Annotated in this window: 50 protein-coding genes, 1 tRNA gene and 1 riboswitch (1 of these 52 running past the window's edge); of the genes, 28 read left to right on the top strand and 23 right to left on the bottom strand. The window is 61.1% G+C overall.

Annotation, left to right across the window (positions count from 1 at the left end; all coding sequences use genetic code 11):
• Both C6Y62_RS05735 and C6Y62_RS05740 read left to right on the top strand, forming a co-directional pair.
• Positions 1-3098, top strand: partial view of an efflux RND transporter permease subunit gene (locus C6Y62_RS05735; RefSeq protein WP_173953165.1) — the 3' portion only. 22 nt of this gene lie to the left of the window's left edge; only the last 3098 of its 3120 coding nucleotides appear in the window; its start codon lies beyond the left edge, outside the window; the stop codon is at positions 3096-3098.
• Positions 3074-3409 carry a DUF3240 family protein gene (locus C6Y62_RS05740; RefSeq protein ID WP_173953166.1) on the top strand — a complete coding sequence of 112 codons (336 nt, stop codon included), beginning with the start codon at positions 3074-3076 and terminating at the stop codon, positions 3407-3409. Before C6Y62_RS05735 ends, C6Y62_RS05740 begins: the two co-directional genes overlap by 25 nt.
• Positions 3410-3635: 226 nt before the next feature.
• On the opposite strand, the gene C6Y62_RS05745 is transcribed toward C6Y62_RS05740, so the two are convergent.
• The 3 genes from C6Y62_RS05745 to C6Y62_RS05755 all read right to left on the bottom strand — a co-directional run bounded on the left by C6Y62_RS05745 (position 3636) and on the right by C6Y62_RS05755 (position 5238).
• Positions 3636-3712: transfer RNA gene (locus C6Y62_RS05745), tRNA-Met, on the bottom strand.
• Positions 3713-4052: 340 nt separating this feature from the next.
• Complete coding sequence (locus C6Y62_RS05750) at positions 4053-4325, bottom strand: lipid-A-disaccharide synthase N-terminal domain-containing protein (protein ID WP_246274480.1); 273 nt, start codon at positions 4323-4325, stop codon at positions 4053-4055.
• Positions 4326-4455: 130 nt separating this feature from the next.
• A complete protein-coding gene (locus C6Y62_RS05755; RefSeq protein ID WP_173953168.1) occupies positions 4456-5238 on the bottom strand; it encodes a glycosyltransferase family 2 protein in 783 nt (260 codons plus the stop codon).
• A gap of 422 nt (positions 5239-5660) precedes the next feature.
• Here C6Y62_RS05755 and C6Y62_RS05760 point away from each other — a divergent pair, with 422 nt between their 5' ends.
• Positions 5661-7148 carry an ArnT family glycosyltransferase gene (locus C6Y62_RS05760; RefSeq protein WP_173953169.1) on the top strand — a complete coding sequence of 496 codons (1488 nt, stop codon included), beginning with the start codon at positions 5661-5663 and terminating at the stop codon, positions 7146-7148.
• Complete coding sequence (pabB, locus tag C6Y62_RS05765; RefSeq protein ID WP_173953170.1) at positions 7145-8989, top strand: aminodeoxychorismate synthase component I; 1845 nt, start codon at positions 7145-7147, stop codon at positions 8987-8989. The genes C6Y62_RS05760 and pabB overlap by 4 nt, the downstream gene beginning before the upstream one ends.
• Before the next feature lie 165 nt (positions 8990-9154).
• On the opposite strand, the gene C6Y62_RS05770 is transcribed toward pabB, so the two are convergent.
• The 3 genes from C6Y62_RS05770 to C6Y62_RS05780 form a co-directional block, all read right to left on the bottom strand.
• A complete protein-coding gene (locus C6Y62_RS05770) occupies positions 9155-9451 on the bottom strand; it encodes a hypothetical protein (RefSeq protein ID WP_173953171.1) in 297 nt (98 codons plus the stop codon).
• Positions 9452-9459: 8 nt separating this feature from the next.
• Positions 9460-9636: a hypothetical protein gene (locus C6Y62_RS05775; RefSeq protein WP_173953172.1), complete on the bottom strand. Its 177-nt coding sequence runs from the start codon at positions 9634-9636 to the stop codon at positions 9460-9462.
• 206 nt (positions 9637-9842) lie between these two features.
• A complete protein-coding gene (locus C6Y62_RS05780; protein WP_246274405.1) occupies positions 9843-11639 on the bottom strand; it encodes a hypothetical protein in 1797 nt (598 codons plus the stop codon).
• A 1039-nt stretch (positions 11640-12678) separates the two neighbouring features.
• Here C6Y62_RS05780 and C6Y62_RS05785 point away from each other — a divergent pair.
• Entirely contained in the window at positions 12679-13509 is an 831-nt protein-coding gene (locus tag C6Y62_RS05785) for an alpha/beta hydrolase (protein WP_338074328.1), read from the top strand.
• 244 nt (positions 13510-13753) lie between these two features.
• Here C6Y62_RS05785 and C6Y62_RS05790 read toward each other — a convergent pair whose 3' ends face one another.
• Positions 13754-14389, bottom strand: coding sequence for a DUF2147 domain-containing protein (locus C6Y62_RS05790; RefSeq protein ID WP_068462655.1), 636 nt, complete (start codon positions 14387-14389; stop codon positions 13754-13756).
• Between the two features lie 343 nt (positions 14390-14732).
• On the opposite strand from C6Y62_RS05790, the gene C6Y62_RS05795 reads away from it, so the two are divergent.
• Genes C6Y62_RS05795 through C6Y62_RS05805 form a run of 3 tightly spaced genes read left to right on the top strand, consistent with a single transcriptional unit; the run spans position 14733 to position 17714 of the window.
• Positions 14733-15860: an ABC transporter permease gene (locus C6Y62_RS05795; RefSeq protein WP_068462657.1), complete on the top strand. Its 1128-nt coding sequence runs from the start codon at positions 14733-14735 to the stop codon at positions 15858-15860.
• A complete protein-coding gene (locus tag C6Y62_RS05800) occupies positions 15857-16615 on the top strand; it encodes an ABC transporter ATP-binding protein (protein WP_173953174.1) in 759 nt (252 codons plus the stop codon). Before C6Y62_RS05795 ends, C6Y62_RS05800 begins: the two co-directional genes overlap by 4 nt.
• On the top strand, positions 16608-17714 hold the full coding sequence (locus C6Y62_RS05805; RefSeq protein ID WP_173953175.1) for an HlyD family secretion protein: 1107 nt from the start codon (positions 16608-16610) through the stop codon (positions 17712-17714). The genes C6Y62_RS05800 and C6Y62_RS05805 overlap by 8 nt, the downstream gene beginning before the upstream one ends.
• 391 nt (positions 17715-18105) lie before the next feature.
• On the opposite strand, the gene C6Y62_RS05810 is transcribed toward C6Y62_RS05805, so the two are convergent.
• The 4 genes from C6Y62_RS05810 to bcsS form a co-directional block, all read right to left on the bottom strand.
• Positions 18106-21243: an efflux RND transporter permease subunit gene (locus C6Y62_RS05810; protein WP_068462662.1), complete on the bottom strand. Its 3138-nt coding sequence runs from the start codon at positions 21241-21243 to the stop codon at positions 18106-18108.
• Positions 21243-22496 (bottom strand): efflux RND transporter periplasmic adaptor subunit, encoded by a 1254-nt coding sequence (locus C6Y62_RS05815; protein ID WP_173953176.1) that lies wholly within the window; start codon positions 22494-22496, stop codon positions 21243-21245. The genes C6Y62_RS05810 and C6Y62_RS05815 overlap by 1 nt, the downstream gene beginning before the upstream one ends.
• On the bottom strand, positions 22493-23182 hold the full coding sequence (locus tag C6Y62_RS05820; RefSeq protein WP_173953177.1) for a TetR/AcrR family transcriptional regulator: 690 nt from the start codon (positions 23180-23182) through the stop codon (positions 22493-22495). The genes C6Y62_RS05815 and C6Y62_RS05820 overlap by 4 nt, the downstream gene beginning before the upstream one ends.
• A gap of 193 nt (positions 23183-23375) precedes the next feature.
• Positions 23376-24095: a cellulose biosynthesis protein BcsS gene (gene bcsS / locus C6Y62_RS05825; protein ID WP_173953178.1), complete on the bottom strand. Its 720-nt coding sequence runs from the start codon at positions 24093-24095 to the stop codon at positions 23376-23378.
• Positions 24096-24485: 390 nt separating this feature from the next.
• Between bcsS and C6Y62_RS05830 the strand changes: the two genes are divergently transcribed.
• Positions 24486-24953: a phasin family protein gene (locus tag C6Y62_RS05830; protein ID WP_068462668.1), complete on the top strand. Its 468-nt coding sequence runs from the start codon at positions 24486-24488 to the stop codon at positions 24951-24953.
• A 113-nt stretch (positions 24954-25066) separates the two neighbouring features.
• Here the strand turns inward: C6Y62_RS05830 and C6Y62_RS05835 are convergent, their stop codons facing one another.
• On the bottom strand, positions 25067-25543 hold the full coding sequence (locus tag C6Y62_RS05835) for an invasion associated locus B family protein (protein WP_068462692.1): 477 nt from the start codon (positions 25541-25543) through the stop codon (positions 25067-25069).
• A 500-nt stretch (positions 25544-26043) separates the two neighbouring features.
• Between C6Y62_RS05835 and coxB the strand changes: the two genes are divergently transcribed.
• The 12 genes from coxB to C6Y62_RS16610 all read left to right on the top strand — a co-directional run bounded on the left by coxB (position 26044) and on the right by C6Y62_RS16610 (position 41538).
• Positions 26044-26937, top strand: a complete 894-nt coding sequence (gene coxB / locus C6Y62_RS05840) for a cytochrome c oxidase subunit II (RefSeq protein WP_276509973.1) — start codon at positions 26044-26046, stop codon at positions 26935-26937.
• 74 nt (positions 26938-27011) lie between these two features.
• Positions 27012-28634 carry a cytochrome c oxidase subunit I gene (gene ctaD, locus C6Y62_RS05845; RefSeq protein ID WP_068462670.1) on the top strand — a complete coding sequence of 541 codons (1623 nt, stop codon included), beginning with the start codon at positions 27012-27014 and terminating at the stop codon, positions 28632-28634.
• A gap of 230 nt (positions 28635-28864) precedes the next feature.
• Positions 28865-29788 carry a heme o synthase gene (locus C6Y62_RS05850; protein WP_157066763.1) on the top strand — a complete coding sequence of 308 codons (924 nt, stop codon included), beginning with the start codon at positions 28865-28867 and terminating at the stop codon, positions 29786-29788.
• Between the two features lie 23 nt (positions 29789-29811).
• Positions 29812-29964 carry a hypothetical protein gene (locus C6Y62_RS05855; protein WP_173953180.1) on the top strand — a complete coding sequence of 51 codons (153 nt, stop codon included), beginning with the start codon at positions 29812-29814 and terminating at the stop codon, positions 29962-29964.
• A gap of 17 nt (positions 29965-29981) precedes the next feature.
• A complete protein-coding gene (locus C6Y62_RS05860; protein WP_173953181.1) occupies positions 29982-30596 on the top strand; it encodes a cytochrome c oxidase assembly protein in 615 nt (204 codons plus the stop codon).
• Positions 30597-30744: 148 nt separating this feature from the next.
• The gene (locus C6Y62_RS05865; protein ID WP_068462674.1) at positions 30745-31704 is read left to right on the top strand and encodes a cytochrome c oxidase subunit 3; all 960 of its coding nucleotides are present in this window, start codon (positions 30745-30747) and stop codon (positions 31702-31704) included.
• 398 nt (positions 31705-32102) lie between these two features.
• On the top strand, positions 32103-32477 hold the full coding sequence (locus C6Y62_RS05870; RefSeq protein ID WP_068462676.1) for a DUF983 domain-containing protein: 375 nt from the start codon (positions 32103-32105) through the stop codon (positions 32475-32477).
• A gap of 376 nt (positions 32478-32853) precedes the next feature.
• A complete protein-coding gene (locus tag C6Y62_RS05875; protein ID WP_173953182.1) occupies positions 32854-33591 on the top strand; it encodes an SURF1 family protein in 738 nt (245 codons plus the stop codon).
• 485 nt (positions 33592-34076) lie between these two features.
• Positions 34077-35483, top strand: coding sequence for a threonine synthase (gene thrC / locus C6Y62_RS05880; protein WP_068462681.1), 1407 nt, complete (start codon positions 34077-34079; stop codon positions 35481-35483).
• Complete coding sequence (locus C6Y62_RS05885) at positions 35483-36751, top strand: M16 family metallopeptidase (RefSeq protein WP_173953183.1); 1269 nt, start codon at positions 35483-35485, stop codon at positions 36749-36751. The genes thrC and C6Y62_RS05885 overlap by 1 nt, the downstream gene beginning before the upstream one ends.
• Positions 36752-36775: 24 nt before the next feature.
• Entirely contained in the window at positions 36776-37390 is a 615-nt protein-coding gene (locus C6Y62_RS05890) for a GNAT family N-acetyltransferase (RefSeq protein ID WP_173953184.1), read from the top strand.
• The gene (locus C6Y62_RS16610) at positions 37387-41538 is read left to right on the top strand and encodes an EAL domain-containing protein (protein ID WP_276509964.1); all 4152 of its coding nucleotides are present in this window, start codon (positions 37387-37389) and stop codon (positions 41536-41538) included. Before C6Y62_RS05890 ends, C6Y62_RS16610 begins: the two co-directional genes overlap by 4 nt.
• A gap of 166 nt (positions 41539-41704) precedes the next feature.
• Here the strand turns inward: C6Y62_RS16610 and C6Y62_RS05900 are convergent, their stop codons facing one another.
• A complete protein-coding gene (locus C6Y62_RS05900; RefSeq protein WP_068464919.1) occupies positions 41705-42319 on the bottom strand; it encodes a YqgE/AlgH family protein in 615 nt (204 codons plus the stop codon).
• A 184-nt stretch (positions 42320-42503) separates the two neighbouring features.
• Here C6Y62_RS05900 and C6Y62_RS05905 point away from each other — a divergent pair, with 184 nt between their 5' ends.
• Both C6Y62_RS05905 and C6Y62_RS05910 read left to right on the top strand, forming a co-directional pair.
• Positions 42504-43334: a protein-disulfide reductase DsbD domain-containing protein gene (locus C6Y62_RS05905; protein ID WP_173953185.1), complete on the top strand. Its 831-nt coding sequence runs from the start codon at positions 42504-42506 to the stop codon at positions 43332-43334.
• A 72-nt stretch (positions 43335-43406) separates the two neighbouring features.
• Positions 43407-43904: a peroxiredoxin gene (locus tag C6Y62_RS05910; RefSeq protein WP_068464913.1), complete on the top strand. Its 498-nt coding sequence runs from the start codon at positions 43407-43409 to the stop codon at positions 43902-43904.
• 199 nt (positions 43905-44103) lie between these two features.
• Here the strand turns inward: C6Y62_RS05910 and rnhA are convergent, their stop codons facing one another.
• Genes rnhA through ispH form a run of 3 tightly spaced genes read right to left on the bottom strand, consistent with a single transcriptional unit; the run spans position 44104 to position 46576 of the window.
• Positions 44104-44568 (bottom strand): ribonuclease HI, encoded by a 465-nt coding sequence (rnhA, locus tag C6Y62_RS05915; protein ID WP_173953186.1) that lies wholly within the window; start codon positions 44566-44568, stop codon positions 44104-44106.
• The gene (locus C6Y62_RS05920; protein WP_173953187.1) at positions 44565-45539 is read right to left on the bottom strand and encodes a homoserine kinase; all 975 of its coding nucleotides are present in this window, start codon (positions 45537-45539) and stop codon (positions 44565-44567) included. The genes rnhA and C6Y62_RS05920 overlap by 4 nt, the downstream gene beginning before the upstream one ends.
• Before the next feature lie 29 nt (positions 45540-45568).
• Positions 45569-46576, bottom strand: a complete 1008-nt coding sequence (ispH, locus tag C6Y62_RS05925) for a 4-hydroxy-3-methylbut-2-enyl diphosphate reductase (RefSeq protein WP_173953188.1) — start codon at positions 46574-46576, stop codon at positions 45569-45571.
• 166 nt (positions 46577-46742) lie between these two features.
• Between ispH and C6Y62_RS05930 the strand changes: the two genes are divergently transcribed.
• Positions 46743-47399 carry a hypothetical protein gene (locus C6Y62_RS05930; protein ID WP_246274412.1) on the top strand — a complete coding sequence of 219 codons (657 nt, stop codon included), beginning with the start codon at positions 46743-46745 and terminating at the stop codon, positions 47397-47399.
• Positions 47400-47961: 562 nt separating this feature from the next.
• On the opposite strand, the gene C6Y62_RS05935 is transcribed toward C6Y62_RS05930, so the two are convergent.
• From C6Y62_RS05935 to metX, 7 genes are all read right to left on the bottom strand, one after another.
• Positions 47962-48459 (bottom strand): F0F1 ATP synthase subunit B family protein, encoded by a 498-nt coding sequence (locus C6Y62_RS05935; protein WP_173953189.1) that lies wholly within the window; start codon positions 48457-48459, stop codon positions 47962-47964.
• A 20-nt stretch (positions 48460-48479) separates the two neighbouring features.
• Positions 48480-49019 (bottom strand): F0F1 ATP synthase subunit B family protein, encoded by a 540-nt coding sequence (locus C6Y62_RS05940; RefSeq protein WP_068464896.1) that lies wholly within the window; start codon positions 49017-49019, stop codon positions 48480-48482.
• A gap of 35 nt (positions 49020-49054) precedes the next feature.
• The gene (locus C6Y62_RS05945; RefSeq protein ID WP_068464942.1) at positions 49055-49279 is read right to left on the bottom strand and encodes a F0F1 ATP synthase subunit C; all 225 of its coding nucleotides are present in this window, start codon (positions 49277-49279) and stop codon (positions 49055-49057) included.
• A gap of 86 nt (positions 49280-49365) precedes the next feature.
• Positions 49366-50085, bottom strand: coding sequence for a F0F1 ATP synthase subunit A (locus C6Y62_RS05950; protein WP_068464893.1), 720 nt, complete (start codon positions 50083-50085; stop codon positions 49366-49368).
• 32 nt (positions 50086-50117) lie between these two features.
• On the bottom strand, positions 50118-50528 hold the full coding sequence (locus C6Y62_RS05955) for an AtpZ/AtpI family protein (RefSeq protein WP_068464890.1): 411 nt from the start codon (positions 50526-50528) through the stop codon (positions 50118-50120).
• A 161-nt stretch (positions 50529-50689) separates the two neighbouring features.
• Positions 50690-51328 carry a methionine biosynthesis protein MetW gene (gene metW, locus C6Y62_RS05960; RefSeq protein WP_068464885.1) on the bottom strand — a complete coding sequence of 213 codons (639 nt, stop codon included), beginning with the start codon at positions 51326-51328 and terminating at the stop codon, positions 50690-50692.
• A gap of 4 nt (positions 51329-51332) precedes the next feature.
• A complete protein-coding gene (metX, locus tag C6Y62_RS05965; RefSeq protein WP_068464883.1) occupies positions 51333-52532 on the bottom strand; it encodes a homoserine O-acetyltransferase MetX in 1200 nt (399 codons plus the stop codon).
• An 88-nt stretch (positions 52533-52620) separates the two neighbouring features.
• Positions 52621-52699: riboswitch (SAM riboswitch) on the bottom strand.
• Between the two features lie 172 nt (positions 52700-52871).
• On the opposite strand from metX, the gene hisC reads away from it, so the two are divergent.
• The 4 genes from hisC to C6Y62_RS05985 all read left to right on the top strand — a co-directional run bounded on the left by hisC (position 52872) and on the right by C6Y62_RS05985 (position 55954).
• Positions 52872-53975 carry a histidinol-phosphate transaminase gene (hisC, locus tag C6Y62_RS05970; protein ID WP_173953190.1) on the top strand — a complete coding sequence of 368 codons (1104 nt, stop codon included), beginning with the start codon at positions 52872-52874 and terminating at the stop codon, positions 53973-53975.
• A complete protein-coding gene (locus tag C6Y62_RS05975; RefSeq protein ID WP_246274413.1) occupies positions 53972-55009 on the top strand; it encodes a prephenate/arogenate dehydrogenase family protein in 1038 nt (345 codons plus the stop codon). The genes hisC and C6Y62_RS05975 overlap by 4 nt, the downstream gene beginning before the upstream one ends.
• Entirely contained in the window at positions 55006-55698 is a 693-nt protein-coding gene (locus C6Y62_RS05980) for a gamma-glutamylcyclotransferase (RefSeq protein ID WP_338074330.1), read from the top strand. Before C6Y62_RS05975 ends, C6Y62_RS05980 begins: the two co-directional genes overlap by 4 nt.
• Positions 55699-55780: 82 nt before the next feature.
• On the top strand, positions 55781-55954 hold the full coding sequence (locus C6Y62_RS05985) for a hypothetical protein (RefSeq protein WP_173953191.1): 174 nt from the start codon (positions 55781-55783) through the stop codon (positions 55952-55954).
• Positions 55955-56209: the final 255 nt, after the last annotated feature.

Raw genomic sequence — 56209 nt, forward strand, 5'->3', positions numbered from 1 at the left:
TTGCGCTGACGCAGCGCGCTTTCGTTCTGTTTGCTTCGCTGCTGGTCATGGTGGCTGGCGCCTGGGCATTCCTGCGCATTCCGATTGACGCCTTCCCCGATATCTCATCGGTACAGGTGAAGATCATCATGAAGGCGCCCGGCATGACGCCGGAGGAAGTCGAGACGCGCGTTATAACGCCGATCGAGCTGGAGCTGCTTGGCATCCCGCATCTGTCGATACTGCGCTCGTCAGCCAAGTATGCAATCGCCGACATAACGCTGAACTTCGATGACGGCACGGACATTTACTGGGCGCGTCAGCAGGTAGCCGAGCGCCTTTCCGACGCCAGCGAAGCACTGCCTGAAAACGCCAGCGGCGGGCTGGCGCCGATTTCGACGCCGCTGTCGGACGTCTTCATGTTCACCATCGAAGGTGGCGACCTGACATTAGAACAGCGGCGCACGCTGCTGGATTGGACGATACGCCCGGCCCTGCGCACCATTCCGGGTGTGGCTGATGTCAACGTGCTGGGCGGCATGGTGCGCGCGTTCGAGGTGATCCCGGACAGCGCGGCGTTGGCAGCCGCCGGTGTATCGCTATCCGATATCAAGGATGCCATAGCGGCAACCAACCGCAACGACGGCGCCGGGCGTCTCTCCGATGGCGAGAAGGCATTGGTGGTACGTGCCGAGGGCGCGATCAAGACGCCTGCGGATCTGGAGCAGATCGTTCTGCGCGCAGAAGGCGGCAAGGTGCTGCGGTTGCAGGATGTGGCTACGGTCGGCATCGGCAATGTCACGCGCTACGGCGCTGTCACCAAGGATGGCAAGGGCGAAGCTGTTCAAGGTCTCGTGCTGTCGCTACGTGGCGCCGATGCCAGCGCGATTGTCGAGAATGTTCGCGAGCAGCTCGAAGCGCTCAAGCCGGGGCTGCCGCCGGGGGTGGAGCTGCATACGTTCTACGACCGCTCGGATCTCATTCAGCGCGCCATCGGAACGGTTTCGAAAGCGCTGATTGAAGCCACGGTGCTCGTCGTCATTCTGCTCATTCTGTTTCTCGGCGATTTTCGTGCATCTATCGTCGTCGCTGTAACGCTGCCGATGGCAGCGCTGATGACATTCCTGATGATGAAGCTGCTGGGAATGTCCGCCAATCTGATGAGTCTTGGCGGCCTCGCAATCGCCATTGGCCTGATTGTCGATGCCGCAGTTGTGGTGGTGGAAAACGCCGTTGACCGGCTCAATCATCATGCGGGGGACGAGCGTGTTCCTGCATTGCATCACATCTATGTCGCGGCGTCAGAAGTCGTCACGCCGGTTGCTTCCGGCATTCTCATCATCTGTCTCGTCTTCCTGCCACTGCTGTCGCTCGAAGGGCTTGAAGGCAAGCTGTTTGCGCCGGTTGCAATCACCATCGTGCTGGCGCTATCGGCTTCACTGCTGCTGTCGTTGACGTTGATACCCGCGCTATCTTCGATGGTTTTGCGCGGCAAGGCGCACAAAAATCCAATCCTGATGCGCATCATCGAAGCCGGATATCGCCCGCTGCTGCGCTTCTGCCTTGCGCATCCGCTGCCGGTTTTCATCAGCGCAGCCGCCGGCATTGCAGCCATGGTCATGGGGTATCAGGCCGTCGGCAAGGCGTTCATGCCAACGATGGACGAGGGCTCCGTCATTATGCAGACTACGAAGCTGCCTTCGATCAACCTCGACAGCTCCATCGATGGCGACGTGCGCATTCAGCGTCTGCTGATGCAGCGTGTACCGGAGGTTCAGGAAATCGTCGCGCGTGTTGGCACCGACGAGCTTGGCCTCGATCCGATGAGCCCCAACGATTCTGACGCGTTTCTTGTGCTGAAGCCCAAGGAGGAGTGGCGCGTTCCGGATAAGGATTGGCTGCTGCAACAACTGCGCGACGCAATGGCGGATATGCCCGGTGTCGAGTTTTCCTTCACGCAGCCCATCGAGATGCGCACCTCCGAAATGCTGACGGGCGCGCGCGGCGATCTCGCGGTCAAGATTTTTGGTTCTGATCTGAACGAGCTTGCATCACTGGCGGGACAAATTCAGCAGGCGATCGCGGGCGTGCGCGGCGCTGCGGAAGTCTTCACGGCATCCAACGATACCGTCGATTATCTGCAGATCGACATGGACCGCCTGACCGCTGGACGTACGGGGCTTTCAGTCACCCGCATTCAGGATGAGTTGCGCGCGCTGCTGGAAGGTGCACCGGCGGGTATCGTTTCCGAAGGCGAAAAGCGCACCGGCATCATCATCCGTGGGCCTGAAACCCTGCGTGAGGCGCCCGAGCTTTTCATCCAGAGCCAGCTTGTCGCCGGTGACGGTGGCCTGGTCCGCATCGGCGACGTTGCACAATTGAAGCGCACCGCCGGTCTGGTGAAGGTCGATCGCGAGAACGCGTCGCGTTTCGCTATCGTGCAGGCCTATGTTTCCGGGCGCGATCTCGTCGGGTTCGTCGAGGATGCACAACGGGCCGTGGATGCTGCGGTCAAGCTTCCTCCCGGCTATCGCCTCGTGTGGGGCGGCGAGTTCGAGAACCAGCGCCGCGCCGCAACGCGCCTCGCTGTCGTGGTTCCTATTGCGCTGGCGCTGATTTTCGTCGTGCTATTTGCAACCCTGCGCTCGGTGCGGCAGGCGGTGTTGATCCTCGCCAACATTCCGTTTGCGCTGATCGGCGGTGTGCTCGCGTTGTGGGTGTCCGGTGAGTATCTGTCGGTGCCCGCTTCCGTCGGCTTCATCGCCCTGCTTGGCATCGCCGTGCTGAACGGCCTCGTGCTCGTCAGTTACTTCAATCAGCTTCTTGCCAGTGGCATGTCGCTCGACAAGGTTGTGTTTGAAGGTTCGATGCGGCGCCTGCGGCCAGTGTTGATGACAGCCAGCATCGCTGCGTTCGGGTTGGTGCCGCTGCTGTTCGCGAGCGGTCCGGGTTCGGAAATCCAGAAGCCGCTGGCAATCGTCGTCATCGGCGGCCTCATCACTTCCACCACACTGACGCTGATCCTGCTGCCGATCCTATTCCGCCGCTTCGGCGTTGCCCGCGCTGGTGCTCACACCGACACACGGAGCCTCGCATGGACCAACCCGTTTGCAAGCTGACGCTGGTTTATCCGCCTGCGTCAGAGGCCCACATCGTTGAAGTGATGTTGAATGCGGAGCCACCGCTGCAGGGCTTCACGACGTTTGAAGCCGAAGGACACGGCCATTCGTTCAGCCATGCCACGATGCGCGAACGTGTGCGCGGACGCATTGCGCGCGGAATGCTGATTGTAGTCTTGCCGCGCGCCCGCGTTGCGTCGCTTCTCGATGAGATCCGGGTAAAGGCCGCGATTGCAGATCTTGTGTATTGGGTTGAGCCTGTCGACGCATTCGGCCGCCTGGCGCCCGTTGCCGCTTCTTCTGGGGGCTGATCAGCTAGAAGCGTATGAACGCGCCGCCGGAGAATGAGTTGTTCTGTGCATTCTCTGGAAGTCTGATTGAGAGGGTTGTGGTGGCGCCTGACGGCGAGCCAACCGACGCCCGTGGCGGCGGCGCTGTAACGGTCTCGGTGCACGGACAACTAGCCACGTTACTGGCTATGTCCGATGCCTAGAAAACCAAAAGCCCGCCAAGCTTTCGCTTAGGCGGGCTTTTTGTTGGTTGCGGGGGCAGGATTTGAACCTACGACCTTCAGGTTATGAGCCTGACGAGCTACCGGGCTGCTCCACCCCGCGTCACCGACCGGACTTCTGAAAAAATCGAGCAGCGTTTTTCTCAGAAGTGTTCGCCGCATTTCTGCGCCGACAACAAAAGCCGCCCGTCACCGAGCGGCTTCGATGTGGGGCTTATAGCATGTTTTTGACGGCTGTGAAGCCCTATCTGCGATTGTGCAAAACTTTGTCGAACAAAGACGTTTTAGCTCGGTGCGACGAAATTTCCGGCTGCGCTCCAACTGTGTTACCGGCCGAGCTTGATCGCATTTCAGCGCCCTCGGTGGCCGAGCAGGCGGGCCGGGCAAGCGGCGACAGCAATGCTGTCGCGCGCCCATCAAACCGCCACGGAATGGCAAAGGCTCTATTGCGCCGAGTGCGCTGCCGGCTCGCCGCTGGCTGCGGCCTCTTCCTTGTGGCTGGAGCGGATGAAATAGATGTTGCGGCTGTAGATTATGAGGCCCATCGCCTGCCCCATGATGAATACCGGGTCGAGACGGTAGATCGCGTAAGCCAGCAACATCGCGCCGCCGACGAGGCTGAAGTACCAGAAAGTTTCCGGCACGATTGAACGCCGGGCGCGCTCGCTGGCGATCCACTGCACAATGAATCGCATCGAGAACATCAGCTGCGCCATGAAGCCGATGCCGAGCCAGACGATCTCGTACGTAGGGGTTTTGCCCCACCAATCGGCCAATGCCGTCAAGGCGGTGTGGAGATGCTCCATCGGAATCTACTGCTCTGACGCCATCAAAGGCTGGATTGCACTAAACGGTGGTTTTGTCATGGAGCCGCACATCAGGTTTGACTGACGGCGCACCATCAGGATGCTGATCAACGATTTGCGGCACTTTTGTGCGCTTGCGCAGCCAGGAGACGCCGACAAGATCATAGATGCCAACAAGCGCGCGATTGAGATTGTTGTACTTCGAAACGCCAGCCTGCCGATGCCGATCGTTAACCGGCAAATAGGCCACCTTGCAGCCGTAGGTCTGAAACAGCGCCGGAAGGTAGCGATGCATACTGGTGAAAAATGGCAGTCGCAAGAACGCCTCGCGCCAGTAAACCTTGATGCCGCAGCCGGTGTCCGGGCAGTCATCCTTCAGCACTGAATCGCGAATAAAATTGGCGGCCTTTGAAGCCCATCGCTTCGAGCCAGTGTCCTGCCGCTTGGTGCGGATGCCGCCCACCAGCGCGACGCCGTCGCTGCCCGGCTGGCCCAGCAGTTCCAGCAGACGCGGAATATCCCGCGGGTCATTCTGTCCGTCGCCATCCATGGTGGCGATGATCGGGCTGGTAGCCGCCCAAACGCCTGTACGCAGCGCCGTGCTCTGGCCGCTGCGCCGATCATGACGCAGATATCGCAAGCCGGGAAAGCGGCCAGAATCGATAAGCGCTTTGATTTCGTCGGGCGTGGTGTCGTCACTGGCGTCGTCGATGACGATCAGCTCAGCGAGATTTGCAACCGGAACGGCTGCATATGACTCTTCAATGAGGCGGCTGATGTTGCCAGCTTCATTGAGGGCCGGAATTACAATGGTGACGCGCATCAAGCTCCCCTATCCCGCAGGACTCGCCGCGACACCCCTCAATAGCCCTTACGCGTCGACGACGATACCAGTCTTATTCGCGCTGTACCAAGCTAGTAAATAGCAGTGCCCTCAAGCGGCGTAATGTCAGTAAAATCAATGCTGTGGGTGGCGTCCAAAGGCCGGTCGGCCGCGATTGATCCACAAAAAAGCCTGCGCCGGGTGAGTCCGCTGCAAACCGGCGATCCCGGAACCGGTTGACCCGCAGTGATGGGGCAAGGACAACAGTGCCCAAGCTTCACGCGGATGCCTGAAGCCGTTAAATGGGGGCACGGGATGCGGCTTTTACTATGGTGGCCCTCCCTCGTGGTGGCTATCGATTGACGTCCTCGGGCCGATTCGCTGCGCCATCCCATTCTCGGTAAGACAAAATCAGAGTGCCAATGCCAGCCACCTCCGGTCACCTCACTCAACAGCGCGACACCAATTGGTTCGCCGTTCTTCTGGTCGGACTGGCTGCGCTGCTGGCGATGAGGCTCACCGCGCTCTATGCCAACGCCACCGATCTCTTCTTCGATGAGGCTCAGTACTGGGCTTGGAGTGAGGTTCCGGCGCTGGGCTACTACTCAAAGCCGCCGCTGATTGCGTGGATCATCGGCGCGGCGACCACCGCCTGTGGCAACGGCGAGGCCTGCGTGCGGCTGCCGTCTCCATTGCTGCACACGGCGACGGCGTTCGCGATCTTCTGGCTGGGCCGCCAGCTGTATGATGCCCGCGTCGGCGCGCTGTCGGCATTGGCATTTGCCACGCTGCCGGGTGTGTCGCTTTCGGCCGGTATCATCTCAACCGACGTGCCATTGCTGCTGTGCTGGGCGTTGGCGCTCGTGGGCTTCTTGCTGCTCCTCACCAGTGACCGGTTATGGCCCGCCGTGCTGATGGGTGTGGCGTTCGGGGCCGGCCTCAACGCCAAATACGCGATGATCTGGTTCGTCGTATGTATCGCCGTCTATTTGCTGTTTTCGTCTGAAAAGCGCGGCCTTCTGCGAGACTGGCGGCTGTATCTGGCGCTAGTGATTGGCGCGACGATGATCGCGCCCAACCTGTTGTGGAATTACTCCAACAGCTTCGCAACATTTTCGCATACCGCCGACAATGCGAATTGGGGCGGCTCGATGCTGCATCCGAACAAGGCGCTGGAGTTCTTCGGTGCCCAGTTCGGTGTGTTTGGTCCGATCCTGTTCGGTTCGCTGCTTGTGATTGCATGGCGAGCGCGCAAGGGCGCCGGCGACCGCGAGCGCCTGTTGCTGTCGTTCTCTCTGCCGATCATCGGTTTCATCGTGCTGCAGGCGTTTCTGTCGCGGGCGCATGCGAACTGGGCGGCTCCGGCCTATGTCGCGGCAACCGTGCTGGTGATCGCAACGATGGTGCGCGATGGCGCGTGGGGCTGGCTGAAGGCCTCGTTCGCGATCAACATCGCCGTGCTGTTGCTGCTGGCAGTCGGCACTGTGACGGCGGGGCGGGTGGCGCTGCCATTGAAGACCGATCCGTTTGCGCGCACGCTCGGCTGGCGGCAAGTGGCGGAGGCAACTCAAGCCGAGCTGGCCATCGCCGCTGGCGCGGGCAAGCCGTTTGCCGCAGTGTTGAGCGACGACCGCGCCATGACCGCCGAACTGCTCTATTATATGCGCGATGAACCAACCCCGATTCTCGCCTGGCGCGTCGGTGCGCCGCACGACCATTTCGAGATGACGCGGCCTTTCACCGCCTCAACACCGGCGCCAGTGCTGTTAGTGCGTATCGGTGAAACGCCAGGCGCGGTTGCCGACTCCTTCACCAGCGTGGAGAAGATTGCCGATCGCACGCTCCCGGCCGGTGAAAACGCTCAAAGGCGAGTGTCCTTCTATTCGCTCGCAGGATACAAAGGCGAATGACAGCGCAAAAGCCGCGCAGCGGCCAAGGCCAACCCACTGAGGAGGCCGCGGCACTCTCGCAAACGTTCGTATTGCTGGATAACAATTCCGGATCAGGGCCGCCGTCGCTGCTGTTCTCGGAGCCGCTCGATATCATCTCGGCGTCGACACCGGAGGAAGTTCCGGCTGCGTTGGCGCGGATTGAAGCGGGCGTTGCCAGTGGCCTGCATGCGGCCGGTTTTTTTGCCTACGAGCTTGGCTACGCATTGGAGCCCAAGCTTGCGCCGCTGATGCCGCAGCAGCGCAACGTTCCGCTGCTTTGGATCGGCCTTTACCGGGCGCCACAGCAGATGACCAGCGCCGAGGTTGAGCATTGGCTGGCGACGCATACGCGTTCAGGGTCATTCCACTTCGATGATGTGAAGCTGGCGTGGAACGAGCAGCAATATGTTGAGCGTTTCGATCAGGTGATCGAGAAGATCCGCGCTGGCGATATCTATCAGCTCAATCTCACGTTCAAGGCGCGCTTCAAGCTCTCCGGCTCGCCGTTGACGTTCTTCCTCGATCTGCGCCAGAAGCAGCGCGTTGCCTATGGCGGCATTGTCGACACCGGCGAAATGACGGTGCTCTCGGCTTCGCCGGAACTGTTCATCGAGCAGGAAGGGCGCACAGTATTCACGCGGCCCATGAAGGGCACCGCACCGCGCGCCGGAACGGAAGAAGCCGACGCACAGGCCAAGCTGCAGCTTGCAGGCGATGTGAAACAGCGGGCCGAAAACCTGATGATCGTCGATCTGATGCGCAACGACATCGGTCGCATCGCTGAAGTCGGCAGCGTCGAGGTGACGGACCTCTTCACCGTCGAAACCTACAAGACGCTGCACCAGATGACGTCGGGCGTGCGCGCAACCTTGCAGGAAGGCATCGACATCAACGCACTGATGCGCGGCATCTTCCCGCCGGGATCGGTGATAGGTGCGCCCAAGATCCGCGCCATGGAGCTGATCCGCGAGCTGGAAACCGAGCCGCGCGGCGTCTACTGCGGCGCCATCGGTTATATCTCGCCGGAAGGCCGGTCGCTGTTCAACGTGGCGATCCGCACCGCTGTCATCTTCCGCAATGCGGATGGCGAGATGGGTATTGGCTCCGGCGTCGTGTACGATTCCCAGGGGCCGAAGGAATACGCCGAGTGCCTGCTGAAGATGAAGTTCCTCACCGACCCGGTGAAGCGCTTCGAGCTGATTGAAACGCTGCTGTACGATCCCGCAGAAGGCGGCTTCGTGCTGCTGGAGCGGCATCTGGAGCGGCTTGCGAAGTCGGCCAGCTATTTCGCGTACGTGCACGATGAAGCTGCGGCGCGTGAAGCTCTCGATCGCGCCGTCGAGGATGCCGGAAGCGACAAGCGCCTGCGTGTGCGCCTGCTGCTGACGGAAGATGGTGAAGTGTCGGTCACGACGACGCCACTCGCCGCTGCTGCCCCGGATGCGACTATGCGTTTTGCCGTATCGTCATCACGCGTCGACAGCAACGACCTGTTCCTGTTCCATAAGACAACGCGGCGTGAGCTGTATGATCGCGAATGGCAGGAATACGCCGACAAGCTCGGCACCGACGAGGTGATCTACCTCAACGAGCGCGGTGAGATCGCGGAAGGCAGCCGCATGAGCGTGTTCATCGAGCGTGATGGCACGTTGCTTACGCCGCCGCTCAGCGCCGGATTGCTGCCAGGCACTCTGCGCGCCGAATTGCTTGCTGCGGGTAAGGCGCGCGAAGCGGTGCTGACGCTCGCCGATCTTGAAACCGCTGATGCCGTCTACCTCGGAAATTCCGTGCGCGGACTTTTGCGCGCTGTTCGCGTCTAGCGAACCCTGCTCGGCGTGTGCGTATCGCCGTACAATCTGATTAGCTACCGTAGATATAAAACAATCGAGCGCTCACGTTTGTGGGCGCTCGATTGATAAAAATTTCTTCGATTTAGATCTGGTCATCGCCGCACGTTAGGGGGCGCGCGGCGACGTAATTCTTCTCTACTTCACAACCGAACGGTCAGCTGTAATGACGCCGACCTTGGTTTCGCTGATAGCCGAACCGCTGACCATCGCAACGAGTAGAAATGCACACGCCGCTACCGTTAGCACGGCGGCGACAACAATCTCGCGCGATGATCGACGCATACGGTCAGCGTATGGATCGAGTTGGCTGAGGTTCCATTTCATGCCCGCAGTGTTCTGCGATCCCTGGTCGGCAAGCCAGAGCGCTGAGTGCCGCGCGACAGAAATGACCAGAAAATCAGCGCACGTCAGAAACGTTCTAAGCGCCCGCAAGAACGGTTCTAAAGGCCCCGCATAATGCAGCCCAAAATCAGCATGAACTGTGCAAACAGCAGCGCCCAGAACTCGTTACCGGTGATGAACGGAATGTCGGCTCCGAAGAACTTTATGATGAGCACAGTCACGGTGAGAATAACGGAAAGCATGAACGTCAGAATGCCTGGCGCTTTCAGTCCCATATTGAAGTCCCCTCGGTTTCTTTGATGCATGTCAGCGCGGATCGCTGTGCGACCCGACGACGATTCGTGAGCCCCTGTCGGCTTATAGCAGGCGCAACTCGGTCTGACACCGAGCGCTGAACAAGTCTGGGGATCGTTGGGGATTGTCTAAAAACCTAGGTAATCGGTGTGGCCTGATGATGCTCCACCGAACCCGCAAGCCACCCTTAAGCTGCGGCGCTTTTGCGCGGGCGTGCAAAGAACAGGCGCCGCAACAACAGCAACAGAACCAGCAGCAGAAAGCCGAAGGCTGCGACAATAGCGGGATGCTTTTCCCATAGCAGGATCGGACGTGTACGCCCGTCCAGGGTCATCCGCACATCGTTGCTGATGGCATCGACGTCCAGGATGGCGTTGGTCCGCAACATCATCTCGACGGCAGCGGATTGATCGGCGCTGGAGATGATGGCGGTGCGCACGCGCTCCGATGCAAGCGCATGGATTTTGGTCGGGTCTGCGGCAACGGTGCGCAACACCCGCGCGCGCGGTGCGTCCTTCAGTCCGTTCAGGTAATGCGAGAGGCTGGTGAGCTCATGCTCGGTCAGGCCACGCGCAAGATTGGTCAGCTCGGTGTCGTTGAGCTGCAGCAGGGTGTCCCTGTCGGCCTGCCCGATGCCCGCCAGGCGGACGATCGCCAGTTGATCGTTCAGTGACAACAGACGGCGCAGGTCGGGCTGGCTGATCTGATCGGGCGTGGTGCGGCGATAGAGGCTGAGAGCAATGACCTTCGGCAGCTGGTCGCCCGCCAGCACCGACCATTTCAATCCGGCATCGATCGAGCGCACCTGCCGGGCGATTTCCATAGCCGGATCGGGCAGGGACTTAACGGCCGTTGCAAGGGTGCCGTCATCGAGGCGGTGCAACAGGCCGCTCTCGCCTTCGGCCGCAAGGGTCAATGCGATTACTTCGTCAAGGCGCGCCATCCGAGCCGGCGGCACAGAGTCCAGGAATGTGCGGAACTGCGGATTGCGTTCAGCCAGGTTGAGGGCTTCGGCATGGGCGTTGCGGAAGTCGCGCCAGATTTCAATGATGCGATCCGCGGTCGCCGCACCGATTTCCTGCACGTGGATGGAAATCTGCTCCGAGAACGAATCCGCCAGAGCTTCCTGCACCTTGGCTTTGATGTCGGGTGATTTCATCTCGGTGGCGATGATCGGCAGCACGCCGTTGCGCAGATCCCAGATGTCCTTCGCCACCAGCACCAGCCCGACGCCGCCGGCCACCACCGCAACGAGGCGCGCCAGCACGGCGCCGACGATGCGCTGTCCGACGCGGCCGGCCATGTTAGCAAGCTGGCGCCGCATCAGCAGCACAGCCGCGCCGGCGATGCCGCCGCTGTTCTCTTTCAGTACGGACCCGGCGGAGATGTCAGCTGCGCCTTTGCCGGGGTCGACCGTGATGCCTTGCCCGGCATCGCCCACGACCGCGCGGGCGGCGGTCTCGCCATAGCGGGCGCCAACGAAGGCTTTCAGACAGGCCAGTGCCGGCTCGGTCGCGTCTTCGCTGGCAAATTCCATCTGGCGGCCAATTTCGTTGCCGACGCCCACCGCGAGCTGCTCAAGCGCGCCCTTCATGGCGTCGGAGCGATAAACCCGTTCAGCCACAGCGGTGGCCAGCTCCTGGGCTTTCTGCTGGTTGGCCAGTGACTGGAGAAGATTGGCCCAGCTCGTCTGCTGGCGCACTTCCTCGACCGCGAGGTCGACCCTGGTATCAATGATGCCGTCCATGCCGATGCGGCGCCATTGATCCCGCACCGCTGCGTGATAATCGACGCCGGCGATGCCGGCCTTTAGCGCCCGCACTGAAATGCCCTGAATAGTCTTGCGGAAGGCCGCCTCGTCCTGGGCCTGGCAGGCCTCATATTCAGCGCGGGAAAGCGGATCGGCAAATGCCGGAGCGACCGGTCCAGCGGCGATGGCAATGGCGAGGAGCAGCGAGAGGGGGCGGCGAGCGTGGGCGAGCAACGCGGGTCATTCCTTCGGTCTGCGATCGCAGCCCATCCGCGGTGCGATCCGGTGCGAGGCTTAATTATATATGCACCTTACTTATAAGGTGTGTCGATTGCGCTCGCAGCGTGGCGCGGCGGAATCGCATTTGTTCGACCTGCGCCCTTATCAGTTTGAGCTCACCCTCGCGGATGGCCCGAGCCGGGCGAAATGCCCTCCCGGAGGGGCGCTTCGGGCATCACAAATTCTTTCAAATTTATACGATTTGAGACACTGCGGCTTGTGACCGAGATGCTTCATTGGGCCGATCGCGCGGTGGCGGCCCCAGAAAAAATCGAGCCGGAATATCGACTTATATGTGGCGACTGTACAACACTGAGTTGAGGTATTAGCAGTGGTGTTCCCGAGGGAACCGCAGGCTTTTTAACCCTCAATTACAGTCCTGACTAATCGACCAATTGAGAAATGTTATTGTTTTAAGGCGTTTACCAATGAAGCTGGGCAGTCGCATCGGATTTCTGGGCGGGAAAATAGTTACTCTCAATTCCCGTTCAGGTGGCAGGAGAATGGCCTCGTTCTCGTCATTCTTTCGCCTCAGGTGGATTTGCACCTTCCCTTGCCCTTATGCGGGAAGGCCACACCAAGTGGCTCGGGGGAGGTTAGTTCGGAGGGAAATGTCGGTTCCTGGCTTTGAGTGGCTGCGGCAAGGTGACCAGTCGCACTTCAAGGCTGATCCGTTCAGTGAGGGGGTTCGACCCCTCTCGTACTATACGGGTGCGGGGCCTTACCCGGTGCAGCGGCTGATCATTTTCAGAGGGACGTCTGCACTAAACTAGCAATTGTTCGGCAACCGCTCTCTATCAAGGAAACGAAATAGAGAGAGTTTCAGCGACAATCTCCGGTCATCGCGGACTGAGTCTCCCGCGGTCTACCGGAGCCGGATGGGGTTCTTTTGGCTTCGTCTAGTAAGCGAGCGAGTTCAGTTACCAAGATGCAAAACAGCGAAAAAATGAAAGCGGCTTGGGGTAGCATTTTCGTCCCGGGGGGGCGTAACGGCGTGCTTTTGGTGCACAGCCTGGGTGGTTCCCCGCTTGAGCTGAAGTTCGTTGCACACACGCTGGGCCAACTTGGCTACACCGTATATTGCCCACTCATTCCAGGTCTTGCCGGCGGGACGGACGTCTCGGGCCTTTCGACCTGGCGTGACTGGTATGGCGCGCTTGAGCAGGCGCACAACGATCTGACCGAGCAGTGTGACGCCGTTATTGTAGGCGGCATCTCGGCCGGCAGTATGCTGGCCCTGCGCCTGGCGGCTACGCGGCCTGAGAAGGTCCATGGCCTCATGCTGTTCTCGCCCACGCTGAAGCCTAATGGCTGGGCGATCCCGTGGTATTTCCGCTTTTTCAGCCTCGTGCAGCAGAAGTGGACGGCGCGCCTGTTCAAGTTCCAGGCCCGTAACCCGCACGGCATCAAGGATGAGCGCCTGCGCAACTTCATCCTCGACAGCGTGAACAGCGAGTCCAGCACGATGCCGGATCTGTTCGCCCGCGGCGGTGGACTGATCTATGAGTTCCGCCGACTGGTGAACAACGTCAAGCCGCTGCTTGGCCAGATCACGCAGCACACGCTGATGTTCCACCCGCGTCACGACGATCAGAGTGATCTGGTCAACGCCATGGTTCTGCAGCGCAAGCTTTCCGGGATCGTTGAGACCTGCGTGCTTGATGACTGCTATCACATGGTGACGCTGGACCGTCAGCGCCCGATCGTGATGGAGCGCGTCAAGGAATTCGCGACCCGTCTCACCGCACGGTTCGAGAAGCTGCGGGCTGAGGAAGCGATCATTTCCTCCGCCAATCGTGGCGAAGGGCGTGGCGCTACTCCCTGATTAAGGGTGGAGCATGAGCGGAGCGGGCATGGAGGATTGTGCCCCTCGCTCTCAGATCAAATCGATAAACAAAAAGCCCGGCCTTGGAGCCGGGCTTTTTGTTGTTTGGCCGTACTAGTGAAAACCGCACGTTCTGATGTGCGGAACGAGCCGCAACGTCTACGCCGCCCGCGCTGCCCCGTGAGAGATCAGCTTATCCATCTCCAACGCCCGAGCCCGGACTGACCACCAGTTAGTGAAGCGGTCAGTCGAGTGCCTTCGATTGCTCAATCGGCTTGGGCCGCACCGCTGGAACTGGCCGCGGCACCTTGAGGGCGGGCAAAGCCTTCGCTTCTTGCGTCTTGGCGCTAGCCTTCTTGCGGGCATCTTGCTGGACACCGTCGCAGCGGGGCAGATCGTCCGGAGCGCGCTTCCAGGTAAACGACTTTGAGAACAGCTTGATGCCCTTATAGCCAGTAAGTACCAGCCGATCGCGGTTGGCCAGCTTTATGGCTGCATCGAACGAGGCCCCCTGCTCCGGGTCGTACACCCAGCCATTGTCCCAGCCGCCGCTGACACGCTGCAACGAGCCGAGCACGGGCAAACCGCAAATGCTGCGATTACGTTTCGTCGGGTCGGGATTGTAGCCATCCGTCAATGGCTCGCCGCGCTTGTTCGCCGGGTCTTTGAGCCAGACGATGTAGCCGCAAAGATTTCTCGATGCCGGACCTTGCTCTGCGCACGGACGGATCTCTACGGCGCCGCGGCCGGTGTGATTGATCCAGACCCCGAGTTCCGGGGAGGCGGCAGAAACGCTGGAGAAACAACCAAACAAAACGCTAATAACCAACGCGCCGGCCAGTGTTTTCAGGGCTGTTAAGCCAGGAAGATCATGACGCATGGTGGTATCGCCGATCCTGTGTCAGACATTGCAAGCGAAAACTAGGCTTTGAAAGCGGCAGAAAACCGATCAAATGACGGGTGTGCCAGGGTTTTCAACGGGTAGTATGGGGTTGAGAAGATCTTTATCCAACTGCTCGACATAACCCTTTTTTGACCTATTCGCGTTAACGCCCCGTGAGCGAATTGAAACTCGCGTATCTAAACGGAGCGCTTTAGCGTTATACTTGGGCAACTCTTAAGCATGGGTTTGCCATTTCATGGCCAAGTTGGTCGGATAGCAGCGGTGCCGCGGCGCCAGCGCTATTGGCGAATTGAAATCCTTATCACTGCGGAACCGATCTATGATCTTGACGCTTGCTTTCCGTAATCTGTTTCACGACCGCATTCGTCTTGCGGTTACGCTGATTGGTATTCTGTTTTCGATCGTGCTGGTGGCGGTGCAACTTGGTCTCTACCTCGGTGCCAGCAAAATGATCACCTCGAATATCGATCATGCGAACGCGGATCTATGGATCACCGTCTACGGCGCAAAGAGCTTCGAGGATGGCGGCATGCTGCTGACCTCAAGGGAGCGGCATCAGGCGTTGGCAACGCCTGGCGTGAAGGCTGTCATTCCTCTGATCGTGCGCTTTGCCGAATGGCGTAAGCCTGAGGGCGGTTCAACCCGCGTCGTGCTTGTTGGTACTGACGCCGAGGATGGCGGGCTGGAGCCGTTCGATCTTGTCGAAGGCTCCTGGGAAGACATCAAGGCGCCGGAAGCTATCGCAGTGGACCGCACCTATTTTAACGAGCTGGGTATCAAGGGCGTTGGCGACACCGCGCAGATCGCCAATGGCCGTGTCCGCATTCGGGCCGTTACCGATGGCGTTCGCTCGTTCACTCAGTCGCCCTATGCCTATACGACCCTGAACCGCGCCCGCGCCCTGTTCGGCGATGGTGATGGCACCACGTTCTATCTTGTGCAGACCGTGCCTGGCGCTGACGTCAAGCAGGTGCAGCAGGATCTTGTAAACCGTCTTGAGGGCGCTGAAGTTCTGACCAAGGAAGAGTTCCGCGATCGCAGCCTGAAGCAGTGGCTGTTCCGCACCGGCGCCGGTGTTGCGCTGATTGGCGGCGCGTTGCTGGGTATCCTGGTTGGTACGGTTATCGTTGCGCAGACGCTTTATTCCAGCACCAAGGATCATCTTGGCGAGTTCGCAACTCTGCGTGCGCTGGGGTCATCGTCAGGATATATTTACAAGGTTATCCTGGCACAGGCGGGCATCAGCGCCATTGTCGGCTATATCCTTGGTATCTCGATAGCGCTGATAATCTTGGTGCTAAGTCATAATACGGCGCTGCCGATGGTGATGACGCCGGCGCTGGCATTCTGGCTCTTCACCCTGACGGTCGGCATGTGCGCCATCTCTGCGCTATCCGCGATCATGAAGGTTACAAAAATCGATCCTGCAGTGGTGTTCAACAAATGATCGATCAGCCGCAGCCTGTTCTGGAAGCCATCGACATCGTCAAAGAGCTGGGCTCTGGCGCCGGCAAGGTGCGTGCCGTGAAGGGCGCGAGCCTTGCGCTGGTACCCGGCGAGCTGACGTTGCTGATGGGGCCATCCGGTTCGGGCAAAACAACATTGCTCTCGATCCTCGGCTGCATCCTGTCGTCGACGTCCGGCAGTCTGCGCGTCGCGGGCACTGAAACAAGCAATCTGGATTCGGAAGAGCTGGCCGATCTGCGGCGCAAGCACATGGGCTTCATCTTCCAGTCCTACAACCTGTTTCCAACGCTGACCGCGCTTGAGAACGTGCGCATTGCGCTGGACGTGCGCGGACAGAAAGGCTTCGCCGCTTCCAATCGTTGTGAGGAAGTGCTGCGTGATGTGGGCCTGGCCCATCGTTTGCGCAGCTATCCGGGCAATCTTTCGGGCGGTGAGCAGCAGCGTGTCGCTGTGGCGCGCGCTATCGCGTCGTCGCCATCGATCGTGCTGGCGGACGAACCGACCGCAGCGCTTGATGGCGAAAACGGCCATGCGGTGATGGCGCTGCTGGCCCGCATCGCCAAGGAACAGAAGCGTAGCGTTCTGGCTGTTACGCACGATCCGCGCACATTGAGCTACGCCGATCGTGTGGTTCGGATTGAAGACGGGCGAATTGTTGGTGAGGAGCGCCGGCCGGACGGCCTTGATGCTCCAGAAATTGCAGATCTTACAAAGAGACGGAAGGCCCATGGGTAATAAAGTCAATTCTACCGTCGTCACGCTTGCGATCGCTGGCGCTTTGGCGGTCGCCGTCGGCTTCTACGTGAACAGGGTGAGCTGGGCGCCGGTCGGCGAGCATGTAGCTTCGTCGGGCACGGAAACCGGTAGCAACAAGAAGGCCGCTGTTACGGCAGCAGCCATGCGCCCGACCTGGGCAGCCTCGGCAACCGGTCGCGTCGAGCCGAAGAGCGGTGAAGTGCGCGTGACGGCCACTACGCCGGGTCGCATCGTCACCATTCCTGTGGCGCTGAACGACAGCGTGAAGTCTGGCGACGTTCTGCTTCGCCTGGATGACGAAGACGCAATGACCAAGGTGACGGCCGCAACCGCTGAAGAGCAGGTGCGGGTGCGCGAGCGCGACGAGGAAGAGGCCGTTGGCCTGCAACTTGAGCGCCGCAAGGCCGAGGACGCCGTCGCTGAAGCCAAGCGCGCGGTATTCGCTGCGCAGCAGGAACTGGACGCCGCTTACATCGAGGCGCGCACCAAGAACGGCGCCGAGACTGCGGTCGACAACGCGCGCACGAAGCTGGCCGACACCGAAAAGAAGCTCGACGACGAGCTGACCAAGATGTCGACGGTTCTCAACAAGGGCGGGATGCCTTTGCCGACGCGTCTTGAATCGGCACTCACGATTTCCCGCACCGACGTTGATGCTGCTGAGCTTGGCGTTTCGCACACGCGCATCCGCGCACCGTTCGACGGCACGGTTCTCAACGTGATCGCGAAGGAAGGCGAAGTTGCTGCGCCGTCGCCTGAGAATACGCTGGTCGTGTTCGGCGATCTCACCAGCATGAAGGTGCGGGCTGAGGTTGAAGAGCGTGACGCCGCCAAGATCCGCAAGGGGCAGCGCGTGGTTGTCCGCGCCGATGCCTATCCGAACCAGGATTTTGAAGGCAAGGTCGATTCGATCGCCCAGTCGCTTTCGCCGCCCAACATCGTTTCACGCGGTCCGCGCCGTCCGAACGACGTTGAAGTGCTGGAAGTCCTGATCGACCTCGACGGCAATCCGCCGCTGCTGACGGGTATGCGCGTTGACGTGTTCTTCAAGCACGACGCCACGGCTTCGACGAACTGACAAGCCGAGTAAAATCGGAAATCCATGGACGGGCGCATCGGCAACGGTGCGCCCGTTTTGTTTTGCGCGGTGGGGACGGCGGGAAAGACGACCGGTGCAGGGTGGGAATGATACCGGGGCAAGGCGCCCAACGTCCGGTTAGACACAGCGCAAAAAGCCGGGCGGGCGTCGCGAGCCGCACGAGCTGGGATCCTGTGCCGGACTGGCTCGCTACACGAGCGCGCATGATTACATTAGCGGAGAGGTGGACCGAACCACCATCGGATCAAACCAAGTGGCCGGGCGTGAGCCTGTCCGGCAGCATCGCGGCGTTGCCATTTGCTTACTCGCCGCGCCGCATACTCAGACGGCGCGGACTCGGATCGCCGCTATGCTGCTGCGTATCACTCAATCACTCCGCCGGAGCGTGCGGCTGGGCACTCTCATGCGCCGGTTTGCGGGCCGCAGCTTCCGCCGCCAGATATTCGGGCGACTCGTCTGTCGGACCGATAAAGCGGCCGAAGATCCACCAGACGCCCCTGCCGAAGTCGTCCATCACCGTGAAGAACGACGGCACGAACACCAGCGACAGCACTGTTGACACCAGCAGGCCGCCGATAACCGCGATCGCCATCGGAGCGCGGAATTCGCCGCCGTCGCCCATCGCCAGCGCGCTGGGGATCATGCCCGCCACCATCGCCAGCGTGGTCATGATGATCGGTCGCGCCCGCTTGCGTCCGGCGTCGATGACAGCATCGAAGCGCGGAACGCCGCTGGCGATTTCCTCAAGGGCGAAATCAACAAGCATGATGGCGTTCTTGGTGACGATGCCCATCAGCATCAGCAACCCGATATAGACCGGCATACTGATGGAGTTGTTGGTGGCCAGCAGTCCTATCACCACGCCGCCGAACGAAAGCGGCAGCGACAGCAGAATGGTGATCGGCTGTGCGACACTGCCGAACAGCAGCACCAACACGCCGAACACGATCATCAGGCCGGTGCCCATGGCGGTCATGAAGCCGGTTGCAACTTCATCCTGCACCTCGGCGTCGCCCGATGCCTGCAACCGCACAGCGGCTGGCAGTTTCTGCTGTTCAAACACCGTGAGGAATGTTTCGCGCGCATCCGACATCGCACCGGTCGATTCCAGATCGACACCGATAACGGCGCGCCGCTCGCGGTCGTAACGCTTGATGGAGCTCGGCCCCTGACTGAATGAAACATCGGCAACCGCGGCCAATGGTATGGCGGTGCCAGCCGCATTGGTGACGCGCAGGTTCTTGAGACGCTGTATGTCGGTGCGCGCGTCTTCCTCGATCTGAACCCGAATGGGAACGAGGCGATCGCCTGCGTTGAATTTCGCCAGATTGGCGTCGACGTCGCCGATGGTTGCGACACGGATCGTTTCGGCGATCTGGCTGGGCGCTACGCCGAGGTGCGCAGCGGCTGCGAAATCAGGCGATACGCGCAGCTCCGGCCTGTCGACCGCTGCATCGGCGGCGACATTCTTGAAGCCCGGCACCTTGCGCAGTGCGCCTTCCAGCTTGTGCACGGCATCGCTGAGAACGTCTCCGTCCTTTGCCAGCATGGAGAACGACAGCTCACGTTCGCCGCGTTCGTTCACGTACCATGCGCGTGCGTCCGGGATGTCGGCGAGCTTGGCGGAGATGATGTTTTTGACATCCTTCTGCGCCAGCTTGCGTTCGGTCTTGGGCACCAGCTGCACGAACAGCGAGGCCACGCGCACTTCCAGCGTGCCGGTTGGCGTTGCACCGCCGAGCACGAATACCTGGTCGACCTCCGGAATGCTGGCGAGTGTTTTCACCATGCGATCGGTAGTGACGCGCGTGTCCTCCAGCTTGGAGCCGGGCGGAAGCTCTACCGACAGCACAACGCGGGCGGTGTCTTCGTCGGGCATGAAGCCGGTGGGCAGCAGCGTGGTTGCATAAATTGAGCCGACGAACAGCCCCAGACCGACGACAAGTGTGAGATAGCGCACGCGCAGCGTTGCACGCAGGAAGCCGACATAGCCGCGCATCAGCGGGCCATTGCCTTCGTGCTCTTCTTTGATCGGCCGCATGAAATAGGCGGCCATCATAGGCGTTATGAGACGCGCAACGAGCAGCGAGATAAGCACGGCGATGGCGACGGTGAGACCGAACTGGCGGAAGTATTGCCCCGCGATGCCACCCATGAACGACACTGGCGAGAAAATCGCGACGATGGTCAGCGAGATCGCGATCACCGCCAGGCCGATTTCGTCGGCGGCTTCCACAGCGGCGCGGTAGGGCGATTTGCCGGTGCGCATGTGGCGCACGATGTTTTCGATTTCGACGATGGCGTCGTCGACGAGGATGCCGGTTACGAGGGTGATGCCGAGCAGGCTGACGAGGTTGAGCGAAAAGCCCAACATGTCCATCGCCCAGAATGTCGGTATCGCCGATAGCGGCAGCGCAACTGCTGCGATGATGGTGGCGCGCAGATTGCGCAGAAACACGAACACCACCAGAACAGCCAGCACCGCGCCTTCAATCAGCGTTTCCATCGCCGATTTGTAATTGCCGCGCGTGTAGGCGACAGCATCATCGATCTTGGAGAGGCGAATTTCCGGATTCGCCTTCTGCATCTCGTCGAGCTTTGCCGCCACCACATCGGCGACGGAAAGCTCGCTGGCGCCCTTCGATCGGAACACCGCGAAGGTGACGACAGCCTCGCCATCGAGACGGGCGAATGCGCGTTGTTCGCTGGCGTCGTCTATCACGCGGCCAAGATCGGAAAGCCGCACGCGCCGCCCGCCCGAAAGCACGATCTGCGTTTCGGCCAGCTCCTCCACCTTGCGCGCGCCGGCGAGCGTACGGATGGCCTGCTCCTGGCCACCGATTTCGCCACGGCCACCGCCCAGATCGACGTTGGTGGCGCGCACCTGATTGTTGACCTCGGCGGCGGTGATGCCAAACGCGAGCAGGCGATCAGGATCGAGCAGGATGCGGATTTCGCGGTCGACGCCGCCATAGCGCTCAACGCGGCCGACGCCCTTGAGCCCCTGCAGCTGGCGCTTGATAACGTCATCGACGTGCCAGGACAGGGCCTCCAGCGTCATGCCGGGCGAAGAGGCCGCGAACGTGAGGATGGACTGCCCCTCAACGTCGATGCGCTGCACGATCGGTTCGTTGATGTCGCGCGGCAGATCGAGACGGATCTTGTCGATAGCGTCCTTCACGTCGTTGAGGGCGCGATCCTGATTTATCTCCAGCCGGAACTCGATCACCGTTGACGACAAGCCATCGGAAACGGTCGACATCACGTGCTTGACGCCGGTGATGTTGGCGACAGCGTCTTCGACTTCCTTGGTGACCTGACTTTCAAGCTCGGCCGGAGCGGCGCCCGACTGCACAACCGTGACAGATATCAGCGGGATGTCGATGTTCGGGAAGCGCGTTACCGGCATCGTCATGAAACTGATGATGCCAAGCAGAGTGAGCACGCAGAACAGCACGATTGCCGGAACGGGACGGCGGATTGACCAGGCGGAAATGTTAAGGCGCATTATCTCGCCTCGCTGATTTTAGAGTCCGGCAGCACCGGGCGCACCTGGTCGCCCGACCGCAGGAATGATCCCGCGCGAGCGACGATGACGTCGCCGTCGCCCACCCCTTCCAGAATTTCCACCAGGCCGCCGGAAATGAGCCCCGGTTTGACATCGCGGCGCTCGACACGGTTGTCATTCACGACCTGAACGTATGCGCCGGACGGGTCGAAGATGACAGCGGCCGACGGCACCGCGATGCCATGGCTGCGACCGGTGGTGATGGTGCCGCGCGCGAACGCACCTATGCGCAGGCGTGCGTCGTCACCAAGAAAGACGCGCACACGGCCGAGGCGTGTCTGGCGATCCACTTCCGGTGATACGAGGCGCACGGTGCCCTGCACGGGGCCAACGCCTGCAACGTCGATAACGGCCTTCTGTCCATTGGCTATCTTGCCGATGTCGGTTTCGATGACCTCAGCGTCCAGTTCGACCTCGCCGCGATAGATGATGCGGAACATCGGTTCGCCGACGCCGCTTGCCATGCCGCCGATGCGCGCGGTGCGGCGGCTGATCAGACCGTCAGCGGGCGATGTCACCTTAGTGTTCGCGTGCTTCCACTGAAGCTCGCGCCGCTGTGCTTCGATTTGAAGTTTGTCGGCCTCGGCAACGCGCAATCCGTCCTCAGCGGCCTTGAATTGAGCAGCGGTGCTTTTGGCTGCCGCTTCGCGCTGGTCGTAGGTTGAGCCTGAAAGGAACCCGGAGTTTTTCAGCGGTTTGGCGCGATTGAAATTGGCTTCTGCTTCCTCGCGCCGGGCGGTTGCTTCAACGATCTGGCTGCGGGCCTGGGCAATGGCCGCCTCTGCGCGTGCAAGGGACGCTGCATTCTGCGCCAGCTGCGCTTCGAGAGATTCCTGCACCAGCACAGCCAGCACGTCGCCCTGCTTGACGCGGTCGCCTTCGTCCACATTGAGCTGCAGCACGCGGAAGCCTTCGACCTCCGGCGTGACGAGAATTTCATCGCGCGGGATCAGCGAGCCGGAAACCGTCACCATCGCGGTGAAGTCGGCGTGCTGCGCCTTGATGACCGTGACGGCCGGGGGCGGCGTCAGCTTTGCAGCATCGGGGGGAAGCGACGCCGTTTCAATCGGTGTCTGCTGGCCAGTGACTGCAGCTAGCAGCGGTGCGATGTATGGCTTGATTTGAGGCGCAAAGAAGTATGCTCCGCCCCCCAGGATCGCCAGCAAAAGCAGGGTTTTGATAACTCGCTTCATGTGCGTTTTGCCTTGGCTGGCTTTGAGGGCTGACTTGATGGCGCGGCCACATCGGATGGCGCATTTTTCGAAAGGGCTTGGACTTGGTCGGGCGGCACGACATTCAGCAGCTTGCCGACGAGATTCAGCGCGCCTGCAATGATGGGTTCCATGTCGAGTTCCGGCTCGACGACGCGGCGGGTGAAAAGCCCGTCGCCGATGAGCGAGAAGACCTTGGCCACGGTCGGAATGTCGAGATCGGGCGCGATGCGTCCTTCGTCGGCGAGTTTCGCGAACAGCGTTTCAAAGCTCTGCGAGACTTCGCGATCAACGGCGCGATAAATCTCTCCAACCCGCTCGTTGCGGGTCGATTCCAGCGCAATCTCCAGGCAGAGCGTACGGCGGTGAACCGGCTCTTCGTTGAAGTAGTGATTGCCGAGCTCGCTGAGCGCACCGATAAAATCATGGCCATCGGCAACAGCGGCGAAGCGCTGGGCGAATTCGGCGCGGTCGCGTTCAACCAGTCCCGCGATCAGATCCTCTTTCGAGCTGAAATAGACGTACAGCGCGCCGGGGCTGATAGCGGCCTCGCGGCAGATGTCCTGCATGGTCGTGCGGTGAAAGCCACTGCGGGCGAAGCATAGCTCCGCCGCGTCGAGGATATGCTCCCGCCGGGCAGCCTGCGTGGCCGGTTTGAGTTTGGGCATGGTGTGCGCCGCGGTAAATGATGCCTAAGCAAGTGTCTTGTAGCGGTAGGGCATAAAACGAACAATCGTTTTGTTTGCATGGGATCGTGGCGCCGTGAAGGCATATATGCTGCATCGCGGAAAGATGGTTTCCCGGGGGACAGCTGGAGCTTTCAATCTGGCGTTGGATTGAGGGCTGAGGGGGCGGGGAGGCCTAAAACTGCAGCAGCAACGTTGCTGTCGCGTAGGGATCTTTCAGCTCTTTCGCTTCTTCCAGGAAGCGTCCGGAATATCCGCCAGCGATTGAAAACTCGCCGCCATTCCAGGCAAATCGCGTGAACAGGCCGCCGCGCAGATCCTCGCCCATGTCGTTGGCATGCAACGCGCCCTCGATGCCGATCGAGGTGTCTTTCCACACACGATAGCCGGTGCGCACGCGGGCGCCGGATGTATTGTGTGCTGAGGTCCAGGAGGCATCGACCTGCCCCCAGGCTGAGGCCCCCATGTTGATCCACAGCTCCGCCACAACCTTCGGCCCGATCTCCTGGCCCTGCACGGGGTTGTCGGGGTCGTAGGGTGCAATGTCGTGTTCGATCGCGGTGACGCCTGCAAAGGCTTTGGCAGTGACGGGACCAAGCCGCATCAGATAGCCAGCCAGAGCCTCGGCGTACGACGTGCGGGCGGTGAAGGTGTGCAGCTCGGAGCGGCGTTCGCCGGTGTAGACGTAGCCGCCGTATCCGCCTGAGACGCGCAGGCGCAGGCCATTCTCATAGACATTGCTGAACGGCGAGACGGTTACGCCGGAAAACACCAGCCAGGTGTGACTGGCGGCATCGGCACCGGCCCAGACTTCCACCCAGCCGGGCTGGTAAGCCGGCGCTGCATCATCGGCGGTTGCGTTGTGATGGGGTGCTGAGATGGCAGTCAGCGACATGACGAAAAGCGCAAACGCAGCTGCGCGCCCTTTCGGAGCGAGCCACGCAATCGAACGAAGATGGCGCCAACACAACATCGCAATACGCAATACAAATTGAACAACGTGCGCGTTCTATATGGTGTGATTAGAATCCTGGATGCCGACATGCAACACGTCTGTGGCGCCGTCCGTGAACTGAGGTATCGAGTGGGCCTTAAAAGGCACAGCGGCCGCGCTACACAAAAGTTTGATTCGTGGCTGTGTATAGTTTGACCACTGTCAACGTATTGCCCGGTTGTTTTGCTAAGGGTTTGTTTGTCGGGTTGGTTCAAAACCCTAGACGGAGACGGTCGTCAGTCTGGCTCCCCCGCCGCAATCTGCGCCCGTCCCATAAGGGAGGACGTCACCATGGTTGCTCACGCGTCGCCTTCGTCCGCGAATGAAAAGTCGCCGACGCTTTCCGGATTTCAGATGTACTTTGATGGATTGGACAACGTCGGCCGCTCCTATGACAGCTTCGTCAAGGGAATGGCTCGCGCACAGCTTGAAATGATGGGCTTTTTCAATCGGCGCGCCCAGGCCACGATGCATTTCCCAACGAGATTGGCCAACTGCCGTTCGGCTCAGGACGTTGCCGGGGCTCAGCTCCAGTACTGGCGTTCGGCGATGGACGACTATGTCGAGAGCGCAACCCGTGCCGGCCGCGCGTTCGGCACCGTGCCGGGTATCGTGCCTGCAATGGCCGAAGCCGCCCGGACGGCCAGGGACTACATCACCTTCCCGGAGCCAGAGCTGGAAGCGGGCGCCGAGGTTGCTGCGCCCGCAGCCGCTGCAAAGGTCTCAGAGACGCCGCGTCAGCAGCGCAAGGCCGCCTGACGGAGAGGCGCGGGACAGGGCGTCTGGACAAAAAATCAAACGCCCGCGCGACAGCTTTCGTGCGGGCGTTTTCTGTTTTTATTTCAAGGTGAAATTGCAAGTGAGTGCAGAACTCACTTTAGCTTGGCGAGGGCCTCTTTGAAGCCCGCCAGCGAGATCGGAATGCCGATGCCGGCTTCCTCTGCCTGGAAGATGATGAAGATGGCGGTTTTGCCGTTCTTCAGCTGCTCGACCAGCGGATCCTCCACGACGACCTGCGCGTAACAGGCGAACGTGTGACAGCGCAAAAACGGCGCGTGGCCGACATCCTTGTCGTCGATCTTCAGGCCCAGCCCCGGCGGCAGCAGGATGCCAAGCGGTGCGAATACGCGCAGCACGCGCGTGCCGTTGGAGAAAATCTGGAAGTAGACGGTGAGGCCGATGTTGTCCTTGTCCTCCGCCGTCACGCTCTGGACCAGCGCGCAGACTTCGCTCTTCGCGCCCGGTGGCGGATCCTTGCAGACGACCTGCCAGTCGCCGTGTTGCGCCTTGACGGTGCCTTCCTGGGCCGACGCCGCATGTGGAAAAAGGCACGCCGCGCTGACCCACATCAGCGTGCATAGGAACCGGATCATACCATGCGCGGTTGTGCTTGATGCGCTGCGGTATGGGGCGCGATCAAGCGGCTTGAAATATTGCACACGGTTCTCCTGAGGCTTCACGGCGGTGACACTCGGCTTTGCTGAGGTGGTGTGCCCGGAATCGGGCCAAATTTTGGATTGATCCGGCACTGATTTTGCTGCGTAGCGGAATGGCGATTTGTTGTCTCGCAACGCGTAGAAATGACGCATAAAGCTTGACTTGAGGCATGGAAGTCGATTGTGCTCTTAGTAAATGAGGGGACGAGTCTTCTACGCTGAGACTTTATGTCCTCCAACACGGGTGTCACAGGGCAGCTGACCTAGCTCAGCGACTGTTTTGGGGAAAGACTCGGCCAGAGAGCCGAGCAGTACTTTGGGGAGCGGACGCAATGTGGAGACGACTGCTTTGCTCGGCGCCAGCCGCAGCATTGGCAATGCTATGGCTCGGGGCTTCAGTCGCGTGGGCCGGGATGGGGCAGCCGTCACCGGGTGAAATGGGTTTGCAGACCCCAGCCTCGCCGGTTGCCGAGAGTATTCACAGCTTCCACGACCTGGTGAACGCGATCATCATCGCGGTTACGGTTTTCGTGCTGCTGCTGATGCTCTACGTCATGTACCGCTTCAATGCGCGGGCCAACCCGACCCCTTCGAAGGTTACGCATCACACGCTGCTTGAGGTTGCCTGGACGGTTATCCCGATCCTTATCCTCGTGGCGATTGCCATTCCCTCGTTCCGCCTGCTGCATTTCCAGTACAGCTATCCGAAAGCCGATGTGACGCTGAAGGCCACGGGGCACCAGTGGTACTGGGAGCATTCGTATCCTGAGCTTGGGTTGTCGTTCGAAACCCGCATGCTCGATGACGCTGCGCGCGAAGAGCTGATCGCAGCCGGACACGATGCGCCGCGCCTTCTGGCGGTGGACAACGAGGTCGTGGTTCCCGTCAACAAGGTGGTGAACGTGCTCATCACGGCAGCACCCGATGGCGTCATTCACAACTGGACGATCCCGTCCTTCGGCTCAAAGGTCGATGCTGTACCTGGCCGCGTGACGACGACCTGGTTCAAGCCCCTCTATGAAGGTGTTTTCTACGGTCAGTGCTCGGAGCTTTGCGGTAAGGACCATGCGTTCATGCCGATCGCCGTTCGTGTGGTGAAGGAAGAGATCTACACTTCCTGGGCCGACACGATGAAGGAAGCAAACGAGGTGGCGAAGTCCGCTCGCACTGAGAAGGACAAGGACCGCCGTCGTGAACTTCTGCAGCAACGCAATGAGCTGCTGGAGAAAGCCAAGGGAATGGTGCGTCAGGCCTCGGGTCCGCAAACGGATGTCCGTCAGGTCGCGGCCGCCACTCCGGCGAAGTGATCAATCCGGTTTGACCGCATCACTTCCGGCATTCGTCCGGCAACAAGAACACCGACTTACAAGGCAAACGCACCATGGGAAGCACAACATCAACGGCACATGACAGCCACGACGATCACACGCCAACGGGCTGGAGACGCTGGCTGCTATCCACGAACCACAAGGACATCGGCTCGATGTACCTTGCGTTCTCGATCTTTGCGGGCCTGATCGGCGGCGCGCTTTCAGTCGCAATGCGACTGGAACTGCAAGAGCCGGGCATGCAGTATTTCGTCGACGGACACGCCTACAACACGTTTGTCACCGCGCACGGTCTCATCATGGTGTTCTTCATGGTGATGCCGGCGATGATCGGCGGCTTCGGCAACTGGCTTGTTCCACTGATGATCGGTGCGCCGGACATGGCGTTCCCGCGCATGAACAACATCTCGTTCTGGCTGCTGCCAGCCGCGTTCGCGCTGCTGATACTGTCGATGTTCGTTGAAGGACCGCCCGGTGGCATGGGCGCGGGCACGGGCTGGACGGCCTATGCGCCGCTTTCCACCTCCGGCCATCCCGGCCCGGCAATGGACTTCGCGATCCTGGCACTGCACGTCGCGGGTGCCTCGTCGATCCTTGGCGCCATCAACTTCATCACCACCATCTTCAACATGCGCGCTCCTGGCATGACGATGCACAAGATGCCGCTGTTCGCATGGTCGGTGCTGGTTACCGCGTTCCTGCTGCTGCTGTCGCTGCCGGTTCTGGCCGGTGCCATCACGATGCTGCTGACGGACCGCAACTTCGGCACGGCATTCTTCAACCCGCAGGGTGGTGGCGATCCGCTGCTCTACCAGCATCTGTTCTGGTTCTTCGGTCACCCTGAAGTTTACATCATGATCCTGCCGGGCTTCGGCATGGTCAGCCACATCGTGTCCACGTTCTCGCGCAAACCGATCTTCGGTTACCTCGGCATGGCCTACGCCATGGTGGCGATCGGTCTCGTCGGCTTCATCGTGTGGGCGCACCACATGTACGCGGCCGGTATTTCGGTGAACACACAGGCCTACTTCGTGTTCGCGACGATGGTGATCGCGGTTCCGACCGGTGTGAAGGTGTTCTCCTGGATTGCCACGATGTGGGGCGGCTCGATCGAGTTCCGCGTTCCGATGCTGTGGTCGCTGGGCTTCATCTTCCTGTTCACCGTTGGCGGTGTCACGGGCGTGATGCTCTCGAACGCGGGCGTCGACCGCGCACTGCACGACACCTACTACGTGGTGGCGCACTTCCATTACGTGCTGTCGCTGGGTGCCGTGTTCTCGCTGTTCGCTGGCTGGTACTACTGGTTCCCGAAGATGTCGGGCCTGATGTACAACGAGACCATCGGCAAGCTGCACTTCTGGCTGACCTTCATCGGCGCCAACATTCTCTTCTTCCCGCAGCACTTCCTCGGACTGTCGGGCATGCCCCGCCGTTACGTCGACTATCCGGATGCCTTCGCATTCTGGAACGGCGTTTCGTCGGCCGGTGCCTACATCACCAGCATTGGTACCCTCGTGTTCATCCTTGGCGTGCTGCAGGCCTTCATGGCTCGCAAGCAGGCTGCGGGCAATCCGTGGGGTCCGGGCGCAACGACGCTGGAATGGACGCTCTCTTCGCCGCCTCCGTTCCATTGCTTCGAGACGCTGCCGCGCATCAAGGCATCTGATCCGCACTAACCCGCGATCGATGCTTCGCGACTGGACCGGGGTTGCCCCGGTCCCACGATCAAGCCGCACAGTGGCCAAGGTCACTGTGCGGCCCTCGGGAGGAACCTGCAGGCAGCTGTTCGGTGCGGACACAAGCATCGGAAGAAGCCGGCAGCACGAGAAAAACAATCAGGCTGTGCACGACCTCAAACAATTGGGGCGGAAGCATAAGTCGATGGGGTGGAGTGGACATGCAAGGAATGCGCGCGCGAGCCGACCTCGGGCATGCTGGCCCGGTATCCGGCTCAAATGTTGGCGATTTTATCCAGCTTCTTAAGCCGCGGGTGATGTCGCTTGTTGTGTTCACGGCTCTTACGGGAATGGTCGCAGCGCCGGGATCTCTGCATCCGGTGCTTGGCGTTATCGCGCTGGTTGCGATCGCAATCGGTGCCGGCGCGGCCGGCGCGTTGAATATGTGGTACGACGCCGACATCGACGCGCACATGGCACGCACGGCTGCAAGACCGATCCCGCGCGGACGCGTTACGGCCGATGAGGCGCTGAGCTTTGGCACCGTGTTGTCAGTGTTTTCCATCCTGACGCTCGGTGTGCTGGTGAACTGGACTGCGGGCCTTCTGCTCGCGATCACCATCGGCTTTTATATGTTCATCTACACGATGTGGCTGAAGCGCTCGACGCCGCAGAACATCGTTATTGGCGGCGCTGCGGGTTCGTTCCCGCCGATGATCGGCTGGGCTGCTGTCACCGGTAGTGTCAGCATTGAAAGCGTGCTGATGTTCCTCATCATCTTCATGTGGACGCCGCCGCATTTCTGGGCGCTGGCGCTTTATCGCTGCCGCGATTACGAGCGCGTTGGCGTGCCGATGCTGCCTGTGGTGCATGGCCCGCAGGAAACCCGTCGACAGATCTGGCTCTATTCACTGCTGCTGGTGCCGCTGGCGGTTTCGCCCGCACTGATCGGCCTTGCCGGTGTGGTTTACGGCGTAACCTCTGTGGTGCTTGGGGGCATCTTCCTCTGGCTGGCCTGGCGGGTGCGTACGATCACTGAGGGACGCGAGGCTGATGCGGCCGCCCGCAAGCTGTTCGCATTCTCAATTCTGTATCTTTTCCTGCTGTTCGCCGTCATGCTCGTCGAGCACGCGGTAACGCGTTTGATGGCATAACGAAAATGGCAGCAGGATTAACAATGACCGACCCGAATGAGGAAGAGCGCGAGCGTCTGAGGCGGCAGCGTATGCGTTCGTTGGCGATCGCGTTTGCCCTGATCGCGCTCGTGGGGCTGTTCTATGCGGCAACGATCGTCCGCCTGGGCGGCAATGTTTTCAACCGGCCGATGTGACGGAAGGCGTCGATAGAATGGATGAGATCAACGCACCACAGCAGGACAAGCGCCCAACGGGACGGCGCGACAATGCTGTCGCGTTGATCTGCGGTGCCATTGTGGTTGGCATGATCGGGGCTTCATTCGCCGCGGTTCCACTCTATCGGCTCTATTGCCAGGTGACCGGTTATGGCGGCACGACTCAGCGTGCTGAAGCGCTGCCCACCAAGGTGCTGGACCGCGTCGTTCGCGTACACTTCGACGCCAACGTCGCCAAGGAATTGCCGTGGACGTTTGAACCCGCGCAGCCGTGGATGGATGTGAAGGTGGGTGAAAACAACCTCGCCTTCTATCGCGCCACCAATACGTCGGATCACGCCACCACCGGCACTTCGATTTACAACGTCACGCCGGACAGTGTCGGGCGGCACTTCGCCAAGGTGCAGTGCTTCTGCTTCAACGAGCAGCGTCTGGAGCCGGGGCAGTCGATCGACATGCCGGTGTCGTTCTTTGTCGATCCGGAGTTCGTCAGCGATGAGGAGACCGGCCATCTGTCGGAACTGACGCTGTCGTACACGTTCTATCCGGTGACAACGCCAAGCAAGATCGGCGGGCAGGCAGGCATCGCCACGGAGGGACGCGGCGGATGAAAACCTGAACGCTGGAACGGGACACACAGAATAACAGCCGCGGATCCTACGACCGATCCTTACGGACGGCGGCAAGGTTTCTCCCTGGGGGTGGAACCACACGATAAATGGATCGGGAGTACCATCGGGGACTACGGGAGAAACAACAATGGCCGCGTCGCACGCGAAACAACACGATTATCACCTTGTAAATCCTAGCCCATGGCCGCTGACGTCATCGATCGCGGCGTTTGTGCTGATGTTCGGCGCTATCGTCTGGATGCGCTCGCAGGACGGCGGCGCCGGTATTTTCGGCGTCACAGGACCGTGGGTGTTCTGGCTTGGCTTCCTCGGCGTTGTTGCAAGCGCTGCTGCCTGGTGGCGCGATGTCATTCGCGAGGGCAATGAGGGCGAACACACGCCGGTCGTGCAGCTTCATTTCCGTTACGGCATGATCCTGTTCATCGCCTCGGAAGTGATGTTCTTCGTCGCTTGGTTCTGGGCCTACTTCGATGTCGCCCTGTTCCCCAAGTCGGTACACGATCTTCTGAACACGACCGACCTTGTCGGGCAGGTTTCGCGCGATCAGCTTGTCGGTGGTCAGTGGCCGCCTGTTCCGGTTGAAGGCACTGGCGTGACGGTGCCTGCAACGGGTGCGGCAACGCCGGGCGTGTTCCAGCATACGTTTGATCCGTGGGGCATTCCGCTGCTCAACACGCTGATCCTGCTGGCATCGGGCGTCACTGTAACGTGGGCTCACCACGCGATGCTCAAGAATGATCGCCGCGGCATCATTCTCGGCCTGCTGCTGTCAGTTTTGCTGGGCATGATCTTCACGTTCTTCCAGTGGTATGAGTATCAGCATGCCGCGTTCAGCTTCGCAGGCCATATCTATGGCGCGACGTTCTTCATGGCGACCGGCTTCCACGGATTCCACGTTATCGTCGGCACCATCTTCCTGCTGGTGTGTCTGATCCGTGCGATGCGTGGCGCCTTCACGCCCAAGGCTCACTTCGGCTTCGAAGCCGCCGCCTGGTACTGGCACTTCGTCGACGTGGTCTGGCTGTTCCTGTTCGCCTCCATCTATGTGTGGGGCGCTGGTCCGAATGCCGGTGGCGTAGGACACTGACTCGGATGACGCATTCAGCCGGGCTCAGTTCGGGCTGAACGTCGAGTGGTTACGAAGCAGGGCGGCCCACTTTGGAGCCGCCCTGTGCCGTTTCAGGATGCTGTTTGCGGAGAACCGGCGCATTGCACATGGCTCCGTCACCATATCGAAATGGTCTCCTGGAACAGTGCTTGCGGTGAGTGATTGCCCCACCATTACATTCGTGCTTGCGGAAAAGTGGGCACCGGTTTTCCGATAAGAAGCACGAAGGAAAGCAGTGCTTCCGCAAAAGCGGATGCCGATTTTGCGACCGGAGACGCGGCGGAGCGGGTGGCTACTTCCCGCCTCTATAAAAATGCAGTGCCGCCATCTGTCGCCGTTCAGTACGGCCTGCAGGTCTGGTGCACAGGAGGCATGCGATGGATACAGCGCCCAAATCCGTTTCACCGGTTTACGCGGCGATCACAGCGCGGTGTCCCCGCTGCGGAAAGGGGCCGCTGTTCAAGAACGTGCTTGAGCTGCGCGATGCCTGCAACCACTGTGGCCTTAACTACCGCTTCATTGATACCGGCGACGGCCCTGCCGTGTTCGGCATCTTTATTCTTGGCTTTCTGGTGTGCGGCGCCGCGCTCTACGTTGAGTTCACGTTCGAGCCGCCAACGTGGGTGCATTTCCTTTTGTGGGGCATCGGCACCCCGCTGATTGCTCTGGCGCTGTTGCGCTTCCTGAAAGCGCTGCTCATCACACTGCAATATCGCAATCGCGCTGAAGAGGGCCGACTCGCTGACGAATAGCAGCGCGGGAAAATTCGGCGGCGAGACGTTGGGCTGGGCTTGGGGGACTAGGCCGGGAAACTGGGTCGGGGGGACTGGGCCGGGAGCCAAGGCTTCGGACCGCTCGTGACAAATGTCAGGAGATCATCTGCGCTGCAACGGCTGCGGATGTGACGCGTTCAGCGCGGAGCAGGCTCCTATCGAGCGTCAAACAGCAAGCGGCGTGACGCAGATGGATGGACGCAGATTAAGGGACTTGCCTTATAGCGCGGTTGACCGCTTCCGGCTGAAAGGTGCATTTGCTGGCCTGTTGCGGGCGGCTGGGGCGTGAACAGTTCTGGCCGGGCGAACGGCCGGGAGTGTCTGACTGATGATTGCCACCATACGAAAACGGGGTTTGCTTTGGCCGACGATTGCAACGCTTGCCGGCCTTGCGCTGCTGATTTCGCTGGGCAACTGGCAGATGCGTCGGCTGGCGTGGAAGCAGCACCTCACGGAAAACATTACCGAGCGCGTGCACCGCGATCCGCTGCCGCTGGAAGCTGTCGATGCCGCTGCGGCGCGGGGCGACGATATCGAATACACGCGCGTGGCTGCGCAGGGGCAATGGCTGCACGACCGCGAAATGCATCTTTATGCGCTGGACGCGAGCCACGGGCCGGGCTTTTACATCATCACGCCGCTGAAGCTGGCCGATGGCAGCGTGCTGCTGGTCAATCGCGGCTTCGTGCCGAACGAACTGAAGGAGACCGCGCAGCGCGCTGAAGGGCTGGTCGCGGGCGACGTGCGCGTTGTCGGTCTTGTGCGTGGACCTGAGGCGCATGGCGCCTTCGTGCCGCCAAATGAGCTGAAGCGAAACATCTGGTACTGGCGCGACATCGCCGCCATGGGAGCCGAAGCCGCCGGTGGCGCCGATGGCGGCACCGCGCATGTGCACGCCTTCTTCGTCGATGCCGAGAAGGAACCGGTGCCGCCGGGTGGATGGCCGATAGGCGGAACAACGCGGCTGGAGCTACCCAATCGCCACCTGGAGTATGCGCTGACCTGGTACGGTCTGGCGGCGACGCTCGTCGGGGTGTTCGCGGCTTTTGCCGTGGCGCGCTGGAGACGCAAGGGCACCGACGCAGGCACGTGAGGCCGCCCATCCCGTGCTCTGCCACCTGATCAGGGCCCCGCTACACCTCGCCGCCAAACCGCTGCGAATCGGAGGGCCGAGCGCGGCAAGTCCTACGCTTGCAGCTATCACGCACTGGCCTGGCGGTGCGGCATTCTGTCGGCCGGACCGAGCGCGAGCGTGTGCCCCCGCCCACGCACGGCAATCGCCAGCGTCCATTTCGCGCTTGAAATAGAGCCCAACTCGAACGGACGCGGCTTCTGGTCCTGTCTGCGTCAGGTGCTTTGGGTTAACCGGAAATCGCCTGTGCGGCAGGCGCTTCCGGGTGGTCAGGTTCGCTTGTAGGCACGTGTCTCGGGCTCTAAAGTACGGCGCGAAATCAGGGTGCCGGTTTCCGACAGGAAAGTACGGTCAAACGAAAAGATTAGGGGCGTTCTGCCAGTCCGCGCGGAAAGCGGAACACCCTATGCGGCTGCCCATCTGCTTCGCACGGAGAACGACGCGCTTTGAACTACATCTCGACCCGGGGTGAAGCACCCTTGCTGGGCTTTGAAGACGTTGTGCTGGCGGGACTGGCCCGCGATGGTGGGCTGTATGTGCCGGAAACGTGGCCGACGCTCTCGCCTGAAAAGATCGCGTCGTTTGCCGGTATGCCGTTCGCCGATGTGGCCGCTGAGGTCATCGCGCCATTCACCGGCGGCGCCATCACCCGTGACGAACTGCGCGCCATGGCGGCCGACGCCTATTCCGGCTTTGGCCATTCTGCTGTGACGCCGCTTGTGCAGATCGGCCCCAACCGTTTCGTGCTGGAGCTGTTCCACGGCCCGACGCTTGCGTTCAAGGATGTGGCGATGCAACTGCTCGCCCGCCTGATGGAGCGCGTGCTGGCTGCGCGCGGGCAACGTGCCACCATCGTCGGCGCTACTTCGGGCGACACTGGCGGCGCGGCGATCGAAGCTTTCCGCGGCTCGCCCCATGTTGATGTGGCGATCCTGTTCCCCGAAGGGCGTGTGTCGGATGTGCAGCGGCGCATGATGACGACGCCAACGGAAGGCAACGTTCACGCCATTTCCGTGCGCGGCAACTTCGATGATTGTCAGTCGCTCGTGAAGGCGATGTTCAACGATCACGGTTTCCGCGACCGCATTTCGCTGGCGGGCGTCAACTCCATCAACTGGGCGCGCATCGCGGCACAGGTGACATATTACTTCGTGGCCGGCGCGGCGCTGGGCGCGCCTTTCCGTCCGGTTTCGTTCGTCGTGCCGACCGGCAACTTCGGCGATATCTTCGCCGGCTATGTCGCCAAGCGCATGGGTCTGCCGATCGAGAAGCTGGTGATCGCCTCGAACGTCAACGACATTCTGCCCCGCACGCTGGATAACGGCGCTTATCAGATGCGCGGCGTCGTCGCGACGTCATCGCCATCAATGGACATTCAGATTTCATCGAACTTCGAGCGCTACCTGTTCGAAGCATCGGGCCGCGACGCCCCGTTCATCCGCGCCAAGATGAGCGCGCTGCGTGAAACCGGCGGCTTCGACCTCGGCCCGGTGAAAGACGCGATGCGGCGCGAGTTCGGTGCGTCGGCGGCCAGTGAGCAGGACGTGGCGGAAGCTATAATGCGTACGCGGGCAGCGACCGGCTATGTCGCCGATCCGCATACGGCGTGCGCGATTGTTGCCGCTGAGCGTGTTCTGGGCGAAGGCGGTGCGCCGCAGGTCGTGCTTTCCACTGCGCATCCGGCCAAGTTCCCCGACGCGATGGAGGACATCACCGGCGAGCGTCCTGGCCTGCCGCCACGGCTCTCGACGCTGATGACCGACAAGGAGCGGTTCACCACCATCGACAACGACATTGCCGCCGCGGAGGCTCATGTGGAGGCGCTGACGCGCGCAACCGCGGAGCGCACCTGATGCCGGTTGAAATCACGACGCTGTCGAACGGCCTGCGGGTTGTGACCGATACTATGCCGCGGCTTGAGACAGTTTCGCTCGGGCTATGGGTCGGCACCGGGGCGCGCCACGAGAGCGAGCGCGAACACGGCATCTCGCATTTCCTTGAGCACATGGCGTTCAAGGGCACCGGCACACGCACGGCGCAGCAGATCGCGGAAGAGATCGAGGCGGTGGGCGGCGACCTCAACGCCGCCACCAGCATGGAGACCACCGCCTATTACGCGCGTGTGCTGAAGGGCGACGAGAAGGTTGCGCTGGGTATCATCGCCGACATCCTGCGCAATTCCGAGTTTGGCCGGCCGGAGTTGGAAGGCGAACGGCAGGTTATTCTGCAGGAAATTGCTGCGACGCGGGATAGCCCGGACGATATGGGCTACGACTTCCTGCACGACGCGGCATTCCCGGGCCAATCGGTGGGGCGGCCCATTCTCGGCACGCCGGAAAGCGTCGGCCGATTTACATCAGGGGATCTGCGGCGGTTTTTGGGGCGGCGCTATGGCCCAGCCAACATGGTGATCGGCGCCGCTGGCGCTGTCCGCCACGGAAATCTGGTTCGCCACGTTGAAGCCCTATTCGGAGACTTTGCTGACAAGAAGCGAACAACCCGCGAACGGAAGGCCAAATATGTTGGTGGCGTCCGTTTTTCGGAGAAATCCTTTGAGCAAAGCCATCTTCTGATCGGGTTTCCCAGTCCATCCTATCAGGACGAATCATTTTTTGCGGCTCAGGTGTTCTCGGGCCTGTTCGGTGGGGGCATGTCGTCCCGTCTGTTTCAGGAGGTGCGTGAGAAGCGCGGGCTTTGTTATGCAATCTACTCCTCGGCCTGGAGTTTGAGTGACACCGGGTTGTTTGCGGTTCATGCGGCAACGGGCACGGGACTGATGACGCAGCTCGTCGACGTCGTGGGCGCTGAGTTCAAGCGTGCAGCCGAGCAGGCGCCGACGACAGCGGAGCTTGAGCGTTCCAAGGCACAGCTCAAGGCTGGGCTGTTGATGAGCCTGGAGAGTTCTTCGGCCCGCGCCGAGCAGGTGGCCCGCAACGTGATGATGCATGATCGTGTGCTCACCAACCGGGAGCTGATGGATAAGGTTGACGCCGTAACCGCGGAGGAAACGCGGGCGTTTGCGGCTAAGCTGCTATCGAACAAGGCGTCGGTATCGCTTGTTGGAAGTGGGAAGCGCTCGCGAAAATACGCCGAGCTTGCGGCTGCTACGGTCGGCACGTAGCGCCTGTTAAGGGGGACACAGCCGATGGCATTCCTGCGATCCAGCAGCATTCCGGACGTCAGCATTGCGCTGCGCGGTCGCGGCGTGTGGCTGCGGGCGCCGGTTATGGCCGACTATGTTGCGTGGGCGGAACTGCGCGCCGTCAGTCGCGACCACCTGACCCCGTGGGAGCCGCTGTGGCAGCGCGATGAGCTGTCCCGCAGCGCCTTCCGTCGCCGTGTGCGCTACTATCAGCGCGAGGCGCGGGAGGACATGGGCTATGCCTTCCTCATTTTCTCCGAGGCCGATGATGAACTGATCGGCGGCCTGACCATGTCGAATGTGCGTCGCGGTGTGACGCAGTCGGCCGTGTTGGGCTACTGGATGGGCAAGCCGTTTGCCGGTCGCGGTTACATGACTGAAGCGGTGCGTGCGGTAGTGAATTTCGGCTTCGAGACGCTGCACCTGCACCGGCTGGAAGCTGCGACGATGCCGCACAACATCGCTTCCATTCGCGTGCTCGAACATAACGGCTTCCGACGTGAGGGCTTTGCGCGGGGCCTGTTGAGAATAAACGGCGCTTGGGAAGATCACGTTCTGCATGCTCTCCTGTGTGATGAAGTCCCCCGTGATGTGGGCCTGGAGGCGCAGCTGGAATGAACGATCACTGCGGCAATACCATCGGACATCGAAGCGCGTTCGCGAGCGGCCCCCGTTCGGGCGTCGCTGGCTGGCTGATGTTCGTTGCCGCGATGCTGATGCTGCTTGCCTCGCTGTCGGGCCGCGCGCTGGCGCTTGGGCCTATTGCGATTGACCCTGAGCAGGATCGGCTGGAACTGACTACGCTGGGCGAGTTCTATGACGCGCGCGGCGATAGTCTGCAGGTTGAAACGGCGCCGGCCGCCGATGGCATGTCGGGCCGTATGTCCGTGTCGGCCCGCACTCCGGGCACCAGCCCTAACTGGGTTGTGTTCGCGCTCACTAATCCGACTGACAAGCCGATCGAGCGCTGGCTGACGGCGGCCCGCTACAACATCGTCGGTTCAGGCGCGGTGTGGCCCGATCTGGACGCCAAACGCATCGAGGCGGTGACGCCGTCGATGGGCTTCATTCCCGAGCGCATCAAGAGTGACCGCGCCGACATCTTCCGCATCACCATCGAGCCCGGCCAGACGGTGACGTATGTGGTGGAGCTGGCGGCCGATCGCTTCGCCCGCATCTATCTCTGGAAGCCATTTGAATACGAGCTTTATTCGCGCGATCGCCAGTTGATGAACGGCATCATGCTGGGCCTTACCGGCTTGCTGGCCATCTTCCTCACCGCGATCTTTGCCGCCAACCACAAGGCTATCTTCCCGAGCGCTGCGCTCGTTGCATGGTGTGTGCTGGCATATCTGTGCGTCGACTTCGGCTTCTTCCATAAACTGTTCCAGCTTAAACCCGAGGACAACGCCGTCTATCGAGCGGCGAGCGAGGCGGCCGTCGCGGCCAGCCTCGTCGTTTTCATATCGGTGTTTTTGCGCATCGCGTTCTGGCATGGCCTGATACGCATGCTGTTCACGGTGTGGATCATCGCCCAGCTCACGCTGGTCGCGGTGGCGATAATCGATCCGCGCCTCGCTTCGACGTTTGCGCGCATGTCGTTCCTGGTCATTGGCGGCGTCGGCGGAGCGTTCGCTCTGTTCCTTGCCGTTCGCGGACAGGATCGCGCGCTGTCGCTTATCCCGACGTGGATTCTGTTCCTGATCTGGATCTTCGGCGCCTCAATGGTGCTGACGGGCCGCATCTCTGGTGATGCCGCTGTGCAGGGCCTTGTCGCCGGTCTGGTGCTGATCCTCATTCTCATCGGCTTTACGGTGACGCAGTTTGCGTTCCGATCGCTGGAGCCGCTGTTCGGCACCACGCCCAGCGAGCTGCAGTTGCGCGCACTTGCTGTCGATGGCGCCGGTTCTGCGGTGTGGGAATGGAGCGCACGGCGCGATGAAGTGAAGGTCAGCCCCGCCATTGAGGCGTCGCTGGGGCTCAACCCGGGCGAGCTGTGCACGAAGGTCGACGACTTTATAAAGCACCTGCATCCCACGGATCGGGAGCGTTTCCGCACTATTCTATGGTCGGTGCAGGAGCGCACCTGGGCGCGCATCCGCACCGATTTCCGGATGCGCCACACCGACAACAGCTATCGCTGGTTCGAGCTTGAGGCGGCGAGCGTTCCCAATGCTGACGCACGCTCAATGCGCTGCGTCGGTCTTGTGCGCGACGTCACTGACGCCAAGCGCGCGCATGAGCGGCTGTTGCACGATGCCGTGCACGATAGTCTGACCGGCCTGCCCAACCGCGAGCTGCTGCTTGACCGGTTGGGTGTTGCCATCACGCGCACGAAAACCGAGATCGGCGTGCGGCCCAGCGTGATGGTCGTCGACATCGACAAGTTTAAAAGCGTCAACGTCTCGTTCGGGCTTGTCGTCGGCGACAGCCTGCTGCTTACCATCGCGCGGCGTCTTCAAAGCCATCTCGGCCCGCATGATACGCTGGCGCGTGTCGGTGGTGATCAGTTCGCCATTCTGATGATTGCGGGTCAAAGCCCGCAGGACATGGCCGGCCTTGCTGAGCGCGTCCGCCGTTCGCTGCGTGCGCCGATCAAGATCGCCGGACAGGAAATCGTGTTGACCGGTTCAATCGGCATCGCGGTTTATGATGGCGCGACGCCTTCGCACCTCGATCTCTACAAAGAGGCTGAGATTGCGATGCACCGCGCCAAGCGTGGCGGTGCCGACCGGATTGAGATCTTCCGCCCCGATATGCGATCGGATCGAGACGATCGCGTTGCGCTGGAAAATGATCTGCGCAAGGCGCTGGCCAAGAACCAGATCAAAATTTTGTATCAGCCGATCATCTACCTGCCGACCGAAGAACTCGCCGGGTTCGAGGCGATGATCCGCTGGGAGCATCCCAAGCGCGGCTTGCTTGCGCCGGAGGATTTCATCCCGGCTGCGGAAGAATCCGACCTGATCGTGCGTCTGGGATCGCACGTGTTGTTGCGCGCGGCGCAGGATGCTGCGCGTTGGCAGCGTGAACTGCCGCGCGATGAGCGCCCTCTGTTCGTTTCGGTGAACATCTGCAGCAGCCACATCTTCCAGCAGAATCTCATCCAGGAAATTCGCCACATCCTGGGCCGCAACATTGTGCCGAAAGGCACGTTGCGACTTGAGATCTCCGAGAGCCTGGTGATGGAAAACCCCGAGCGGGCCACGGAAATTCTGGAGTGGCTACGCGGCGCGGGTGCTGGGCTGGCGCTGGATGAATTCGGCACTGGCTATTCTTCGCTGGCCTATCTGCAGCGCTTCCCGTTCGACACCATCAAGGTTGATCGTGCGCTTGTGCAGGCGGGCGGCGACAGCGGCAGCGCGGGCTCGGCCATTGTGCGCTCGATTGTGGCGCTGGGACATGAGCTGGGCAAAAGCGTTGTCGCTGAGGGCGTGGAAACATCCGAGGATGTCGCATTCCTGCGTTCCATAAGCTGCCAGTACGCGCAGGGCTTTTACTACGGCGAGCCGATGGCGGATCGCGATGTGCAGCAGCTTCTGAAGATGGTGCGCACCGCCGAGCACAAGCTGCGTCCGCGTGGTCTGTTCCGCAACAAGGTGAAGTCGAAGTCGCGCAACAAGGGTCAGCCTGGTGCTGATGAAGCGCAGGCCGATGTTGCTGTTGCCGCCGTCGGTAATGCAGTGGCCGCCAACGGCGCCACGCCACCGCCAAGGCCGGGAAGCAACGGTATATTGAGCGCGGCGATGCCGGCGGCAGGCGCAGGTAACGCATCGGGTGGCCCGTTGCGCTCCCGCATCCGCACGCAGCCGCCAGGAGGCAACGGAGCGGGGCCAGGGCGTGGCGTGCGTCCGCCACCTCCAGCGCCGGTGGCGCTGACCAACGCCGATATCTCTGCCGCGATGGCGGAACTTGTTGCATCATCTGCGGGCGGCGCATTGGCGACGTCCAATGCTGCGATACCGCCGGGCGTGATGCCAAACGGCGGTGGTGGAATGCCGCCGCGATCAGCGCCGAACCCTGCTGGCAGCATGGCCCCCGACAACGCTCATCCTTCGCAGCAGCCAGTTCTGCGCGGCGGGCATGATCTCGCTCCACCGCCTGGACCGGGCGCATCGCAGACGCGCAGGGATGGGATGCATCCGCCCGCTCCGTCACCTGCACCAATGCCTATGCAGGCGATGAACCAGGATGCAATTGCGCATGGCGTTGGGTTCGCTGCGGCGCCTCCTTCGGCCATGCCCAACGGTGGACGTCCCGTTGAACACCAGCAGGAGCCGGCTAAGCGGCCTGATTTCACGCCACCGCCCGCGCGCTCGCCAACACCAATGACGGAAGCCAGCGCATCGCCGTTCGATGCGTTTGTCGATCCGCCGTTGGTGCATGCCGCCGCCCAGTCGTTTGCGCCGCCTGCCTCCGGTGCGCCGATGGAACCACAGCAGCGTCATGCCGGTGGCGTTGAGGGCAATCACGCGCAGCATCAGCAGAACGGTCAGATGCCGCCGCCTCAGCACGGCAATGAATCTATGCCAACGGCTGTGACGCCAGCGCCGGGCAATGCGGCTGCATTTGCGCCGCCGCCGCAGAATGCACCGACAGATGCACCTGCGCGCCGGACACCACCTGATTTTGCAAGCTTGCCGCCAACGATGGCCGCAAGCCTAGCCAAGCTCGCGGGTGTGCCGTGGCCGCCGCGTGAGGAAGATGAGCGCGAGCTGGCCGATCATGCGGCGGGCGGAAGCGCGCCGCCACCGCGTCAGAGCTGATTACTGACTGCGGATCGCAGGTAAGCCGCGCGCGGCGGCGCGTGCGCCAAATTAGCGATTGGCCGGTGCAGGTGATGCCTGGATGTTAGCCTGCTCACATCTCGCGCGGGGCCGGAGCGCTCAGCGCGTTCCGGCCACCTGTCTCGCGGTGTGTTCGCTGCTCGCCTCAGGCGTGTCCGGCGTCGCTGACCAGATGTGAGGGATCTACGCCCAGCTTCGCCAGTGCGCGCACATACTTGGTTTCGAGATTTGGATCGAAGATGATGTCGGGATCGGCCGGACAGCTTAGCCAGCCGTTAGCCTGGATCTCGCTTTCAAGCTGACCGGGTGACCAGCCGGCATAACCGAGCGCAAGTATAGCGCGATCGGGTCCGTCGCCAGAGGCGATGGCTTTCAGAATATCGACGGTAGCCGTCAGGCACACGCCGTCCTCGATCGTAAGTGTGGAATCGTCGGCGAAATAGTCATCGCTGTGCAGCACGAATCCGCGACCGGTCTCAACCGGACCACCAACCTGGATCGCCATGTTGTTGATCTCGCCGACGCCATCCTCATCGGTTTCGGCGTCCAGTATCCCCAAACGCTCAAGAAGGTCGGGGAAGGAAATGTGCGATGCGCGTTGATTGATGATCAGACCCATGGCGCCCTCGGCGGAATGGGCGCACAGATAAATGACAGAGCGCGCAAAACGCGGGTCTGACATTACCGGCATGGCAATCAGAAGCTGGCCATCAAGATAACCATCTTCCAAGTCCCAGTTTGTATCGTGATCTATGCTCATGCCCCGACATTACCGTGATCGCCGCGCGGCTGTGAAGCGGGCAATTGCCCTCCCGGTTCAAACCGGTGCCGGAAGCGCTTATATGGCAGGTGTTTAGACTGGGTTGTAATCTGGCTACATGGATAGGCTGTTACAACGCAAGGCAACGCCTTCGCCCCGGAATATTGCTGAGGAACTCACAGCCATGCGCAGCAAACGGAATTTTCTGCAAAGTGCATTTGTCTGCGTAGCTGCATTTTTAGCAGCGGCAACAGCCAGCGCAGAGGTCGCTTCTGACTGGGCCGAAGGCCACTATTCGCGCACGCGCCTCATCGGCGGCGGCGGCCTGATCGGTGTTGAGCTGGAACTGCCGGAAGGCTGGAAAACCTATTGGCGATATCCGGGTGAAGCGGGCGGCGTTGCGCCATCGTTCGATTGGTCGAAATCATCGAACCTTGAAAGTGCCGAGGTGCTTTATCCGGCTCCGCTACGAATGTCCGACGCCGGTGGCGAGACCATTGGATACAAGGGCAGCGTCACGTTTCCGGTGCGGCTGAAGGCGAAGGATCCGGCCAAGCCCATCGATGTCCGGCTCGGGTTGGAGTATGGCGTATGCAAGGACATCTGCATTCCCGCCGAAGCCCAGCTTGCGCTGACACTGCCCGCGAACAGCAATGCTGAAACAAGCGAGCCACTGATTGCAGCGATGTCTCGCATTCCCGCGACGCCCGATGCGAGGCGTGAGAACGATCCGCTCATCAAGCGGGTGACGCCGGAGCTAGCGGGCGATAAACCGCGCATCGTGATTGAAGCGCAGATTCCCGGCGGCACCGATGGCGTGGATGCGTTTGTAGATGCGCCGGGCGGGTTTTACGTCCCGTTGCCGAAGCAGATAGCTGCCGGCCCCGATGGAACGGTTACGTTTGAAGTCGACTTGTCCAGGGATGTCGACGTCGCCGATTTCAAGGGCAAGCCGCTGACCGCAACAGTTGTGTCCGGCAGCGGGCAATCTCAGATGACGTTTTCATTGGAATAGAGCGTCCGGGCGGCGCATCGAAAAGCGCAAGCGCCGTGACGTGTTGCAACAAATCCAGGAGGAGACAAATCAATGGCAATCAAAGTCGGCGACAAGCTGCCGGATGCAAGCTTTGTGGTGATGACGAGCGACGGCCCGGCTGAGCGCTCAACCGGCGATGTGTTCGCCGGCAAAAAGGTGGCGCTGTTCGCCATCCCCGGCGCCTATACGCCGACGTGCCAGAACCAGCACGTGCCCGGCTTTGTCGATCGCGCCGAAGAACTGGCGGGCAAGGGCATCGACACCATTGCCTGCACGGCGGTGAACGACGTGTTCGTGCTGTCGCACTTCGCCAAGGACACTGGCGCTGAAGGCAAGATCGTGATGCTGGCCGATGGCAACGGCGACTTCGCCAAGGCGATTGGGCTTGATCTCGACCTCACCAGTCGTGGTTTCGGTGTGCGTTCGTCACGCTATGCGATGCTGGTGGAAGACGGCGTCGTGAAGGTGCTCAACGTCGAGGACATTCCTCCGCAGCATGACAAGTCGAGCGCGGCGACGCTGTGCTCCATGATCGATCGCTCGCTGTAACGGCGTAAATTCGCGACGGCCTGCGAACAGAGTGCTTCCGGAAAAGCGGGAACCGGTTTTCCGATGAGAAGCACGGCAAAACAAACGGCTGGAGTCTTTCCGCGATTCAAACGAAACGACTGAAAGTCTCTAGGCAAAAGGGGAGCTGAAAGGCTCCCCTTTTTTGTGTGCTCCGGTGCGATCGCGATGGCCTGCATCATTAAGCGCGGCTGCGCTTGCCCGGTTTGAAGTCTTCCATGCCGAGGCGTGCAAGTTCGTCAGCGCGCTCGTTCATTGGGTGGCCAGCATGGCCCTTGACCCAACGCCAATCGATTTCGTGAATACGGCGCGCTTCATCAAGTCGCTGCCACAGATCGGCGTTCTTCACCGGCTTTTTGTCGGCGGTGCGCCAGCCGTTGCGCTTCCAGCCGTGTATCCAGGCCGTGATGCCGTTCTTCACGTATGCGCTGTCGGTGTGCAGTTCCACCTGGCTTGGACGCTTCAACGCTTCCAGCGAGGAAATTGCCGCCATCAGCTCCATGCGGTTGTTGGTGGTTTCGGCTTCGCCGCCGAAGATTTCCTTGCTCGTCTCGCCATAGGTGAGGATAGCGCCCCAGCCGCCGGGGCCGGGATTACCGGAGCAGGCGCCGTCCGTGTAAATGATGACAGGCTTCGGATCGCTCATTGCGCGCTGTCTCCGAGACCATATTCCGCGATTGAGCTGACACCCTGATGGAAACGCAGCTTGCGAACGTATTCCATCGGGTTCTTCGGGCTCACCAACGCGTCCTTCGGCGTGTTCAGCCAGTCGTAGGCGCGCGTCAGCAGAAAGCGCGTTGCAGCACCGCGCGCCAGCGTCGGCATGGCGGCGCGCTCGGCATCGGTGAGCGGGCGTACGCTTTCATAACCGCGCAGCAGCGCGCGCCCCTTGGTGATGTTGAACGCGCCGTCCTTTTCAAAGCACCAGGCGTTGAGGCACACGGCGATGTCGTAAGCCAGTGCATCGTTGCAGGCGAAATAGAAGTCGATCAGGCCGCTCAGTTCATCGCCGATGAAGAACACGTTGTCGGGAAACAGGTCGGCGTGGATGACGCCTTCGGGCAGGTCCTGCGGCCAGTTTGCTTCCAGATAATCGAGCTCGCCTTCAATCAGCGGGGCAAGATCCGGCACGATGCCGTTCGCGTCCGGAGCGAACTTATCATACAGCGGCCGCCAGCCATTTAGCCCAAGCGCATTGGCGCGCCGGATCGCAAAGTCTTCGCCGCCGCGATGCATTTCCGCCAGCGCACGGCCGACATGCCCGCAGTGTGCCGCCGTTGGCTGGCGCACCCAGAAGCCTTCAAGGAACGTCACCAGCGCTGCGGGGCGGCCGGAAAGCTGACTGAGGTTTTCACCCTCAGCATTGCGCACCGGCGTCGGGCAGGTGACGCCGTTCTCCGCCAGATGCTCCATCAGGCCGAGATAGAACGGCAGATCCGAAACCTCGACGCGCTTTTCGTAGATCGTCAGGATGAACGGGCCTTTCGAGGTGTGCACGATGTAATTCGTGTTCTCGACGCCCTCCGCGATGCCCTTGAACGACAGCAGCTCGCCCAGGCCGTAGCTGGCAATAAAGCTGGCCAGCTCTGCGTCGCTGACTTCCGTGTAAACAGCCATTTTTATCTTTCGAAGATCGGTGGCGAAGATCAGGTGGCAGCGGGTGCCGGGCGCAGTTCACGCGGTACGTTGAAGGCGATGTTCTCAACCGCTGTGGTCACGGTTTCGACGGTGACATCGTACCGGGAGCGGAACGCATCGACGACTTCCTCGACAAGTTGCTCGGGCGCTGAAGCACCGGCAGTTATACCGATCGCCGACAAAGCTTCCAGCTTCGCCCACGGGATATCCGCTGCCCGTTCAATCAGAAACGCAGACTGGCAGCCCGCACGCTCGGCCACTTCTACCAGTCGCAGCGAATTGGAGCTCTTGGGGCTACCGACCACCAGCAGGCTGTCGATCTTGTGTGCGATGGACTTCACCGCCGCCTGGCGGTTGGTGGTGGCATAGCAGATGTCTTCCTTGGCCGGGGCGGCAATGGCGGGAAAGCGGCGGCGCAGCACAGCGGCGATGGCAGCGGTGTCATCAACGGAAAGCGTCGTTTGGGTAACGAACGCCAGCTTGTCGGCATTCTCGGGCTGGAATGCTTCGGCGTCCTCGGTTGTTTCGATCAGTGTCACGGCACCCGGCGGCAGCTGACCCATGGTCCCTACAACCTCGGGATGGCCGGCGTGTCCGATGAGCAGAATCTGCAGGCCGTCCGCGTGCAGGCGCGCGGCTTCGATGTGAACCTTGAACACCAGCGGGCAGGTGGCATCGAGCACGAACATGTTGCGCGACTTGGCTGCAGCCGGCACCGACTTGGCCACCCCGTGTGCCGAAAAGATCACGGGTTGATCGGTCTCTGGAATGTCGGTCAGCTCTTCCACAAAAACGGCGCCTTTGGCCCGCAGGGAATCGACGACAAATCGGTTGTGTACGATCTCGTGACGAACGTAGACGGGCGCGCCGTATTTGGCCAAAGCCAATTCTACGATTTGAATGGCCCTGTCGACGCCGGCACAAAAGCCGCGCGGGGCCGCCAGATAGACAGTCAAGGGCGGTCGCTGATCCAGCGGCTGGGACGGGGGCGCTGACGATGGTGATGCGGCAGACATTGCTTTCTCTGTCTATCCCGAAGCAACTTGGCGCAATGCGCTTGGTCCGGTTCGGTTAGGGGTGGTAGTATTGGTAGACAATAATACAGGAAGCCTCCACCGCTGGCCTAGGGCTTTGGCCCATTGCGGATCAGAAGGGGCCAACACAGGGTCAATCCGGGGCACGATGAGGCTAGCCGTATTTAATGCTGCGCGCACGGGGGTGTGTGCGTCTCTGCTGGCACTCGGTGCGGTGTCGCTGGCTGGGTGCGGCATATCTTCCATCACGTCCGGTCTCGGTGGCGGCATGTTCGGCGGCGGGTCTTCCTCGCAGACCACCGGTGCCACCGGCGTCAGCGAAGAACAGCTACTTTCCGCCGCCAAATCCGACGGCGGCAGCGGCTCCGCAGTCGGTGAGGTCGCGCATGGTTGTCCGCGTTTGAGCATATCGCCTCACGGCGGCCATCTGACCATCTACGAAAATGGTCGTGCCGGTGACGGCCTTGCGATCATGCATCGCGGTGAAATCACCAAGACCGCACGCGAATGCCACATCGAGCCCGGTAGGGTAACGGTGCGCTACGGCTTCTCCGGCCGTGTGCTGCTCGGTCCGCGCGGCCATGCCGGCAACGTGCGCCTGCCGATCAACGTTGTAGTCACTGACGCCAAACGTGCCCGCATCAGCGGCGATTCCGTCAGCGTCGATGCGAGCGTCGCGGTCGACAATCCGATTGGCTATTTCTCGACAGTGCGCTCGGTAACGTTTGATATTCCTGAGGGCACACGCCCTGGCGAATATGAAGTGTTCGTCGGCTTTGACCAGAACGCCCAAGGCGCCGGCTAATAACGCATTTGCAGAACCCGGGCCGCCTGATGTCCCGGAGCATTGTGCGTTGGCGCTGAGCTCCCGACTGGAAACGGAGCGCTTCAGCCACATCGCAAGATGCACAATTGGCCTTCGCTGTTTGCTCTGAAAGCCACATCCTTTTGTGTGGTGAGCCGAAAACGGGAGCCTGCGTTCGCAGCGCCGATGTTCTCAGATTTTTTGGCGGTATCCGTCCAAGGGCAGCGATGGCGTTTCTCTGCTGACGGTCACCGTCGATGGTCGTCGAAGAGCAGAGAATAACGCCCCGCTCCCTTGTGATCACGTTAGCTGGTGCCGACGTTGTTGCCCTCGAAGGTCTGCCAGCGTGTAGCTTTCCTTGCAGGCTTCTCTGCCCGCTGGGCGCACACTGATGCGCGTTCCACTGAACTTGGAAGCGGGCAGGGCAGCGAGACCGACCGACTCTTATGGGGCCGCTTCTACGACCGAAACGCAAAACAAAAACGCCCCGGACGGTGAGGTCCGAGGCGTTTGAATTTGTGTAGCGAGTGTAAGGATGAAACGGGCGAACCCGCACAATCCGTTAGTTCAGCTTGCCACCCAGATCCTTGATCCCTGCTTCGATCAGGCCGGCTGCGGTGGTCGCCGCAGAAGCCTTCGATTTCAGGATTTTCTCAGCGGCTGAAATTGCGTTCTCAACCGCGGACGAGCGCACATCGGCGATGGCCTGAGCTTCCGCCCGGGCGATCTTTTCTTCGGCAGACTTGGTGCGACGTTCAACCGATTCGGTCAGAGCCTCACGGGTCTGCGCTGTCAGCGCCTCCGCTTCACGCTTGGCCTGCTCGAGGATTTCCTTGGCCTCGTTCTCGGCTTCGCGGCTCTTGCGCTGATAGTCGGCCAGCAGTGCCTGCGCTTCGTCACGCAGGCGGCGGGCTTCATCCAACTCGTTCCGAATGGCATCGGCTCGCTGGTCCAGCGTTTTCCCGATGATTGCCGGGACCTTGTAGTACAGCACCAGAGCGACGAACCCGAGGAACGAGATCATCACCCAGAAGGTCGGATCGGCTAAATCGAAATGCATCGGCGTCCTCACTAGGCTGCTTACTGCAGCGCGTTCTTGACCTCGGCGGGGCTTACGTCCTCGCCGAGAAGCTTGCCGACGACTGCGGTCGCGGTTTCAGCGGCGATATCATCGACGCTGGCCAAGGCCTTGGATTTGGTGGCGGCGATGCGCGCCTCCGCTTCCGAGATCTTGGCAGCCAGTTCGCTCTCGACCCGGTTCCGCTCGGCTTCGGTGTCGGCCGCGAGACGATCGCGGACGTCCTTGGCCATCGAAGAAGCCTTCTGACGGGCATCGGCCAGCGCCTTTTCATAGGCGGCAAGCGCGCTGTCCGTCTCGCCCTTGAAGCGTTCGGCGGCGTCGAGATCACGTTGAACGCGATCACGACGCTCCTCAAGCACTTCACCAATGCGCGGCAGCGTTGAGCGCGACAGGATCAGGTAAAGGATGACGAAGCTGACCGCGAGCCAGAAAAGCTGCGGGGCAAAGTTCGCCGGGTTGAGCTGTGGCAACCCGCTTGACCCCTCCCCGTGCGCAGCCGCTGCGGCGGCTACGACGAGAGCTGAGACAGCTGCGATCATGCTATCCTCCTAAGCGCGTGTTGGTCCGTTGCCGATTAGGCGAACAGGATCATCAGCGCGATCAGCAGGCCGAACAGGCCGGTCGCTTCGCAGAGAGCGAAGCCGATCAGCAGGTTGGTGAACTGACCGGGAGCGGCAGACGGATTGCGCAGAGCGCCAGAGAGGTAGTTGGCAAAGATGTTGCCGATGCCGATACCAGCGCCGATGAGCGCGAAGCAGGCGAGGCCGGCACCGATGAACTTAGCTGCCTGAGGATCCATGGTCGTAGTCTCCATAAGGGTTTTTTGCTGGGATCAGGTACGATGAAGTCCGGCCCGGGCGGACCCGTTGACCGGACTTCATAGCGTCAGTGTTCGTGCATGTTCACTGCGTCGTTGAGATAGATGCAGGTCAGCACGGTGAAGATGAATGCCTGAAGGAAGGCGACGACGAGTTCCAGACCGGTGAATCCAACAAGGAACACCAGCGGCGCCCAGCCACCAAGAACGCCCAGACCGACGACAAAGCCGGCGAAGACCTTCAGCATCGCGTGTCCAGCCATCATGTTGGCGAACAAACGAACCGAATGGCTGATCGGGCGGATGAGATAGGAAATCAGCTCGATCACCACGATGATCGGAAGCAGCCAGAACGGCACGCCCGACGGCACAAACAGCTTCAGGAAGCCGGGGCCATGGTTCATGAAGCCGATCGCGGTGATGACCAGCCAGACCATTGCCGCAAGGGCGAAGGTCACGATGATATGGCTGGTGACGGTGAACGAGTAGGGCAGCAGGCCCAGCATGTTGACCGTGAGAATGAACATGAAGATCGTGAAGATCCACGGGAAATACTTCATCCCGCCTTCGCCGACGATGTCCTTGATCATGTTGGCTATGAATTCATAGCTGAGCTCGGCGATCGACTGTAGCCGACCTGGCACGAGAGCCCGGCGATTCATGGCGAAAAGATAGAAGAGCGGGATCAGCACCACTGCCAGAACCATGAACAGCGACGCGTTAGTGAACGATATATCCCATCCGAACAGTTCCAGCGGAATGATCCGCTTGATTTCGAACTGTTCCATAGGACCATGTCCGGCTGCCACGGTCGAATCCCCTACCTGTCGTCTTCATCGTCGTCCGGTACGGACGGCGATGCAAGCTGCGATGCTTGCTGTTTTGCCTGTTCCTGCCGTGCAACCCGGATCAAATTCGAAAGCCCTGCGGCAAAGCCGAGGATTACGAACAGAACCATGAACCACGGCCGCGTATTGAGTTGGCCGTCAATTGCCCACCCGATAAACCCACCGACGCCTACACCAGCAACCAGCTCCGCGGCAAACCTAAAAGCCTTGGCGAAAGCTTCGCCCCGGGCCTTGTTGGTATCCGCACGGCTTACTGTGGATCGGCGGGTCTGGACATCATCCAGTCGCTTCCCGATAGCAGCCGAGCGCTGGCGAAACGCCTCGCGTTCCTCAGGGCTGATTTCGCCTTGTCCCGGGGGTAGGTCTTTCCCTTCTGAGGACATGGTTTCACCGGCCCGATTGTGTTTCTGAGGCGTCCCAAACGGCAGGTCTTATCAACGGCGCGCACCATAGTGACGCCCCCTAGGGGTGTCAAGAAAACGCGGCCAAGCTTTGGGGTGCGTTTGGGTACGGCGAAACCGCGCAGCCGCAATGGCGGTTGACACTAGCCGGCTCCACGCTTGCGCAGCAGGAAAACTGCCTTTTCTCCCAACAGGTTCTGCAGCGAGATCGACTTGCGAATCGGCAGCCGCTGACCGGAGGTATTGAAGGCCACGGCCTGCTCAACCTCGGCATCGATCAGAGCAACCAGATCGACGAAATCCTTAATTGTGCACAGGTGTGCATCCGCTGTCGTGTACCAGGGCTCCGGCAGGTTGCGCGTTCGCGGCATGCGGCCGGTGAACAGCAGCTCGGTCCGGATGCGCCAATGGCCGAAATTCGGGAACGACACGATCGCGCGATGGCCGATCCGCAGCAGGTTCTCCAGCACGGTTTTGGGTTGCCGGGTGGCCTGGATGGTGAGGCTCAGGATGGCGTAATCGAATGCCTGATCCGGATAGTCGGCCAGATCCCGGTCAGCGTCGCCCTGGATGACCGACAGTCCACGCATCACACAGGCATTCACCTTCTCGCGCGAGAGCTCGACGCCGCGACCGTCAGTGTTCTTGGTTTCAGCCAGCAACTGCAGCAGTGCGCCGTCACCGCAGCCGACGTCCAGCACGCGTGAGCCGGGCTCGACCATTTCGGCGATGAGCTGATGATCGACGCGCGACGTTCCCGGATATTGTAAGGCTTTTTGCATCGCGTCAGACCTTCAGACCGCGCTTCACGCCCGCTGAGCTAAGGAAACCGTGGATGGTGGCGAAGAATTCCGGCTCTTTCAGTAGAAAGGCGTCGTGACCCTTGTCGCTGTCGATTTCGACGAAGGAAACATTGGCGGCAACTGCATTCAGCGCATGCACGATGGCGCGGCTTTCGCGCGTTGGGTAGAGCCAGTCGGAGGTGAAAGAAACCACGCAAAATCGCGTTTTTGTGCCGCGAAACGCATTCGCCAGCACGTCGCCGCGACTGGCGCCGAGATCGAAATAGTCCATCGCCCGCGTGATGTAGAGATAGCTGTTGGCATCGAAGCGGTCGACGAACGTCGAGCCCTGATGACGCAGATAGCTCTCCACCTGGAAGTCGGCGTTGAACGAAAACGTCAGCTGCGAACGGTTCTGCAGGTTGCGGCCGAATTTGTGGTGCAGCGCGTCTTCCGACAGATAGGTGATATGCGCAGCCATGCGCGCCACGGAAAGCCCGTTGCGCGGCACCTTGCCGTGGGAATGATAGTCGCCGCCGCACCAGTCCGGGTCGGCCATCACTGCCTGGCGGCCGACCTCATGGAAGGCGATGTTTTGCGATGAGTGTCGCGGTGCGGTTGCGATCGGCACGGCCGAAAACACGCGCTCAGAGTGGCTCGCCGCCCATTCCAGCACCTGCATGCCGCCCATCGATCCGCCAACGACGCTGAAAAGCTGGTCGATGCCGAAGTGATCGATCAGGCGCACCTGCGCATTCACCATGTCGCCGATGGTGATGACCGGGAAATTCAGCCCGTAGGGTTTGCCGGTCGCGGGATCGATCGATGCCGGACCGGTTGAGCCCATACAACCGCCGAGAATGTTGGAGCAGATGACGAAGTAGCGGTTGGTATCCACCGGCTTGCCCGGCCCCACCAGTGTCGACCACCAGCCCGGCTTTTTCGTCACCGGATGCTCGGAGGCGACGTACTGATCGCCTGTCAGCGCATGGCAAACCAGAATGGCGTTGGATTTGTCAGCGTTGAGCTCGCCATAGGTCTCATAGGCGATGGAGATCGGCGCCAGCAACTGGTCGCATGCCAGCCGCAGCGGCTGATCCTGCGGCAGACGCAGCACCTTGCTGGACGGGTTGTTTGCTTCGGTCAGCCGTTGGCGAGACCCGCTACCGGTGTCGGTATTCGCAAAATTCGGGGGCACCGACATTGATCCGCGCACTCCAGGCCCCGGCATCAACCGAGGCATAAAAAAACCGGCCGGATATTGAGGACCTAGAAGGCCGCCTCATCCGTTAACCGGGTGCGCGCGGCCCTTTTTAGCGACTTATTTAACGTGGTTGCAAGCCGGCCGGCCAAATCACCACGACATCTGACATCGAAATATCGGCATGGGCGCCTTAACGTCAAGTGTCGGGCCCTGCACATCAGATCGCAGCGTCAATCAACGCCAGTCTATTGGCGTGCAAAGCTTTGCGTTTCGCTTTCGGCGTCTGTATCACTTCCCGCGCCTGAAAACTAAAGGCTCCATACATCCGGAAAGCCCGCAATGACCCTCGCTGCGCCCCAGCCCAAGCCCGGCATTCTCGAAATCGATCCCTACGTGCCAGGCGAAAGCAGCCTGCCGGCTGGCATCAAGCCGATCAAGCTGTCGTCGAATGAAACGCCGTTCGGCCCCAGCCCGAAGGCGGTTGAAGCCTATCGCTCCGCTGATGCTGCACTTGAGCGATACCCCGACGGCGCGGCGACCAAGCTGCGCGAGGCGATCGCGCGCCGTTACGGCCTCAATCCTGCGCGTATCATCTGCGGCGCAGGCTCCGATGAGCTGCTGACGATGCTGGCGCATGCCTATCTGGGCGAAGGTGACGAGGCCATCTACACACAGCACGGCTTTCTGCTGTATCGCATCATCATTCTGGCCAACGGAGCAACGCCCGTCGTCGCGCCCGAAACCGGTTTGCGCACCGACATCGATGCCATTCTGAACCGCGTGACCGAGCGCACCAAGATGGTGTTTCTCGCTAACCCGAACAATCCGACCGGCACCTATGTGTCGTTCGACGAGATCCGTTCGCTGCGCGCGCAACTGCCGCCGCATGTGCTGCTGGTGCTGGACGCGGCGTATGCTGAATACGTCCGCCGCAACGACTATGAAGCCGGCATCGAGCTTGTCGCGACGACGCACAATACAGTGATGACGCGCACGTTCTCGAAAATTCACGGCCTTGCAGGGTTGCGCATCGGCTGGGGCTATTGCCCGGAAGCGGTGGCCGATGTGCTCAATCGCATTCGCGGTCCGTTCAACCTTTCCGTGCCGTCGTTGTTGGCCGGTGCTGCCGCCATTGAAGACAGCGCGCACGAAGAAATGTCAGTGGCGCACAATGAGCATTGGCTTGCGTGGCTGACGGGCGAGATCGCGGCGCTGGGGCTGAAGGTGACGCCGAGCGTTGCCAACTTCATTCTGGTGCACTTCCCGAATGAAGGGGCGCGCACTGCGAACGAAGCTGATCGCTATCTGAAGCAGCGTGGCATCATCGTGCGCAAAGTCGCTTCCTACGGGTTGCCCGATTGCCTGCGCATCACCATCGGCTCAGTGGATGACAACCGCGCCGTAGCAACGGCGCTTACGGATTTTATGGCGGGCAGTGTATGAGCGAGCAGCAAACCACCGCGTCGGCTTCTGCAGCGCCGATGTTCAAGCGCGTGGCGTTGATCGGCATCGGCCTCATTGGCTCGTCGATCAGTCATGCGATGCGCCGTGGCGGACTGGCAGCCGAAATTGTCGGCAGCGCACGCACGCCTGCAACGCTCGAAACTTCACTGCGTCTTGGCCTGATCGACAAGGGATATGCCTGCGCAACCGAAGCGGTTGAGGGCGCAGACCTTGTAATTCTCAGCGTTCCTGTCGGTGCGTGCGGGCCGATCACGGCTGAGATCGCGCCGCATCTGGCCAATGGTGCGATCCTCACTGACGTCGGTTCGGTGAAGGCGCAGGTGGTGCGCGACATGGCTCCGCACGTGCCTGCTGGTGTGCACTTTGTGCCAGGGCATCCCATCGCGGGTACAGAGCAGTCCGGTCCGGAGGCGGGCTTTGCGGAACTGTTCGACGGCCGCTGGACGATCCTGACGCCTACGCCGGACGTGGACGATGCGGCGGTCGAAAAGCTGCGCACGTTCTGGGAAGCGCTGGGCGCCAAGGTTGAAGTGATGGACCCGAGCCATCACGACATGGTTCTGGCTATCACCTCGCACCTGCCGCATCTGATTGCGTTCAACATCGTCAACACGGCTGAAGACCTTGGGCGCGTTACCGACAAGGAAGTGATCAAGTTCTCCGCCGGTGGTTTTCGCGATTTCACCCGTATCGCGGCGTCCGATCCAACCATGTGGCGCGATATCTTCCTCGGCAATCGCGACGGTGTCATGGAGATGCTGCGACGGTTCTCGGAAGATCTCGATGAACTGAAACGAGCGATCGAAGCCGGTGATGGCGATACGCTGTTCCGCCGCTTCACTGAAGCGCGAGCCATTCGGCGTGGCATTGTGGCGGCCGGTCAGGATACATCGGCGCCGGACTTCGGCCGTGCGCACAAGGTTGCGCAGCCGGGCGATAAGCGCGCGGACGCAGATGCCGACGCGTCAAGCGCGTCGGGTGGAACGGCAGCGAGCGGTAGGTCACGCAGTTGAGCAGACGCGGCCAGCACGACCTCTGGATCTTCGCTTACGGCTCGCTGATGTGGCGGCCGGGGTTCGAGGCGGAAGAAGTCGTACACGCGCGTTTGACCGGCTGGCGCCGCAGCTTCTGCATCTATTCGCGCTTCCATCGCGGTTCGCCACGCAGGCCCGGTCTTGTGCTGGGGCTTGATCGCGGCGGCGTGTGTGAAGGGCTTGCGTTCCGTGTTGCGCCCGAAGCGGAACGCGAAACGCTGCGCTATCTGCGTGAGCGCGAGCAAGTTGCCAGTGTCTATCGCGAGGCCCTGGTGCCGCTCACGCTGCTTGAGCGTGATCACACCGAAGTGCAGGCGCTCGCCTATCTCGTCGAGCCGGCGCATCCAAGCTATGCAGGCAGGCTTGCGCTGGCGGAGCAGGCGCATCTGGTCCGCGGTGGCATTGGCCGCTCAGGCAATAACATCGATTATCTCGCCAGCACCGTGGCGCACCTTACCAAGCTTGGCATCCGCGAGCGCGAACTTGAGCGCTTGATGGGGCTTGTTGGGACCTACGCGAGTCGTGGCCCCGGCAACCGGGATACGCGCGCCAGTGCCATTGCGATGGGGCGGGAATTCGAGCGCAGTCCAGTAAAGGTGCGGCCGCTGCAATCGGGCGACGCGCAGCGCTTCTGCTACCGCTCGGTACTGAGCGCGCGCCGCAGCTGAGCGGCTCGGGGTTGTCGCATCGATAGCGATCAAGTTGGGTGCGCCGCTGGCGCGACCCGGGCGTTGTCGCCGCGGGCGCAAGGTGGAGACAAGACGCGCGGATCGCATCGAAAGCCACGCAGCCGAGATTCTCGGGCTCGTCGCCTCCAAGGTCGACATCATACTTTACCAGAACACTTCGGCGGGTGTTTCGAAGCCCAGGCATCATCTGGGGCGCGTTGTAGTTTGCAATGACGCGGGCGAGCTGTCGCGCTGAACCCCGCCCGCGGCCAGATCCGACTTGCGCGGCAATGCGCGCCGCAAGCGCAGGATGGCATTTTCAACGCGATGGATCGGCCTCCCTGTGGCCGATGTCGCCGCGGCGGGCTAGGCGGTGCTTAGCTAGGGCACGTGAACGCATTCCCAGGCGATGCCGCGATTATTGCTTTGGCCGCGCCTATCGCCGGTGATGCTGTGGCCGGCTTTCGCAAATCTACTGAAATCCTTGTGCCGATGTGGATGATTTCACAGT

The sequence above is a fragment of the Hyphomicrobium sulfonivorans genome (genome assembly GCF_013306565.1).
Taxonomy (GTDB): domain Bacteria; phylum Pseudomonadota; class Alphaproteobacteria; order Rhizobiales; family Hyphomicrobiaceae; genus Hyphomicrobium_A; species Hyphomicrobium_A sulfonivorans.

What these genes read in the sequence shown, in the direction of transcription:
- C6Y62_RS05830 (WP_068462668.1), top strand. Translation starts at nt 24,486, where the DNA reads ATGGTTGCTCACGCGTCGCCTTCGTCCGCGAATGAAAAGTCGCCGACG.
- C6Y62_RS05940 (WP_068464896.1), bottom strand. Translation starts at nt 49,019, where the DNA reads ATGATCGCAGCTGTCTCAGCTCTCGTCGTAGCCGCCGCAGCGGCTGCG.
- C6Y62_RS05750 (WP_246274480.1), bottom strand. Translation starts at nt 4,325, where the DNA reads ATGGCGCAGCTGATGTTCTCGATGCGATTCATTGTGCAGTGGATCGCC.
- pabB (WP_173953170.1), top strand. Translation starts at nt 7,145, where the DNA reads ATGACAGCGCAAAAGCCGCGCAGCGGCCAAGGCCAACCCACTGAGGAG.
- C6Y62_RS05935 (WP_173953189.1), bottom strand. Translation starts at nt 48,459, where the DNA reads ATGCATTTCGATTTAGCCGATCCGACCTTCTGGGTGATGATCTCGTTC.
- C6Y62_RS05815 (WP_173953176.1), bottom strand. Translation starts at nt 22,496, where the DNA reads ATGAAGCGAGTTATCAAAACCCTGCTTTTGCTGGCGATCCTGGGGGGC.
- C6Y62_RS05945 (WP_068464942.1), bottom strand. Translation starts at nt 49,279, where the DNA reads ATGGATCCTCAGGCAGCTAAGTTCATCGGTGCCGGCCTCGCCTGCTTC.
- C6Y62_RS05820 (WP_173953177.1), bottom strand. Translation starts at nt 23,182, where the DNA reads ATGCCCAAACTCAAACCGGCCACGCAGGCTGCCCGGCGGGAGCATATC.
- C6Y62_RS05860 (WP_173953181.1), top strand. Translation starts at nt 29,982, where the DNA reads ATGGATGAGATCAACGCACCACAGCAGGACAAGCGCCCAACGGGACGG.
- C6Y62_RS05865 (WP_068462674.1), top strand. Translation starts at nt 30,745, where the DNA reads ATGGCCGCGTCGCACGCGAAACAACACGATTATCACCTTGTAAATCCT.
- C6Y62_RS05920 (WP_173953187.1), bottom strand. Translation starts at nt 45,539, where the DNA reads ATGGCTGTTTACACGGAAGTCAGCGACGCAGAGCTGGCCAGCTTTATT.
- metW (WP_068464885.1), bottom strand. Translation starts at nt 51,328, where the DNA reads ATGCAAAAAGCCTTACAATATCCGGGAACGTCGCGCGTCGATCATCAG.
- bcsS (WP_173953178.1), bottom strand. Translation starts at nt 24,095, where the DNA reads ATGTCGCTGACTGCCATCTCAGCACCCCATCACAACGCAACCGCCGAT.
- C6Y62_RS05905 (WP_173953185.1), top strand. Translation starts at nt 42,504, where the DNA reads ATGCGCAGCAAACGGAATTTTCTGCAAAGTGCATTTGTCTGCGTAGCT.
- C6Y62_RS05805 (WP_173953175.1), top strand. Translation starts at nt 16,608, where the DNA reads ATGGGTAATAAAGTCAATTCTACCGTCGTCACGCTTGCGATCGCTGGC.
- C6Y62_RS05835 (WP_068462692.1), bottom strand. Translation starts at nt 25,543, where the DNA reads ATGTGGGTCAGCGCGGCGTGCCTTTTTCCACATGCGGCGTCGGCCCAG.
- ispH (WP_173953188.1), bottom strand. Translation starts at nt 46,576, where the DNA reads ATGTCTGCCGCATCACCATCGTCAGCGCCCCCGTCCCAGCCGCTGGAT.
- C6Y62_RS05790 (WP_068462655.1), bottom strand. Translation starts at nt 14,389, where the DNA reads ATGCGTCATGATCTTCCTGGCTTAACAGCCCTGAAAACACTGGCCGGC.
- C6Y62_RS05810 (WP_068462662.1), bottom strand. Translation starts at nt 21,243, where the DNA reads ATGCGCCTTAACATTTCCGCCTGGTCAATCCGCCGTCCCGTTCCGGCA.
- hisC (WP_173953190.1), top strand. Translation starts at nt 52,872, where the DNA reads ATGACCCTCGCTGCGCCCCAGCCCAAGCCCGGCATTCTCGAAATCGAT.
- rnhA (WP_173953186.1), bottom strand. Translation starts at nt 44,568, where the DNA reads ATGAGCGATCCGAAGCCTGTCATCATTTACACGGACGGCGCCTGCTCC.
- C6Y62_RS05975 (WP_246274413.1), top strand. Translation starts at nt 53,972, where the DNA reads ATGAGCGAGCAGCAAACCACCGCGTCGGCTTCTGCAGCGCCGATGTTC.
- coxB (WP_276509973.1), top strand. Translation starts at nt 26,044, where the DNA reads ATGGGGCAGCCGTCACCGGGTGAAATGGGTTTGCAGACCCCAGCCTCG.
- C6Y62_RS05755 (WP_173953168.1), bottom strand. Translation starts at nt 5,238, where the DNA reads ATGCGCGTCACCATTGTAATTCCGGCCCTCAATGAAGCTGGCAACATC.
- C6Y62_RS05760 (WP_173953169.1), top strand. Translation starts at nt 5,661, where the DNA reads ATGCCAGCCACCTCCGGTCACCTCACTCAACAGCGCGACACCAATTGG.
- C6Y62_RS05890 (WP_173953184.1), top strand. Translation starts at nt 36,776, where the DNA reads ATGGCATTCCTGCGATCCAGCAGCATTCCGGACGTCAGCATTGCGCTG.
- C6Y62_RS05870 (WP_068462676.1), top strand. Translation starts at nt 32,103, where the DNA reads ATGGATACAGCGCCCAAATCCGTTTCACCGGTTTACGCGGCGATCACA.
- metX (WP_068464883.1), bottom strand. Translation starts at nt 52,532, where the DNA reads ATGTCGGTGCCCCCGAATTTTGCGAATACCGACACCGGTAGCGGGTCT.
- C6Y62_RS05910 (WP_068464913.1), top strand. Translation starts at nt 43,407, where the DNA reads ATGGCAATCAAAGTCGGCGACAAGCTGCCGGATGCAAGCTTTGTGGTG.
- C6Y62_RS05950 (WP_068464893.1), bottom strand. Translation starts at nt 50,085, where the DNA reads ATGGAACAGTTCGAAATCAAGCGGATCATTCCGCTGGAACTGTTCGGA.
- ctaD (WP_068462670.1), top strand. Translation starts at nt 27,012, where the DNA reads ATGGGAAGCACAACATCAACGGCACATGACAGCCACGACGATCACACG.
- C6Y62_RS05900 (WP_068464919.1), bottom strand. Translation starts at nt 42,319, where the DNA reads ATGAGCATAGATCACGATACAAACTGGGACTTGGAAGATGGTTATCTT.
- C6Y62_RS05955 (WP_068464890.1), bottom strand. Translation starts at nt 50,528, where the DNA reads ATGTCCTCAGAAGGGAAAGACCTACCCCCGGGACAAGGCGAAATCAGC.
- C6Y62_RS05795 (WP_068462657.1), top strand. Translation starts at nt 14,733, where the DNA reads ATGATCTTGACGCTTGCTTTCCGTAATCTGTTTCACGACCGCATTCGT.
- C6Y62_RS05885 (WP_173953183.1), top strand. Translation starts at nt 35,483, where the DNA reads ATGCCGGTTGAAATCACGACGCTGTCGAACGGCCTGCGGGTTGTGACC.
- C6Y62_RS16610 (WP_276509964.1), top strand. Translation starts at nt 37,387, where the DNA reads ATGAACGATCACTGCGGCAATACCATCGGACATCGAAGCGCGTTCGCG.
- C6Y62_RS05775 (WP_173953172.1), bottom strand. Translation starts at nt 9,636, where the DNA reads ATGGGACTGAAAGCGCCAGGCATTCTGACGTTCATGCTTTCCGTTATT.
- C6Y62_RS05855 (WP_173953180.1), top strand. Translation starts at nt 29,812, where the DNA reads ATGACCGACCCGAATGAGGAAGAGCGCGAGCGTCTGAGGCGGCAGCGT.
- C6Y62_RS05740 (WP_173953166.1), top strand. Translation starts at nt 3,074, where the DNA reads ATGGACCAACCCGTTTGCAAGCTGACGCTGGTTTATCCGCCTGCGTCA.
- C6Y62_RS05930 (WP_246274412.1), top strand. Translation starts at nt 46,743, where the DNA reads ATGAGGCTAGCCGTATTTAATGCTGCGCGCACGGGGGTGTGTGCGTCT.
- C6Y62_RS05800 (WP_173953174.1), top strand. Translation starts at nt 15,857, where the DNA reads ATGATCGATCAGCCGCAGCCTGTTCTGGAAGCCATCGACATCGTCAAA.
- C6Y62_RS05850 (WP_157066763.1), top strand. Translation starts at nt 28,865, where the DNA reads ATGCGCGCGCGAGCCGACCTCGGGCATGCTGGCCCGGTATCCGGCTCA.